Annotated in this window: 56 protein-coding genes and 1 riboswitch (2 of these 57 running past the window's edge); of the genes, 25 read left to right on the top strand and 31 right to left on the bottom strand. The window is 67.5% G+C overall.

Translation table 11 applies throughout. From position 1 onward, the window contains the following. The 3 genes in view from ACX40P_RS01440 to ACX40P_RS01430 are tightly spaced (at most 2 nt apart) and all read right to left on the bottom strand, a layout consistent with a single transcriptional unit that may run on beyond the window. Window positions 1-755: the 5' portion of an MlaD family protein gene (locus ACX40P_RS01440; protein ID WP_459124519.1), read on the bottom strand. Its footprint begins 211 nt before the window's first position; 755 of the gene's 966 nt are visible here — the first part of the coding sequence; it begins with the start codon at window positions 753-755; the stop codon falls past the left edge of the window. Between the two features lie 2 nt (window positions 756-757). Beyond that, on the bottom strand, window positions 758-1,603 hold the full coding sequence (locus ACX40P_RS01435) for an ABC transporter ATP-binding protein (protein WP_459124518.1): 846 nt from the start codon (window positions 1,601-1,603) through the stop codon (window positions 758-760). Continuing rightward, window positions 1,603-2,709 carry an MlaE family lipid ABC transporter permease subunit gene (locus ACX40P_RS01430; protein ID WP_459124517.1) on the bottom strand — a complete coding sequence of 369 codons (1,107 nt, stop codon included), beginning with the start codon at window positions 2,707-2,709 and terminating at the stop codon, window positions 1,603-1,605. Before ACX40P_RS01430 ends, ACX40P_RS01435 begins: the two co-directional genes overlap by 1 nt. A gap of 62 nt (window positions 2,710-2,771) precedes the next feature. Between ACX40P_RS01430 and ACX40P_RS01425 the strand changes: the two genes are divergently transcribed. Then, window positions 2,772-3,446 (top strand): HAD family hydrolase, encoded by a 675-nt coding sequence (locus ACX40P_RS01425; protein ID WP_459124516.1) that lies wholly within the window; start codon window positions 2,772-2,774, stop codon window positions 3,444-3,446. 131 nt (window positions 3,447-3,577) lie between these two features. Here the strand turns inward: ACX40P_RS01425 and ACX40P_RS01420 are convergent, their stop codons facing one another. The 3 genes from ACX40P_RS01420 to ACX40P_RS01410 form a co-directional block, all read right to left on the bottom strand. Further along, complete coding sequence (locus ACX40P_RS01420) at window positions 3,578-4,846, bottom strand: DUF445 domain-containing protein (protein ID WP_459124515.1); 1,269 nt, start codon at window positions 4,844-4,846, stop codon at window positions 3,578-3,580. A 164-nt stretch (window positions 4,847-5,010) separates the two neighbouring features. Then, window positions 5,011-8,169, bottom strand: coding sequence for an efflux RND transporter permease subunit (locus tag ACX40P_RS01415; protein ID WP_459124514.1), 3,159 nt, complete (start codon window positions 8,167-8,169; stop codon window positions 5,011-5,013). Window positions 8,170-8,180: 11 nt separating this feature from the next. Continuing rightward, window positions 8,181-9,368 carry an efflux RND transporter periplasmic adaptor subunit gene (locus ACX40P_RS01410; protein WP_459124513.1) on the bottom strand — a complete coding sequence of 396 codons (1,188 nt, stop codon included), beginning with the start codon at window positions 9,366-9,368 and terminating at the stop codon, window positions 8,181-8,183. Between the two features lie 236 nt (window positions 9,369-9,604). On the opposite strand from ACX40P_RS01410, the gene ACX40P_RS01405 reads away from it, so the two are divergent. Continuing rightward, the gene (locus ACX40P_RS01405; protein ID WP_459124512.1) at window positions 9,605-9,862 is read left to right on the top strand and encodes a GlsB/YeaQ/YmgE family stress response membrane protein; all 258 of its coding nucleotides are present in this window, start codon (window positions 9,605-9,607) and stop codon (window positions 9,860-9,862) included. A 90-nt stretch (window positions 9,863-9,952) separates the two neighbouring features. Beyond that, on the top strand, window positions 9,953-10,693 hold the full coding sequence (locus ACX40P_RS01400; RefSeq protein ID WP_459124511.1) for an SIMPL domain-containing protein: 741 nt from the start codon (window positions 9,953-9,955) through the stop codon (window positions 10,691-10,693). A 223-nt stretch (window positions 10,694-10,916) separates the two neighbouring features. Here ACX40P_RS01400 and ACX40P_RS01395 read toward each other — a convergent pair whose 3' ends face one another. The 3 genes from ACX40P_RS01395 to ACX40P_RS01385 form a co-directional block, all read right to left on the bottom strand. Continuing rightward, window positions 10,917-11,168 carry a GlsB/YeaQ/YmgE family stress response membrane protein gene (locus tag ACX40P_RS01395; RefSeq protein WP_459124510.1) on the bottom strand — a complete coding sequence of 84 codons (252 nt, stop codon included), beginning with the start codon at window positions 11,166-11,168 and terminating at the stop codon, window positions 10,917-10,919. Between the two features lie 198 nt (window positions 11,169-11,366). Further along, window positions 11,367-11,669 (bottom strand): CtrA inhibitor SciP, encoded by a 303-nt coding sequence (sciP, locus tag ACX40P_RS01390; protein WP_459124509.1) that lies wholly within the window; start codon window positions 11,667-11,669, stop codon window positions 11,367-11,369. Window positions 11,670-11,780: 111 nt separating this feature from the next. Beyond that, window positions 11,781-12,017 carry a hypothetical protein gene (locus ACX40P_RS01385; RefSeq protein ID WP_459124508.1) on the bottom strand — a complete coding sequence of 79 codons (237 nt, stop codon included), beginning with the start codon at window positions 12,015-12,017 and terminating at the stop codon, window positions 11,781-11,783. Window positions 12,018-12,132: 115 nt separating this feature from the next. Between ACX40P_RS01385 and mnmA the strand changes: the two genes are divergently transcribed. Further along, window positions 12,133-13,239, top strand: coding sequence for a tRNA 2-thiouridine(34) synthase MnmA (mnmA, locus tag ACX40P_RS01380; RefSeq protein ID WP_459124507.1), 1,107 nt, complete (start codon window positions 12,133-12,135; stop codon window positions 13,237-13,239). 2 nt (window positions 13,240-13,241) lie between these two features. Here mnmA and ACX40P_RS01375 read toward each other — a convergent pair whose 3' ends face one another. The 7 genes from ACX40P_RS01375 to lepB all read right to left on the bottom strand — a co-directional run bounded on the left by ACX40P_RS01375 (window position 13,242) and on the right by lepB (window position 18,858). Continuing rightward, complete coding sequence (locus ACX40P_RS01375) at window positions 13,242-14,036, bottom strand: PhzF family phenazine biosynthesis protein (protein ID WP_459124506.1); 795 nt, start codon at window positions 14,034-14,036, stop codon at window positions 13,242-13,244. 336 nt (window positions 14,037-14,372) lie between these two features. Then, entirely contained in the window at window positions 14,373-15,320 is a 948-nt protein-coding gene (locus tag ACX40P_RS01370) for a cation diffusion facilitator family transporter (protein WP_459124505.1), read from the bottom strand. Beyond that, entirely contained in the window at window positions 15,317-15,892 is a 576-nt protein-coding gene (pdxH, locus tag ACX40P_RS01365) for a pyridoxamine 5'-phosphate oxidase (protein WP_459124504.1), read from the bottom strand. The genes ACX40P_RS01370 and pdxH overlap by 4 nt, the downstream gene beginning before the upstream one ends. Before the next feature lie 180 nt (window positions 15,893-16,072). Further along, window positions 16,073-16,969, bottom strand: a complete 897-nt coding sequence (era, locus tag ACX40P_RS01360; RefSeq protein WP_459124503.1) for a GTPase Era — start codon at window positions 16,967-16,969, stop codon at window positions 16,073-16,075. Next, window positions 16,962-17,237 carry a GIY-YIG nuclease family protein gene (locus tag ACX40P_RS01355; RefSeq protein WP_459124502.1) on the bottom strand — a complete coding sequence of 92 codons (276 nt, stop codon included), beginning with the start codon at window positions 17,235-17,237 and terminating at the stop codon, window positions 16,962-16,964. Before ACX40P_RS01355 ends, era begins: the two co-directional genes overlap by 8 nt. Before the next feature lie 116 nt (window positions 17,238-17,353). Further along, complete coding sequence (gene rnc / locus ACX40P_RS01350; protein ID WP_459125201.1) at window positions 17,354-18,019, bottom strand: ribonuclease III; 666 nt, start codon at window positions 18,017-18,019, stop codon at window positions 17,354-17,356. After that, entirely contained in the window at window positions 18,016-18,858 is an 843-nt protein-coding gene (lepB, locus tag ACX40P_RS01345; protein WP_459124501.1) for a signal peptidase I, read from the bottom strand. Before lepB ends, rnc begins: the two co-directional genes overlap by 4 nt. 193 nt (window positions 18,859-19,051) lie before the next feature. Between lepB and pgi the strand changes: the two genes are divergently transcribed. The 6 genes from pgi (at window position 19,052) to gcvPB (ending at window position 25,712) form a co-directional block, all read left to right on the top strand. Then, complete coding sequence (gene pgi / locus ACX40P_RS01340) at window positions 19,052-20,545, top strand: glucose-6-phosphate isomerase (protein WP_459124500.1); 1,494 nt, start codon at window positions 19,052-19,054, stop codon at window positions 20,543-20,545. A gap of 185 nt (window positions 20,546-20,730) precedes the next feature. Further along, window positions 20,731-20,821, top strand: a riboswitch (glycine riboswitch). 176 nt (window positions 20,822-20,997) lie between these two features. Then, on the top strand, window positions 20,998-22,146 hold the full coding sequence (gene gcvT / locus ACX40P_RS01335; protein ID WP_459124499.1) for a glycine cleavage system aminomethyltransferase GcvT: 1,149 nt from the start codon (window positions 20,998-21,000) through the stop codon (window positions 22,144-22,146). Beyond that, window positions 22,143-22,514 (top strand): glycine cleavage system protein GcvH, encoded by a 372-nt coding sequence (gcvH, locus tag ACX40P_RS01330; protein WP_459124498.1) that lies wholly within the window; start codon window positions 22,143-22,145, stop codon window positions 22,512-22,514. Before gcvT ends, gcvH begins: the two co-directional genes overlap by 4 nt. Before the next feature lie 126 nt (window positions 22,515-22,640). Then, window positions 22,641-23,999, top strand: a complete 1,359-nt coding sequence (gene gcvPA / locus ACX40P_RS01325) for an aminomethyl-transferring glycine dehydrogenase subunit GcvPA (protein ID WP_459124497.1) — start codon at window positions 22,641-22,643, stop codon at window positions 23,997-23,999. Next, window positions 23,996-24,136 carry a hypothetical protein gene (locus ACX40P_RS01320; RefSeq protein ID WP_459124496.1) on the top strand — a complete coding sequence of 47 codons (141 nt, stop codon included), beginning with the start codon at window positions 23,996-23,998 and terminating at the stop codon, window positions 24,134-24,136. Before gcvPA ends, ACX40P_RS01320 begins: the two co-directional genes overlap by 4 nt. Before the next feature lie 4 nt (window positions 24,137-24,140). After that, window positions 24,141-25,712, top strand: a complete 1,572-nt coding sequence (gene gcvPB / locus ACX40P_RS01315) for an aminomethyl-transferring glycine dehydrogenase subunit GcvPB (protein ID WP_459124495.1) — start codon at window positions 24,141-24,143, stop codon at window positions 25,710-25,712. A gap of 413 nt (window positions 25,713-26,125) precedes the next feature. Here gcvPB and ACX40P_RS01310 read toward each other — a convergent pair whose 3' ends face one another. Continuing rightward, entirely contained in the window at window positions 26,126-27,031 is a 906-nt protein-coding gene (locus ACX40P_RS01310; RefSeq protein ID WP_459124494.1) for a DMT family transporter, read from the bottom strand. 151 nt (window positions 27,032-27,182) lie between these two features. Here ACX40P_RS01310 and proS point away from each other — a divergent pair, with 151 nt between their 5' ends. From proS to ACX40P_RS01295, 3 genes are all read left to right on the top strand, one after another. Further along, complete coding sequence (gene proS, locus ACX40P_RS01305; RefSeq protein WP_459124493.1) at window positions 27,183-28,718, top strand: proline--tRNA ligase; 1,536 nt, start codon at window positions 27,183-27,185, stop codon at window positions 28,716-28,718. After that, window positions 28,718-29,140, top strand: coding sequence for a hotdog fold thioesterase (locus ACX40P_RS01300; protein ID WP_459124492.1), 423 nt, complete (start codon window positions 28,718-28,720; stop codon window positions 29,138-29,140). Before proS ends, ACX40P_RS01300 begins: the two co-directional genes overlap by 1 nt. A gap of 122 nt (window positions 29,141-29,262) precedes the next feature. Continuing rightward, entirely contained in the window at window positions 29,263-30,441 is a 1,179-nt protein-coding gene (locus ACX40P_RS01295) for a BaiN/RdsA family NAD(P)/FAD-dependent oxidoreductase (protein ID WP_459124491.1), read from the top strand. Between the two features lie 91 nt (window positions 30,442-30,532). Here the strand turns inward: ACX40P_RS01295 and ACX40P_RS01290 are convergent, their stop codons facing one another. Then, window positions 30,533-31,750: a UbiH/UbiF/VisC/COQ6 family ubiquinone biosynthesis hydroxylase gene (locus tag ACX40P_RS01290; RefSeq protein ID WP_459124490.1), complete on the bottom strand. Its 1,218-nt coding sequence runs from the start codon at window positions 31,748-31,750 to the stop codon at window positions 30,533-30,535. A gap of 107 nt (window positions 31,751-31,857) precedes the next feature. Here ACX40P_RS01290 and ACX40P_RS01285 point away from each other — a divergent pair, with 107 nt between their 5' ends. The 5 genes from ACX40P_RS01285 (at window position 31,858) to ACX40P_RS01265 (ending at window position 37,686) form a co-directional block, all read left to right on the top strand. Further along, entirely contained in the window at window positions 31,858-34,173 is a 2,316-nt protein-coding gene (locus tag ACX40P_RS01285) for a DNA translocase FtsK (RefSeq protein ID WP_459124489.1), read from the top strand. 296 nt (window positions 34,174-34,469) lie between these two features. Continuing rightward, entirely contained in the window at window positions 34,470-35,084 is a 615-nt protein-coding gene (locus ACX40P_RS01280) for a LolA family protein (protein ID WP_459124488.1), read from the top strand. A gap of 280 nt (window positions 35,085-35,364) precedes the next feature. Continuing rightward, window positions 35,365-36,153, top strand: coding sequence for an exodeoxyribonuclease III (locus ACX40P_RS01275; RefSeq protein WP_459124487.1), 789 nt, complete (start codon window positions 35,365-35,367; stop codon window positions 36,151-36,153). Beyond that, window positions 36,150-37,196: a GTP cyclohydrolase II gene (ribA, locus tag ACX40P_RS01270; protein WP_459124486.1), complete on the top strand. Its 1,047-nt coding sequence runs from the start codon at window positions 36,150-36,152 to the stop codon at window positions 37,194-37,196. The genes ACX40P_RS01275 and ribA overlap by 4 nt, the downstream gene beginning before the upstream one ends. Window position 37,197: 1 nt before the next feature. Further along, window positions 37,198-37,686: a YdcF family protein gene (locus ACX40P_RS01265; protein ID WP_459124485.1), complete on the top strand. Its 489-nt coding sequence runs from the start codon at window positions 37,198-37,200 to the stop codon at window positions 37,684-37,686. On the opposite strand, the gene ACX40P_RS01260 is transcribed toward ACX40P_RS01265, so the two are convergent. Both ACX40P_RS01260 and ACX40P_RS01255 read right to left on the bottom strand, forming a co-directional pair. Next, window positions 37,658-38,335, bottom strand: a complete 678-nt coding sequence (locus ACX40P_RS01260) for an HAD family hydrolase (protein ID WP_459124484.1) — start codon at window positions 38,333-38,335, stop codon at window positions 37,658-37,660. The two genes, ACX40P_RS01265 and ACX40P_RS01260, sit on opposite strands and share 29 nt — an antisense overlap. Beyond that, a complete protein-coding gene (locus tag ACX40P_RS01255) occupies window positions 38,336-39,025 on the bottom strand; it encodes a YggS family pyridoxal phosphate-dependent enzyme (protein WP_459124483.1) in 690 nt (229 codons plus the stop codon). On the opposite strand from ACX40P_RS01255, the gene ACX40P_RS01250 reads away from it, so the two are divergent. Next, window positions 39,024-39,560, top strand: coding sequence for a thiamine phosphate synthase (locus tag ACX40P_RS01250; protein ID WP_459124482.1), 537 nt, complete (start codon window positions 39,024-39,026; stop codon window positions 39,558-39,560). The two genes, ACX40P_RS01255 and ACX40P_RS01250, sit on opposite strands and share 2 nt — an antisense overlap. On the opposite strand, the gene ACX40P_RS01245 is transcribed toward ACX40P_RS01250, so the two are convergent. Then, complete coding sequence (locus ACX40P_RS01245; protein ID WP_459124481.1) at window positions 39,533-40,246, bottom strand: hypothetical protein; 714 nt, start codon at window positions 40,244-40,246, stop codon at window positions 39,533-39,535. The genes ACX40P_RS01250 and ACX40P_RS01245 overlap by 28 nt on opposite strands. A 191-nt stretch (window positions 40,247-40,437) precedes the next feature. Here ACX40P_RS01245 and ACX40P_RS01240 point away from each other — a divergent pair, with 191 nt between their 5' ends. The 4 genes from ACX40P_RS01240 (at window position 40,438) to ACX40P_RS01225 (ending at window position 44,949) form a co-directional block, all read left to right on the top strand. Continuing rightward, window positions 40,438-40,872: a DUF3576 domain-containing protein gene (locus ACX40P_RS01240; RefSeq protein ID WP_459124480.1), complete on the top strand. Its 435-nt coding sequence runs from the start codon at window positions 40,438-40,440 to the stop codon at window positions 40,870-40,872. 62 nt (window positions 40,873-40,934) lie between these two features. After that, window positions 40,935-43,421 (top strand): leucine--tRNA ligase, encoded by a 2,487-nt coding sequence (gene leuS, locus ACX40P_RS01235; protein WP_459124479.1) that lies wholly within the window; start codon window positions 40,935-40,937, stop codon window positions 43,419-43,421. Then, window positions 43,418-43,927, top strand: coding sequence for an LPS assembly lipoprotein LptE (lptE, locus tag ACX40P_RS01230; RefSeq protein ID WP_459124478.1), 510 nt, complete (start codon window positions 43,418-43,420; stop codon window positions 43,925-43,927). Before leuS ends, lptE begins: the two co-directional genes overlap by 4 nt. Then, window positions 43,924-44,949: a DNA polymerase III subunit delta gene (locus ACX40P_RS01225; protein ID WP_459124477.1), complete on the top strand. Its 1,026-nt coding sequence runs from the start codon at window positions 43,924-43,926 to the stop codon at window positions 44,947-44,949. The genes lptE and ACX40P_RS01225 overlap by 4 nt, the downstream gene beginning before the upstream one ends. Here ACX40P_RS01225 and ACX40P_RS01220 read toward each other — a convergent pair. From ACX40P_RS01220 to hemE, 10 genes are all read right to left on the bottom strand, one after another. Further along, window positions 44,946-45,851, bottom strand: coding sequence for a ParB/RepB/Spo0J family partition protein (locus tag ACX40P_RS01220; protein ID WP_459124476.1), 906 nt, complete (start codon window positions 45,849-45,851; stop codon window positions 44,946-44,948). The genes ACX40P_RS01225 and ACX40P_RS01220 overlap by 4 nt on opposite strands. Next, a complete protein-coding gene (locus ACX40P_RS01215) occupies window positions 45,848-46,627 on the bottom strand; it encodes a ParA family protein (protein ID WP_459124475.1) in 780 nt (259 codons plus the stop codon). The genes ACX40P_RS01220 and ACX40P_RS01215 overlap by 4 nt, the downstream gene beginning before the upstream one ends. Further along, window positions 46,624-47,241 (bottom strand): 16S rRNA (guanine(527)-N(7))-methyltransferase RsmG, encoded by a 618-nt coding sequence (gene rsmG / locus ACX40P_RS01210; RefSeq protein WP_459124474.1) that lies wholly within the window; start codon window positions 47,239-47,241, stop codon window positions 46,624-46,626. Before rsmG ends, ACX40P_RS01215 begins: the two co-directional genes overlap by 4 nt. Then, window positions 47,241-49,070, bottom strand: a complete 1,830-nt coding sequence (mnmG, locus tag ACX40P_RS01205) for a tRNA uridine-5-carboxymethylaminomethyl(34) synthesis enzyme MnmG (protein WP_459124473.1) — start codon at window positions 49,068-49,070, stop codon at window positions 47,241-47,243. Before mnmG ends, rsmG begins: the two co-directional genes overlap by 1 nt. 57 nt (window positions 49,071-49,127) lie before the next feature. Then, window positions 49,128-50,414 carry a tRNA uridine-5-carboxymethylaminomethyl(34) synthesis GTPase MnmE gene (gene mnmE / locus ACX40P_RS01200; protein WP_459124472.1) on the bottom strand — a complete coding sequence of 429 codons (1,287 nt, stop codon included), beginning with the start codon at window positions 50,412-50,414 and terminating at the stop codon, window positions 49,128-49,130. After that, window positions 50,414-50,641 (bottom strand): DUF6489 family protein, encoded by a 228-nt coding sequence (locus ACX40P_RS01195; protein ID WP_459124471.1) that lies wholly within the window; start codon window positions 50,639-50,641, stop codon window positions 50,414-50,416. The genes mnmE and ACX40P_RS01195 overlap by 1 nt, the downstream gene beginning before the upstream one ends. A gap of 14 nt (window positions 50,642-50,655) precedes the next feature. Further along, entirely contained in the window at window positions 50,656-51,309 is a 654-nt protein-coding gene (locus ACX40P_RS01190) for a TerC family protein (RefSeq protein ID WP_459124470.1), read from the bottom strand. A 169-nt stretch (window positions 51,310-51,478) separates the two neighbouring features. After that, on the bottom strand, window positions 51,479-52,735 hold the full coding sequence (gene rho / locus ACX40P_RS01185; RefSeq protein WP_459124469.1) for a transcription termination factor Rho: 1,257 nt from the start codon (window positions 52,733-52,735) through the stop codon (window positions 51,479-51,481). A 505-nt stretch (window positions 52,736-53,240) separates the two neighbouring features. Continuing rightward, complete coding sequence (locus ACX40P_RS01180) at window positions 53,241-53,696, bottom strand: CopD family protein (protein ID WP_459124468.1); 456 nt, start codon at window positions 53,694-53,696, stop codon at window positions 53,241-53,243. After that, entirely contained in the window at window positions 53,693-54,730 is a 1,038-nt protein-coding gene (hemE, locus tag ACX40P_RS01175) for a uroporphyrinogen decarboxylase (RefSeq protein ID WP_459124467.1), read from the bottom strand. The genes ACX40P_RS01180 and hemE overlap by 4 nt, the downstream gene beginning before the upstream one ends. A gap of 296 nt (window positions 54,731-55,026) precedes the next feature. Here hemE and ACX40P_RS01170 point away from each other — a divergent pair, with 296 nt between their 5' ends. Together ACX40P_RS01170 and ACX40P_RS01165 are read left to right on the top strand one after the other, a co-directional pair. Next, entirely contained in the window at window positions 55,027-55,848 is an 822-nt protein-coding gene (locus tag ACX40P_RS01170) for a pyruvate, water dikinase regulatory protein (RefSeq protein WP_459124466.1), read from the top strand. Continuing rightward, window positions 55,848-55,915: the 5' portion of a Maf family protein gene (locus tag ACX40P_RS01165; protein WP_459124465.1), read on the top strand. Its footprint extends 529 nt past the window's final position; only the first 68 of its 597 coding nucleotides appear in the window; its start codon is at window positions 55,848-55,850; its stop codon lies beyond the right edge, outside the window. Before ACX40P_RS01170 ends, ACX40P_RS01165 begins: the two co-directional genes overlap by 1 nt.

The following is a 55,915-nucleotide window of genomic DNA, read 5'->3' as shown; positions in this document are numbered from 1 at the left end:
TTCTGCGCGGAGCCGATCGCCTTGTTCAGATTGGCCATCGCCGGCTGGACGTCGTTGGCGAGCACGCCGTTGGTCGTCTGCGCCAGATCGCCGATCTGCTGCGCGGCGTTGCCGGCCTGTTCGATCGCGACGCGGGTCTGCGCCAGCGTCGCCGCGATCTCCGGCCCGCGATCGGCGAGCGCGTCGGTCAGGCGGTTGGTATTCTCGAGGATGCCAGCGATCGATGCCTGATTGCGGTCGCTGAGCAGGCCGGTCAGCCGTTCCGTCAGCGTGGTCAGCCGTTCCAGCAGCTGCGGCGCGGAACTGAGCAGCGCGCCGAGGCCGCCGGCCTTCGTCGGGATCAGCGGCGCGCCGAACGGGCAAGCGCGCTGCGCATTCTCGGCCGGGCATTCGATCGGCGGGGCACCCTTCACCGCGCCGTCGAGCTGGACGGTGCTGGTGCCGGTGAAGCTGCCTTGGATCGACGCCTTCGTTCCCTGCAGCACCGGTGTCTCGGGCCGCACGCTGATGCGGACCTTCACCAGCTGCGGGTCGGGCGGATAGAGTGCGATATCCTTCACCTGGCCGATCGGCACGCCCGAATAATTGACCGCCGATCCCTTCGCCAGCCCGTCGACCGACTGCGTGAAGAGGATGTCATATTCCTTGTCGTCGGCCACGCCGAAGCGCGCCAGCCACACCGTAAACAGCGCGAGGACAAGCAGCAGGATCAGCACGACCGAGCCGACGAGAACGTGATTGGAGCGCGTTTCCATGTTTATCTTACCGTCCTGTCGGGCGCATGGCCCTCGGAATCGCCGGCGGCGGCGACTCGTTCCTGCGTCTCGGTCGCCGCGCGACCGCGAGGTCCGTTGAAATATTCCTGAATCCAGGGGTGATCGAGCGCGAGCAGCTCCGGGATCGTGCCGACCGCGATCACGCGCTTGTCGGCGAGTACCGCCACCCGGTCGCAGATCGCATAGAGCGTGTCGAGATCATGGGTGATGAGGAACACCGTCAGCCCCAGCGTGCGCTGCAGCGACTTGGTGAGTTCGTCGAACGCGGCTGCACCGATCGGGTCGAGCCCGGCGGTCGGCTCGTCGAGGAACAGCAGATCGGGATCGAGCGCGAGCGCGCGGGCGAGACCGGCACGCTTCTTCATGCCGCCCGACAGTTCGGCGGGGTATTTCGGCCCGGCCTCCGCCGGCAGGCCCGTCATCACGACCTTGTAGCCCGCGATCTGCGCCATCAGCACCGGATCGAGATCGGGATAGAATTCGCGCAAGGGGACCTGGATGTTTTCGCTGACCGTCAGCGTTGAGAACAGCGCGCCGCCCTGGAACAGCACGCCCCAGCGCTTGCGCACCGCGACGGCATCCGCCGCCTCTTCATCGGTATCGCGCCCGCCGAACACGCTGACCGATCCGGTGTCGGCGGTCTGCAACCCGATGATCGAGCGCATCAGCACCGACTTGCCGGTGCCTGACCCGCCGACGACGCCGAGGATCTCCCCCTTCTTCACGTCGAGGTCGAGGTTCTCGTGAACGGTCTGGTCGCCGAAGCTGTTGCTGAGGCCCCGGACGCGGATGATGGCGTCGCCGTCGAAGGTCGGTTCGGTGCCCATCAGTTCCAACCGATCCAGGTGAAGAACACCGCGAAGAAGGCATCGAGCACGATGACGAGGAAGATCGCCTGCACCACCGCAGCGGTGGTGCGCGTGCCGACCTGTTCGGCGTCGCCCTCCACCTGCATGCCCTGGAAACAGCCGGCAACCGCGATGATCGCCCCGAACACCGGCGCCTTGATGAGCCCGACGTAGAGATCGGTAATCGGCACGACTTCGCGAATGCGCTGGATGAAGGTGACCGGCGGGATATCGAGCTGCAGCCAGCACAGCAGGCCGCCGCCCATGATCGCGATCAGCGACGCATAGAAGCCGAGCAACGGCATCAGCAGGATGGCGGCGAGCGTGCGCGGCACGACCAGTGCTTCCATCGGCGACACGCCGATCGTGCGCATCGCGTCGATCTCCTCGGTCAGCTTCATCGTGCCGAGCTGTGCCGCGAAGGCGGAGCCCGAGCGGCCGGCGACCATGATCGCCGTCATCAGCACGCCGAGTTCGCGCAGCGTGATGCGGCCGATCAGGTTGATCGTGAACACCTCCGCGCCGAACTGGCGCAGCTGCACCGCGCCCTGTTGCGCAATGACGATGCCGATCAGGAAGCTCATCAGTCCGATGATGGCGAGTGCCGAGACGCCGACGACCTCGAACCGCTGCACCACCGCGTTGAAGCGGAAGCGGTTGGTGCCGACGAACAGGCTCTTCGCGACCGTGCCGAACGCGATCACGGTCGCGCCGAAAAAGCCGAGCAGCCCTTTCAGCGTATGCCCCGCCTGCACCGTCGCCGCGCCGATCTCATCGACCACGCGCAGGAAGGAGGGCAGCGGCGTTTCGGGGACGGCGAGCGGGATGTCGGCTTTCGCCACCTGATCCATCAGGTGGCGGTAATTATCGGACAGTCCCTCGATCCGCGCATCGTTGGCGGCCGCGTAGCGGTGGACCACCCAGGCGCCGATCGTATCGAGCCGGCGGATCTCCGACAGGTCGAGCGTACGCGCGCCGCCCGCGGCATCGAGCCGGTCCGGCAGGTCGCCGAGCCGCGCGAGCGTCAGGTCGCCGCGAAACCGCAGCGTATCGTCCGCCTGTGTGAAATCTGCCTGGCCGCTCATCGGCGCCCCTCATTCCCGATTCTGGCTGGCGCGGCAAGACGAACGGTGCGTACACAGCGACGATGCGCCACGCCCTCGCCATCTACGACATGGACAAGACGATCACGCGGACGCCCACCTGGACGCCGTTCCTCGCCTTTTCGATGCGCGGCCGGGCGCGCTGGCGCCTCGCCCTGCTGCCGTGGGCGGCGATCGCGACGCTGGCCTATGCTGCCAAGCTGATCGACCGGGCGCGGCTGAAGCAGACGACGCAGCGCTGGCTGCTGGGCGGATCGCTCGCTGCCGACAAGGTCGAGAGTTTGAGCGCCACCTTTGCGGATCACGTCGTCGCCACCGGCGTGCTGGACGGCGCGCGCGACCGGATCGCCGCCGATCGCGCCGCGGGATACCGTCTGGTGATGGCGACCGCCTCCTACGCCTTCTACGCGCGCGCCATCGCCGAACGCCTGGGCTTCGACGACGTCATCGCGACCGAGAGCGAGCATGATCCGGCCGGCGCGCTGATCCCACGCATTGCTGGCGAGAATTGCTACGGCCCTGCCAAGCTGCGCGCGATCCGGGCATGGATGCACGCCCGCGAGATCGACCGGCATGACGCGACGATCCGGTTCTACAGCGATCACGTGTCGGACGCCGTCGTGATGGACTGGGTTGACGAACCGTTCGCGGTCAATGCCCACGGCCCCTTGCGCGCGATGGCGAAGCGACGCGGGTGGCCAGTGCTCGACTGGCGGTAGGCAGCGCTCCCCCTCCCCGTTCGTGCTGAGCGAAGTCGAAGCACCGTTCTGTGACCCGCAGGCGCTACGTTCGCGGCACGAAATGCGGTCCTTCGACAGGCTCAGGACGAACGGGAGTGGGGGACACGTCCTCAAAGGAACGCGCCACCCGTGTGGATCGCGACGCCCACCAGCCCGCCGACCAGCGTACCGTTGACGCGGATGTACTGGAGGTCACGGCCGACGGTGTTTTCCAGTCGATTCGTCAGCGTCTCGGTATCCCATCCGCGGATCGTGTCGCTGACCAGCCGGACGATCGCGTCGCCGTAATCCGACGCTGCGCCGACGGCGGCGCGGCGCACGAAGCGGTTGATCGTCTTCGCCAGCCGTGGATCGCGCTGGAGCGCGTCGCCGAACTGGCGCAGCGCCTCGCCCAATTGTCCGGACAGCAACCGGTCCGGATCCTCGGCGGCGCGGATCAGGCCGGCGCGGATGTTTTCCCAGATGCCCTGCCACCAGTCGGCGACGGCTGGATTGTCGAGCAGGTCGTTCTTGAACGATTCGAGCTTGTCGCGCGCCGCCGTGTCGTTCTGCAGGTCGATCGCCAGCGTCGCCAGCCCCTCCTCCGCTTTCGCGCGCAGCGGATGTTCGGGATCGTCGGCGACTTCCGCCATCAGCTTGTACAGCGCGTCGAGCAAGGTGTTGGCCAGCGTCGCATCGAGCCCGGTCCAGCGCAGCACGCCGCCCGCCTTGCTGGAGATCATCGCGCGAAGGATCGGTTCGTTCGCCTCGATCGTCTTCGCGCCCCAGCGGATGACGGTGTCGATCAGCGGCACGTGCCGGTTCTGCGCGATCGCGGCCTGGAGCCCCTTGCCGACCAGCGGCGCCACCTGCATCCGCCGCAACTGGCCCGACAGCCCCGCGCGGACCATGCCGCCCAGCCGCTCCTGATCGAGCGATTCGAGGATGTTGACGACCAGCCGCGACGCCCCGCGCCGCAGCCGCCCACCGCCGAGCCCCGCCGGATTGGTCAGCCACCGCCCGACCGCGGCGGCGACATCGATCCGCCCCATCCGCCGCGCGACCACGCGCGGAATGAGAAAATTATCGCGCAGGAACTGACCGAGCGTGGTGGCGATACGATCCTTGTTGCGCGGCACGATCGCGGTGTGCGGGATCGGCAGCCCCAGCGGATGACGGAACAGCGCGGTGACCGCGAACCAGTCGGCAAGGCCGCCGACCATCGCGGCCTCCGCGAACGCACGGATGTATCCGATCGCAGGATGCACGCCCTCGTTCGTCCGGGCGATGACGTACACGACCGCCATCGCCACCAGCAGGCCTGTGGCGACCATGCGCATCCGGCGGAGCGCTGGCGGGGCGGCGCCCCCCTTCGCGAGGGGCAGGGCGGCGGATGCCATGGGGTGACAATCCCCGAATGCGGGGGAAGTTCAAGTGGGCGGTGCGTACTTGCTGCCCCTCCCTCGTGAAGGGAGGGGTTGGGGTGGGTGGGGATGGGGCGGGTAACACCGCTCCCCACTAGCCGACCCACCCCCGCCCCTCCCTTGACCAGGGAGGGGAAAGACTACTCCGCCGGCTGCGGCCCCTCGTCGCCGCTGTGTCCCAGCCGCCGCGGCGGCGTGCCCAGCGATTTCGGCAGATCGTCCTCCGGCGGACCCTCGATCACCGGCCGGCCGTCGTCACCGGGGCGATAGGTCAGCAGGCGGCGGCCGAGCTTCGGCCCCGCCCAGCGCTCGATCCCGACCGCCAGGCTGAACGACGCCGGCACGATGACGAGCGTCAGCAGCGTCGAGAGGATCAGCCCGCCGATCACGACGACGCTCATCGGCTGACGAAACGATCCGTCGCCCGACAGCGACAGCGCGGTCGGGACCATGCCGGCGACCATCGCGACCGTCGTCATCACGATCGGCTGCGCGCGCTTGTGCCCGGCGTCGAGGATCGCGTCGAACGGGTTTACCCCCTTCGACATCTCCTCCAGCGCGAAGTCGATCAGCAGGATCGAGTTCTTCGCGACGATGCCGAGCAGCATCAGGATGCCGATATAAACCGACAGCGAAATCGGCATGCCGCAGATCCACAGCGCGATCAGCCCGCCCAATGGCGCCAGCATCAGCGAGCCCATGTTCACGAACGGCGGCATCACCCGGCGATAGAGCAGCACCAGCACCGAGAAGACGAGGAAGATGCCCGCCAGCACGGCGCCGACGAAGTTCTGGATCATCTCCGCCTGCTGCTTCGATTCACCGAGCTTCAGTTCGCTGACGCCGATCGGCAGGTTCTGCATCGCCGGCAGCGCGCGGATCTTCTTCATCGCCTCGCCCGAGACCTCGCCTGGCGCCAGATCGGCGCCGATGGTCAGGCGGCGGACCTGGTTCGAGCGTTCGATCTTGGTCGGGCCGGCGCCGAAGCCGATGTCGGCGACCACCTTCAGCGGCACCGATCCGCCGCCCGCCGTGGCGACGGGCAGGTCGGCGATGGTCGACAACCGCTGCCGCGCCGACTGGGCGAGCGCGACGCGGATCGGGATCTGGCGATCGGACAGCGAGAAGCGCGCCGAGTTCTGGTCGATGTCGCCCAACGTCGCGATGCGGATCGCCGACGACAGCGCCGCCGTCGTCACGCCCAGCTGCGCGGCGAGGTCGAGTCGCGGACGGATGACGATTTCCGGCCGCTTCAGGTCGCCGGTGATGAGCGGATTGCGCACCGTCGGCAGCGTCCGCATGCCGTCGACGATCGCGACCGCGGCCTGGTTGAGCTTGACCGGATCGTCGCCGCCCAGCGTGATCGTCAGCGCGCGGCCCGAGCCGCCACCCCAGCCGCCGGCGCGGAACGACACGCGCGCATCGGGGATTTGGCTGAGCGTCGGGCCGATCGCGCGCTGGAACTCGTAGCTCTTCTGCTTGCGATCTTCCTTCAGCTGCGCGGTGACGCGGCCCTGTCCGACGAAGGCGCGGGTGTAGACCGAATCGACATCGGGCTGCGCCTTCAACACCGCGGCGGTCTTCTGCACGACCGCCTCGGTCTGGGCGAGGGTCGATCCCGGCACCAGCTCGACGATCGCGGTGACCGAATCATTATCTTCCTCGGGCAGGAAAGTGTTGGGCAGCACCATGAACATCAGCACGGTCGCGACCAATGAGGCGATGCCGCCGACGACCGCCGACCAGCGATGTTTCAGCGTCCAGCGCAGGATGCCCATATAGGCATCCATCATCCGGCCCTCGCCGTGACTGGCATGCCCCTTCGCTTTCAGGAAATAGGCGGCGATCATCGGGGTCAGCAGGCGCGCGACGGCCAGGCTCATCAGCACCGCGGCGACGACGGTCAGGCCGAAATTCTTGAAGAACTGACCCGACACGCCCGGCATCAGCCCGACGGGCAGGAACACCGCGACGATCGACATGGTGGTGGCGAGCACGGCGACGCCGATCTCGTCCGCCGCGTCGATCGAGGCCTGATAGGCGGATTTGCCCATGCGCATGTGGCGCACGATGTTCTCGATCTCCACGATCGCATCGTCGACCAGCACGCCCGCGACGAGGCTCAATGCCAGCAGCGTCATCTGGTTGAGGTCGAAGCCCAGCAGCTCCATGAACCAGAACGCGGGGATCGCCGACAAAGGGATCGCGAGAGCGGAGATGAACGTCGCGCGCCAGTCGCGCAGGAACAGCAGTACGACGAGCACGGCCAACCCCGCGCCCTCCCACATCGCGTCGATGGCGACGTGATACTGGTCCTCGGCATATTTCGAATAGTTGAAGAGCAGGTGGAACTGCACCTGCGGGTTGCGCTTCTGGAGAGCGTCGAGCTTCTCCTGCGCCTCCTTGAAGACGGTGACGTCGGACGCGCCCTTTGCGCGCTGGAAGTCGAAGCTGAGCACCTGATGCCCATCGGCCGTCGAGAGCGAGCGCTGTTCGGCGTAGAGATCGCGCACCTCGCCGACATCGGCGAGGCGGACCGAGCGGCCCCCGACCGAAATCTGCGTCTGGCCGAGCGAATAGGCATCGCGCGCATTGCCGAGCACGCGCACCGACTGTTCCGACCCGGCGATCTCCGCGCGGCCGCCGGCGGCGTCGAGGTTGATCTGGCGCAGCGCCTGATTGACCTGGCTCGCGGTCAGGCCCTGCGCCTGCAGCTTCAGCGGATCGAGGATGACGCGGATCTCGCGGTCCACGCCGCCGTTGCGATCGACCGCGGCCATGCCTTGCACGGACAACAGCTCGCGGCTGACGGTATTGTCGATGTACCAGCTGAGCTGCTCCAGCGTCATCGACGTGGTCGACGCGGTGAAGCTCGCCACGTCGTTGCCGCTGGTGTTGATGCGGCCGATCTGCGGCTCCAGGATACCGTCGGGCAGGTCGCCGCGGATCTGCTGGATCGCATCGCGGATGTCATTGACGGTGCGATCGATCGGCGTGCCGAGATCGAGCTGGACGACCGTCTGCGACTGGCCTTCGGTTACCGTCGAGTTGATCTCGTCGATGCCCTGCAACGAACGGACCGCCGCCTCGACACGCTGCGTGACCTGCCCCTCCAGCTCGCTCGGCGCGGCGCCAGGCTGGCTGATGGCGATAAAGGCGACCGGGAAGTCGATATCCGGCTGGTTGTTCACGTCCATTCGGTTGAAGCTGACCAGCCCCATGATCGTCAGGAACAGGAACAGCACGATGGGCGGAACCGGATTCCGGATCGACCAGGCGGAGATGTTGCGGAAGCCCATCGTTCAGTTCCTCAGCGCGACTTCACGAGTTCCGGCTTCACCGTCTGGTCCGGGTTCAGGAAGGCGCCGGCCGACATCACGACCCGCTCCGTTCCCGTCAGCCCGCCGGTGATCGACACGCCCGCATCCGATACCTCGCCGACGCGCACGTCGCGGCGGCGGGCCTTGTTCTGACCATCGACGACATAGACGAAATTGCCCTTGCCGTCGCTCAGCACCGCCGATTCGGGCAGCAGCGGCGCCTGCACGCCGCCGACGTTGATGCTGGCGCTGGCGAAACCGCCGGGGCGCAGCGCGGGATTGTACGACAGCGCGACGCGGGCGATGCCCTGACGCGTCTGCGGATCGATGATCGGCGACACCTGCCACACCTGACCGGTGAAGCTGTCGGTCGATCCGACCGGCGTGACCTGCGCCGCGACACCGGTGCGGACGCGGGCGAGATCGCCCTCCGCCAGCTGCGCGCGCATCTCCATCTGGCCGCCCATCGCGATCCGGAACAGCTGGCCGTTGCCGGCGCTGACGATCTGCCCGGGCTCGACGCCGCGGGTCAGCACCAGCCCCTCGGCCGGCGCGCGGATGTCGAGCCGGGCGTTGCGTGCGCGGGTTTCCTGCAACTGCGCCTGCGCGACGCGGACGCGTGCAGTGGTCTGCGCCAGCGTCGCCTCGCGCCGCTGCACATCCGCCTTCGAAATGAAGCCGCGGTCGACCAACTGGCGCGCGCGATCGAGCTCGGCCTTCGCGAGCTCGGCATCGGCCTGCGCGACCCGGATGCTCGCGGCCTGGCTTTCGGCGGTCTGGACCTGCACCGAACGGTCGATGGTGGCGAGCACCTGACCCGCCTTTACCCAGGTGCCGGGTTCGACCAGCACGCGTGTCACCATGCCGCCTTCGCCGGCGATACCGACCGGCATCTCGCGCCGCGCGGCGATCGTGCCGTTGCCGGTGACGACCGTGGCGACCGCCGAGCGGCCGGGCACCGCGACGGTCACGGTCGGCACCTGCGCATTGCCCTTGGCCTGCGCGCCCTTGGCGGCGGCACCGGTGTCGTCGGAGCCGCGCATGAACAGTATCGCCCCCGCGACGATCGCCAGCGCGACGACGACGATACCGACGATCAGCCACGTGCGCCGCGACCGCGGAGCCTCACCCTCGAGCAGATAGGTCGTGTCGCCGGTCATCTTGTTCTCGTAATTCATGTCTTGCCCCCGGAGGACCGCCCAGGCGATCTCCCATATCCGGCTGTGTTATCCGAATAAGTCACCGATCTCAAGCGCGGTGAACGAACATTGCTCCAGCATTGCGCCGCGTTGCCTGCACGCGCGATCCTGCGAGTTGCCCGCGCGACGCAGGGGGTTGCATCGCGGGCGGCGCTGGGCGACCCTGCAGCCCGTCCACGGCCGACGCCGTCGCGACATTGGGGGAGTGCTTCGACATGGCGGAGCGGATGTTCCTCGGCTGGCTGGCGATCGGGCTGGTGGCCGGCGTGCTGGCCGGACTGGCGCCGCGCGGACGCGATTCGGGCGGCATGCTGGTGACGATACTGATCGGCATCGCTGGTGCGCTGCTGGGCGGTTTCGTGGCGCAGGCGATCGGCCAGGTGACCACCGACCTTGCCAGTTATGGCGCCGCGGCGGCGGGTGCGGTCCTGCTGCTGGTGCTGTATCGCCTAATGATCGCGCGTCGCAGCTGACTCGTCCTGTCGCCAATTCCGCGCCGTTCATCGCGCGTTCGCCTGCGCGCCGCTAACCGGCGTCGCACGTTCCAACGGGAGTATCGCCACATGATCCGCACCGCCGCCCCCGCCCTGACAGCCCTCGCGCTGACCACGCTCGCCGCCTCTGCCGTGCCCGCCGCCGCGCAGGTCGCGACGGTGGCGCCCGTGATGATCGACGGCACGCTGCTCGACGTGTCGGCGACCGGCAAGACCTCGCGCACGCCCGACATCGCGACGATCCGCGCGGGCGTGGTGACGCAGGCGGCCGATGCGGCCGGCGCGCTGTCGGCGAATGCCGACCGGATGGCGCGGGTGCTCGCCGCGCTGAAGGCCGCCGGGGTCGCCCCGCGCGACATCCAGACCGCGACGATCGCGCTCAGCCCGCAATATCGCTACGCCGAGAAGCTGCCGCCGGTCATCACCGGATACCAGGCGTCGAACACGGTTTCTGTCCGCTTCCGCGAGATCGCCGCAAGCGGCCGCATCCTCGACACGCTGGTGAAGCAGGGCGCGAACCAGATCGATGGTCCGTCGCTGTCGATCGACAAGGCCGACGCCGCGCTGGACGAAGCGCGCGTCGACGCGATCGCCAAGGCGCGCGCACGCGCCGAACTCTATGCCAAGGCTGCGGGTCTGCGCGTCGACCGCATCGTGTCGATCAGCGAAGCGGGCGAATTCGCCGGCCCGACGCCGCCACCGGTGGTGATGATGCGCGTACAGCGGATGGAAGCGGCGGCGGATACCTCTGTCGCCGCCGGCGAGCAGGACGTGACGGCGAGCGTCAACGTGCGGTTTCTACTCAAGTAAGAGTCACGGATGGACCTTGTCCGGTGCCCACATCCGTTCGTGCTGAGCTTGTCGAAGCACTGCACTTCTCCCTTGGTGCCGTCCCCATTAAGGCACGAAGAAAGGGCAGCCCTTCGACAAGCTCAGGGCGAACGGTGGTTGGGGAAACGCGCCATCGCAACGAACACAAAAAAGGGCCGCGCGGTCATCCCGCGCGGCCCGTTTTTCTACACCGTGACTGCGATCAGCGAACCGAGCCGCGACGCACCAGGTTGACGATCGCGAGCAGCACGACTGCGCCGATCAGCGAGTAGAGGAAGCTCATCACGGTGATGCCGTTGTTGATGTTGGCGCCCGTGACGAAGCCGGCGATGACCGCGCCGACGATACCGACGACGACGTTCAGAATGATGCCCTGCTGGCCATCGGTGCGCATGATGATGCTTGCGAGCCAGCCTACGACGCCGCCGACTACCAGCCAGATGATGATACCCATATCCGTGTCCCTCCGTTACATCCGGCCCTTTCCGGATTACGTAGGGGCACGACTCACGGAACGGAGCTTTTGTTCCGGTGGCGTTTTGACAGTGTGTCCGGCAACGTACGCGAAACGGCCCGCCTTTCCCTCTGGAAAGACGGGCCGTCCTGCGGTCGAACCCAGGGGAGACCGGGGTCGAAACTGGTTAGCCGGCTTTCAGAATTTCTGCTGCTGGCGTTCGTAGAGCGAGCGGTAATGCTGGATGCGCGTGACGCGCAGGCCCGGCATGCCCGACCGGTCGATCGCGCGCTGCCACCCGGCGAATTCCTCCGCGGTCAGGTTATAGCGTTCGCACACCTCGTCCACGTTCAGCAGCCCGCCGTTGACCGCGGCCACGACCTCCGCCTTGCGACGCACCACCCAGCGCGTCGTCTCCGGCGGCGGCAGCGAATCGATCGTCAGCGGTTCGCCGAGCGGGCCGATGACCCTGTCAGGCCGGATTTTCTGGTTCTCGATCATTCATACCTCGTGACGGTGGGGCCGGGGCCCCGTGCCGTTGCTCAACCCTGTGTAACGACCGTTAGCGTGCGAGCTTGAACATCGTCTCAAACGGCGCGGTAAACACCGCCTTCATGGACCTTTCCAACGCCTGAGCACGGCGGCGGTCTCGGGACAGAATGCCCCGTCCGCCGGTGCTGCGTGCGCCGGCGTCCCGCTCGCCGACGGCCTTGCCGCCTGCAGGCATGCGGTCACGCTCGCATCCTGCCGCTCCTTCGCCCCGATCATCAGCACGCTCAGGTCGACCGGCGCCGCTACCAGCAGCGGCGTGGCGGACGACATCGAGAGACGGGCGAAGCTCAGGTCCAAGAAAACGACACCAATTGCGATTGCGAACACAGGTGTCCTGCCACGGCACTGCTGAAGGTCGCGTAAAAGGCAGCGGAGGTTTTACGTAAGGCTCCCGTCCCGCTATGGGGCAGTCGTGCTCCAGCCCGTCGATTTCCAGCTTCCCGCCCCCCTGTCGGCGCGCCGCATCGTCGTCGCCATGTCGGGCGGGGTGGATTCCTCCGTTGTCGCCGCGCTGGCGCACGCGAGCGGGGCGGAGACGATAGGCATCACGCTGCAGCTCTACGATCACGGCGAGGCGGTGGGTCGCGCGGGCAGCTGCTGCGCCGGACGCGACATCCGCGACGCGCGCGCAGTGTGCGACCGGCTCGGCATCGCGCATTACGTCTTCGATCACGCGTCGAGCTTTCGCGAGCAGGTGATCGACGACTTCGCCGACGAATATCTCGCCGGGCGCACGCCGATCCCCTGCGTCAAATGCAACATGGGGCCGAAGTTCACCGACCTGTTCGGCCTCGCCCGCGATCTCGGCGCCGACTGCCTCGCCACCGGCCATTATGTCCGGCGGGTGATAGGGGCCGAGGGTCCGGAGTTGCACCGCGCGGTCGATCCGGCGCGCGACCAGAGCTATTTCCTGTTCGCGACGACGCGCGCGCAGCTCGACTATCTGCGCTTCCCGCTGGGCGATTTGCCCAAGGCGCGGGTGCGCGAGATGGCGCAGGCGATGGGGTTGGGCGTCGCTACCAAGCCCGACAGCCAGGACATCTGCTTCGTCCCCGACCGCGACTATGCCGCAGTGGTGCGCAAGGTCCGGCCGGAGGCGGAGACGACGGGCGAGATTGTCGACGAGGACGGGCGCGTGCTGGGCGCCCACCGCGGCCTCATCCACTATACCGTCGGCCAGCGGCGTGGCCTCGACATCGGCGGCGGGCATGATCCGCTGTACGTCGTGCGGCTGGACGCCGCGGCGCGGCGCGTGGTGGTCGGACCGAAGGCCGCGCTGGCGGTATCGGCGGCGCGGCTGACCGACATGAACCCGCTTGGTCCCATGGACGGGCCCCTCACCGCCAAGGTCCGCAGCCTCGCGAAGCCCGTGCCGGCGCGGCTCGATGGCGACCTGCTCACCTTCGACTCGCCCGAATATGGCGTCGCGCCGGGACAGGCGGCGGTGCTCTACGCCGGCGACCGCGTGCTCGGCGGCGGCTGGATCGCGGAGACGGTGCGGGCGCGGGTGGCGGCTTAGCCTTACAGGCGGAAGCTGCCCTCGATCACCGTCACGCAGGCGCCGCGCAGGATCACGCGGTCGCCCGACAGTTCGCAATCGACATGCCCGCCGCGCGCGCTCGCCTGATAGGCGGCGAAGCGGGTGCGACCGAGCTTTTCGGCCCAGTAGGGCGTCATGACCGCGTGGGCGGAGCCGGTGACCGGGTCTTCCGGAATGTCGAAATAGTCGGTGAAGACTCGGCTGACGACGTCCGCCGTCTCGCCACGCGCCGACACGATCAGGACATAGGGGCCGAGCGCCTTCACCGCACGCCCGTCCGGGGAGGCGGCGCGCACCGCGGCCTCGTCCGCGACGACGACCAGCGCATAGCCCTTCTCGTGCCACAGCGTCTCGACCGGGGTGACGCCCAGCGCCGCGACGATCTCGGGCATCTCCTTCGCATGCGGCGCCCAGGCGGGCAGCCCCATCGCATAGCCATCGTCCTCGCGCGCGACCTCCAGCGGACCGGCACGGCGGGTGCGGAAGCTGACGTGGTCCAGCGCCGGATCGGCGGACAGCAGATAATGCCCGCTCGCCAGCGTCGCGTGACCGCATAGCGCGACCTCCGCCGCCGGCGTGAACCACCGCAGCTCCCAGTCATGCTCGCCCATCTCGCCGGGGACGAGGAAGGCGGTTTCCGACAGATTGTTCTCGCTCGCGATCCGCTGCAGCGTCTCGTCGTCGAGCCATGTCCTGAGCGGCATGACCGCGGCGGGATTGCCCTCGAAGGGTGCACGGGCGAACGCGTCGATCTGAGCGAAGGGGATGATCGTCATAAGGGCGGTCCTAACGCGTCGGGCCTCAAACCCAAACCGTTCGTGCTGAGCCTGTCGAAGCACCGTCCTTCTTCGTGCCGCGCAACCCGGCACCCGAAAAACGAAACACCCTCAGCCGTTCGTGCTGAGCTTGTCGAAGCACCGTCCTTCGTGCCGCGAACGCAGCATGCGCGGGTCGGAGAGCGGTGCTTCGACAAGCTCAGCACGAACGGAGGGGTGGGAGAGGTAGGACCAGCCAAAACCCGCCGCGGCAAAGCCGCGTCGGCCGGGTTCGCCGAAGCGACCCGCCGGCCGCGCTGGCGCGTCTCAGGAATTGCCGGACAATTCCTGTGCGCGCTAGACGCGTTTCCCGAACCAGTGCGGCGTCACATCCGCCTCGATCAACGGATTATCCGTGTCGACATGGCCTTCGGGATCGAGGTGAATGAGCACCTCGACCTTCGGATAGGCGCGGCGCAGCGCCTTTTCGACGCGCTCGACGATCTCGTGCGCGGCATGGACGGTCAGCCGCGAATCGACCTCCATATGGAACTGCGCGAAGTCGTGGCTGCCCGACCGGCGCGTGCGGAAATCGTGGATGCCGCGCAGGCCCGGCTCGCGCGCGGCGACCTCGATATACGCCTTGCGCTCGCCCTCGGGCCACTCCTTGTCCATCAACTGGTCGATCGCGTTGGACGACGCCTTGAACGCGCCCCAGCCGAGCCACAGCGCGATGGCGATGCCCAGTACCGGGTCCGCGCCGGTCACCCCGGCATATTGCTCCAGCGCTAGGGCGGCGATGACCGCGACGTTCAGCAGCACGTCGGACTGGTAATGGACGTTGTCCGCCATGATCGCGACCGATCCGGTCTGGCGGATCACGCGGCGCTGATACCACAGCAGGATCGCGGTCGCGCCGATCGCGATCATCGACACGCCGATGCCGAACGCGGCATCCTCGCCGCGCGTCGGGTTGGCGAAGCGGTCGATCGCGCGCCACGCGATGCCGGCCGCGGACGCGGTGATGAGGCCGACCTGGAACAGCGCCGCCAGCGCCTCCGCCTTGCCGTGGCCGAAGCGATGGTCGTGGTCGGCGGGCTCGGCGGCGAGCTTCACGCCGTAGAGGGTGACGAGGCTGGCCAACAGGTCGAGCCCGGTGTCGGCGAGCGACCCCAGCATCGCCACCGATCCGGTGTGCCACGCCGCGAATGCCTTCAGCGCGAGCAGGAACGTCGCCATCCCGACGCTGACCAGCGCCGCGCGGATGGCGAGCGGGATGATGCGGCGGCGTTCGTTCTCGGTCACGGGAAGAGCAGCCCCTGGTTCCAGCCGGTCGCGGTGCGAGTGAACAGGCGGCGGTGGTGGAGACGGCCGGGGCGGTCCTCCCACAGCTCGATCACGTCGGGCACGACGCGGTAGCCGCCCCAGTGCGGCGGGCGCGGCACGGCATCGGGAAAGCGCGCGTCGATCGCGTCGTAACGCGATTCGAACGTCGCGCGTTTGTCGAGCGGGCGCGACTGGTCGGAGGCCCAGGCCCCAAGCTGCGACGCACGGCTGCGGCTGGCGAAATAGGCGTCCGATTCGGCGTCGGTGACGGGCTCGACCGCCCCCTCGACCCGCACCTGTCGGCGCAGCGACTTCCAGTGGAACAGCAATGCGGCGTGGGGGTTGGCGGCAAGCTCGCCCGCCTTGCGCCCCTCGTCATTGGTATAGAACACGAAGCCGCGGGCATCATGCCCCTTCAGCAGCACCATCCGAACCGACGGACGCCCGCGCGCATCCGCGGTCGCCAGCGCCATCGCGTTGGGATCATTCGGTTCGCCCGCCCCGGCCTCGGCCAGCCAGGCGTCGAAGATCGCGAGGGGATCATCGGCCATCGCCGCGCTTTAGCGATGTTGGGGGAGATGTGCGAGACAGGTCGGGAAGAAACGGTTCAGGGAAGGCGCCTTCGCGCCAAACCCCGCCGCGGCAAAGCCGCGTCGGTCGGTGCGATGCACCGCCGGCCGGGCCGGTGCGAGTCGCGGAATAGCCTCGCTATCCCGTGCCGCACCCCGGCCTCACTCCACCCAATCCAGCCCGATGTCGCGATAGAGCGAGCGGTCCTCTTCCCACTTCGGGTTGACCTTCACGTGCAGGTAGAGGTGCACCGGCACCCCCAGCAATTCCTTCAGCTGCGCACGCGACTTCGCACCGATCTCCTTGATCCGCGATCCGCCCTTGCCCAGCACGATCGCGCGCTGCGTGTCGCGTGCGACCAGGATCTGCTGGTGGATCTCGACCGACCCGTCGCCGCGTTCCTTGTATTGCTCGGTCTCGACCGCGCTGTCGTAGGGGAGCTCGGCATGGAGCTGCAGGTACAGCTGTTCGCGCGTCACTTCGGCCGCCAGCATGCGGTCCGTCACGTCGGCGACCTGATCGTCCGGATAATGCCATGGCCCCGCCGGCATCCGCTTCGCCAGCGCCTCCTTCAGGTGCTCGACGCCGTCGCCAGTCGCCGCGCTGATGAAAAACGTCTCGTCGAACGGGACGAGCGCGTTCAACTTCTCGGCGGTGACCAGCAGGCGCGGCTTGTCGCTGATGTCGACCTTGTTGAGGATCAGCAGCTTGGGCTCGGGCCGCCCCTTCAGCGACTCGATGATCTCGGTCACCTTGGCCGCGACGCCACCCTTGCCGTCGATGACCAGCGCGATCGCGTCGGCCCCTTCGGTCCCGCCCCACGCGGCGGACACCATCGCGCGGTCGAGCCGGCGTTTCGGCTCGAAGATGCCCGGCGTATCGACCAGCAGCAGCTGCGTATCGCCGCTGATCGCGATGCCCATCAGCCGCGTCCGCGTCGTCTGCGCCTTCGGACTGACGATCGCGACCTTTTGCCCGACCAGCGTGTTGACGAGCGTCGACTTGCCGGCGTTCGGCGCCCCGACGATGGCGACGAGGCCGCAGGATTGGTTATCCAAGATAGTCTTTTCCCGTTCGTCCTGAGCTTGTCGAAGGACCGTTCTTCGTCGCGGCCAGCGCCGACATCGCGGCCCAGTCCCCGCGGATCAGCGCCAACTTCTTCGGCCGACTCCAACCCTTGATCCGGCGTTCCATCGCCAGCGCCTCGATACGGGTTGGAAATTCCTGCGACCAGACCAATTCGACCGGGCGATACTGGCGGGTAATCCGATAACCCGGCGTGATGCGCTGCGATCCGGCTTTCGAGATCGTCCGTGTGTCCGGCATAGAAGACGCCCCCTCGACAGTCGAGGAGGTACGTCCAGAACGTCACGCGACGCCCGCGGCAAGAAAGAACGGTCCTTCGACAAGCTCAGGACGAACGGGAACGGGGCAGCGCCCTCTCACCCCCCCAACACCCCCAGCAGCGCCACCGCCGCCGCCGTCTCCGCCTCCTGCTTCGACGTACCCGTACCCGTTGCCTCGGCCAGCTTCCCCACCGTCACCTTCACCGTGAAGCGCGGGGCGTGGTGGGGGCCGATGCGCTCGACGATCTCGTAAGCGGGCGGGCGGCGGTTGTGGGCGGCGGCCCATTCCTGCAGCGCGGATTTCGGATGCTGCGGCGCCCGCGCCTGCAGATCGATGCGATCCGCCCACAACGCCCGCACGAAGTCGCGCGCCGCCTCCGCCCCGGCATCGAGATAGAGCGCGCCGATCAGCGCCTCCATGACGTCACCCAGAACATTGTCGCTGTCGGCCGCCCCGTCGTCGCGCGCCTGCTTGCCGAGGCGCAGGTGCGGGACGACGCCGAGATCGCGCGCGACGTCGGCGCACACCGCGCCGGTCACCAACGCGTTCAGCCGCTTCGACAACGCCCCTTCCGATTCGTTCGGGAAGCGCGCGTAGAGCCATTCGGCGATCGCGAGGCCGAGCACGCGATCGCCGAGGAATTCGAGCCGTTCGTAGGTCGCCGCGGCCTGGCTGCCGTGCGTCAGCGCGCGGTCGAACAGGGCGCGGTCGGCGGGCGCGCGACCCAGCGTCGCGGCCAGCCAGGCGTCGAGCTCGCTCAGAAGCCTTCCCCGATCCGGCTCCAGCGCGCGGCGGAGAACCACGTCCACGGCAACAGCCACTGCGCGCTGCCGTCGGTCGACCAGAAGCCAACGACCGCCTTGCCCTCCAGATTCTCCATCGGCACCTGCCCGATCGCGCCGCCGGGCGTCGCCGGGAAGCGGCTGTCGGCCGACGCGTCGCGATTGTCGCCCATCATGAAGACGTGGCCGGGCTGGACGGTGAACACCTCGGTATCGTCGGCCTCGGGCACATAGCCGCGGTCGAGCACATTGTAGCTGCGCCCGCCGGGCAGGGTCTCGCGATATTGCGGATAGCGGCAGACCGGGCGGCCGGCGTCCTCGCTCACGAACTCGCTCGGGCATTCGATGCCGGCGGGATAGTTGGGCGACAGCGGCAGGATGAAGTCGGCGATGCGCTGTTTCGGCACCGGGCGGCCGTTCAGGACGAGCTGGCCCTTCACCATCTGGATCGTGTCGCCGGGCAGGCCGATGACCCGCTTGATATAGTCGTCATGGTCGGTCGGCGGCGCCTTGAACACCGCGACGTCGCCGCGCTCCGGGTTGCTCGCGAGGATGCGGCCCGGGATCAGCGGCAGGCTCCACGGCAGCGAATGCTTGCTGTAGCCGTAGTTCCATTTCGAAATGAACAGATAGTCGCCGATCAGCAGCCGCGGCAGCATCGACTGGCTGGGGATGCTAAACGGCGAGAAGAAGAAGCTGCGGAAGATGAAGACGATGATCGCCAGCTTCAGCAGAAACGTCAGCGTCTCGCGCGTTTCCGACTTGGGTTGCTCGGCGGGGGTGGGCGCCGGTGCGGGCGCGGCGGTCGGTTCGGCCATGGCGCCGTCCTGTGGCGAGCGGCCTTGCACGTCAAGCCGGGATGGGTAGAGGAGCGTCAGTCCCGTCCCACCAACCGTTCGTGCTGAGCTTGTCGAAGCATCGTACTTCGTGCCGCGAACGCGGCGTTCGCGGATCAAAGAACGGTCCTTCGACAAGCTCAGGACGAACGTGTTTTCTCGGAGAGCGAATATCATGCCCGAATGGTCGAAGGTCGAAGCGCTGGATCCGCCAAAGCTCACCGAACTCTTCGCCGCCGATTCCGAGCGCGTCGCGAAGCTGTCGGTCGATGTCGCGGGCATCCATTTCGACTTCTCGAAGACGCATCTCGATGCGGACGGCGTCGCGGCGTTCGAGGGGCTGGCGAAGTCGGCCGGGCTGGCGGCGAAGCGCGATGCGCTGTTCGCGGGCGAAAAGGTGAATGCTAGCGAAGGCCGCGCCGTCACTCACACCGCCGAGCGCGGCGAGGGGGCGGAGGAGGATGTCGCCCGCGCCGGTGCGCTGCACGCCCGGATGCGCGCGCTGATCGACGCGATCGAGGGCGAGGCGCTGGGGCCGGTGCGCCACATCCTGCACATCGGCATCGGCGGATCGGCGCTTGGCCCCGACCTGCTGGTCGACGCGCTGGGGCGTGAAGCCGACCGCTACGACGTCGCCGTCGTCTCGAACATCGATGGCGTCGCGCTGGAAGAGGCGTTCGCCGCGTTCGATCCGCAGGCGACGATCGTGGTGCTGGCATCGAAGACCTTCACGACGACCGAGACGCTGACCAATGCCGACAGTGCGCTCGCCTGGATGGCGGAGGACGGCGTCGACGATCCCTATGGTCGGCTGATCGCGCTGACCGCTGCGCCCGAGAAGGCGATCGAATGGGGCATCGACGAAACGCGGGTGCTGCCGTTCGCGGAAAGCGTGGGCGGGCGCTATTCCTTGTGGTCGTCGATCGGCTTTCCCGCGGCGATGGCGCTGGGGTGGGACTGTTTCTCCGAACTGCTGGAAGGGGCGGCCGAGATGGACCGCCACTTCCGCCTGACCGCGCCGCACGCCAACGCGCCGATGCTCGCCGCCTTCGCCGACCTCTATTATGCGCAGGTGAAGCGGTGCCAGACGCGCGCGACCTTCGCCTATGACGAGCGGCTGCGCCTGCTGCCGAGCTACCTCCAGCAGCTGGAGATGGAATCCAACGGCAAGGGCGTGACCACCGACGGCACCCCGCTCGACCGCCCGTCGTCGCCGATCGTGTGGGGCGGCGTCGGCACCGATGCGCAGCATGCGGTGTTCCAGCTGCTGCACCAGGGCACCAACCTCGTCCCGGTCGAATTCGTCGCCGCGATCGAGGCGGGCGATTCGCTCGCCCCCGACCATCACGAACAGCTGCTGCTCAACGCCTTCGCGCAAGGGGCGGCGCTGATGCAGGGCCGCGAGAACGCCGCCGATCCGCAGCGCGCCTATCCCGGCGACCGCCCGTCGACGACCATCCTGCTCGACCAGCTCGACGCGCGGACGCTCGGCGCATTGCTCGCCTTCTACGAACACCGCACCTTCGTCTCGGCGGCGCTGCTCGGGATCAATCCGTTCGACCAGTTCGGGGTCGAGCTCGGCAAGGAGATGGCGAGGGCAGCGGGCGAAGGCGGCGGCGATTTCGACGCGTCCACGCGCGACCTGATGAAGCGCGCGTTCGGCAACTAAGTTGAAAGCCCCCTCCCTCGTGAAGGGAGGGGGTTGGGGGTGGGTGGCCATCGGCATCCCGATCGGCCAGCCCCATACCCACCCACCCCCGGCCCCTCCCTTCACGAGGGAGGGGTGAAAGCCGATTGACTTGCCCCCGCCCGCTCGCCAAGGCTCGCAACAGTCGAGGTCCGGGCAACCGGGCCTAGGTACGCGCGGGAGAGTGTGGGGTCCGCCCCGCCGCCGAAGGAGCAACCGCCCCGGAATCTCTCAGGCACCAGGGACCGCGCGTGGCCCGACACTCTGGAAAGCGTCCACGCCTCAACCGGCGCGGGCCACCGAAGGGGTAATCCACCGTCGCTCCTATGGAGCTATGGCGGAGAAAGCTCTCAGGTTTCCGTGACAGAGGGGGCGATGGCACCGGCCGCTGGTCGGCGGAGCCGTCGCGACTCTGTTTTTCGGAAAGGCCGTGCATGAGCGACACCGACACCCTCGATACAGACACTGCGATCGAGCCCGATACGCTCACCCTGCCGCTGGATGCCTGGCATCGCGCGAAGGGCGGGCGGATGGTGCCGTTCGCCGGCTACTGGATGCCCGTCCAGTATGAGGGCATCATGGCCGAGCATCTGTGGGTGCGCGAGAATGCCGGCCTGTTCGACGTCAGCCACATGGGCCAGCTGCGCATCTCGGGCGACGGCGTCGAAACCGCGCTGGAGGCGCTGCTGCCCGCCGACATCACCGGCCATCCGCTGAACAAGGCGCGCTATTCGCTGCTGCTCGACGACGACGGCGGCATCCTCGACGACCTGATGCTGACCCGCGAGGCCGAGGGCGACATCTACATGGTCGTTAACGGCGCGATGAAGTGGGACGACATCGGCGTACTGCGCGAGGGGCTGGACGATTCGATCACGCTCAACCACCTCGAGGATCAGGCGCTGCTGGCGTTGCAGGGGCCGAAGGCGGTCGATGCCTTCGCGGCACTCGTGCCGGGCGTCGCCGCGCTGTCGTTCATGGAAGCCGGCGCGTTCGACTGGAACGGCACGCCGCTGTGGATCAGCCGCTCGGGCTATACCGGCGAGGACGGGCTTGAGATCTCGGTGCCCGCCGAGGTCGCCGAAGCGCTCGCCGACGCGATCGTCGCGCTGCCCGAAGTGAAGCCGATCGGTCTCGGCGCCCGCGACTCGCTCCGTCTCGAAGCAGGCCTCCCCCTCTACGGCCACGACCTGTCGCCGGAGACGACGCCGGTGTCCGCCGACCTGGGCTTCGCGCTGTCGAAGCGCCGCCGCGAGCAGGGCGGCTTCCCCGGCCACGCCCGCATCATGGCAGAGCGCGCGAGCCCGGCGACGAAGCGCGTCGGCCTGCGCGTCGCCGGGCGCCAGCCGGTGCGCGAGGGCGCCGACGTCGTCGATGCGGCGGGCACCGTCATCGGCCACGTCACCAGCGGCGGCTTCGCCCCGAGCGTCGGGGAGCCGATCGCGATGGCCTATGTCCCCGCCGCGCTCGCCGCCGAGGGCACCGCCGTCACGTGCTCGCAGCGCGGCAAGATCCACCCGGCGACCGTCGTCGCCATGCCCTTCGTCCCCCACCGCTATGTCCGCAAGGGAGCAGCCCGATGAGCCGTTACTTCACACAGGATCACGAATGGATCGACGTCGACGGTGACGTCGGCACGGTCGGCATCACCGACTATGCGCAGAGCCAGCTCGGCGACATCGTCTTCGTCGAGGTGCCCGACGCCGGGCGCGCGCTGACCAAGGGCGCCGACGCCGCGGTGGTCGAAAGCGTGAAGGCCGCATCCGACGTCTATTCGCCGGTCGCCGGCACCGTCGTCGAGGGCAACGCCGCGCTGACCGACCAGCCCGATCTGGTGAACACCGATCCCGAAGGCGAAGGCTGGTTCTTCAAGCTGACCCTGTCCGACGCCGGCGAGGTCGACGCCCTGATGGACGAGGACGCGTACAAGGCGTTCGTCGCGACGCTTTAACGGCCTTCCCCCCTCCCTGGACAAGGGAGGGGCCGGGGGTGGGTCGGCCCGAAAGGGTATGTACCGGCCGGCCCCATACCCACCCACCCCCTACCCCTCCCTTCCAGGGAGGGGGGAGTGAGCAGAATGCGCTACCTTCCCCTCACCGCCACCGACCGCACCGCGATGCTCGCCACCATCGGCGCCGCGTCGATCGACGATCTGTTCGTCGACGTGCCCGCGGAAGCCCGGCTCGACGGTCCCATTCACGGCCTGCCGAACCACGCGTCCGAACTCGCGGTCGAACGCCACATGGCGAAGCTGGCGCGGGCGAACACGGTCGCGGGCGACGTGCCGTTCTTCCTCGGCTGCGGCGCGTACCGGCATCATGTGCCGGCATCCGTCGATCACCTGATCCAGCGCGGCGAGTATCTGACCGCCTATACGCCGTATCAGCCGGAGATCGCGCAAGGGACCCTGCAGATGCTGTTCGAGTTCCAGACGCAGGTCGCGCGCCTGCTCGGGACCGATGTCGCCAACGCATCGATGTACGATGGCTCCACCGCCTGCTGGGAAGCGATCGGCATGGCGCGGCGCATCACGCGCCGGGGCAAGGCGATCCTGTCGTCGGGGCTGCACCCGCATTACGTTTCGGTCGCGAAGACCATGGCGAAGTACACCGGCGACACGCTGGAGACGTCGCTGCCGGTGCTGGGCGCGGACACCGATATCGACGCGCTGATCGCCGCGATCGACGACGACACGTCGTGCGTGGTCGTGCAATATCCCGATATCCTCGGCCGCATCGCCGACCTGACGCCGCTGGCCGACGCCTGCCACGCGAAGAAGGCGCTGCTGATCGCCGTCGTCACCGAGCCGGTGGCACTGGGCGCGATCCGCTCACCCGGTGAGATGGACGCCGACATCGTCGTCGGCGAGGGGCAGTCGATCGGCGTCGGGCTGCAGTTCGGCGGGCCGTACGTCGGCCTGTTCGGCTGCAAGGACAAATACGTCCGCCAAATGCCCGGCCGCCTGTGCGGCGAGACGGTCGACGCCGACGGCAAGCGCGGCTTCGTGCTGACGCTGTCGACGCGCGAACAGCATATCCGCCGCGAGAAGGCGACGTCGAACATCTGCACCAACTCCGGCCTGTGCGCGCTCGCCTTCTCGATCCACATGACGCTGCTCGGCGAGGCCGGATTGCGGCGGCTGGCCGCACTCAACCACGCCGGCGCCTGCCGCGCGGCGGACCGGCTGGCGAAGGTGCCGGGGGTGGAGCTGGTGACGCCCACTTTCTTCAACGAATTCACGCTGAAACTGCCGAAGGAAGCCCGCCCGATCGTGCGCGAACTGGCCGACAAGGGCATTCTGGCCGGCGTGTCGCTGGGCCGCCTCTATCCGGGCGAAGACGCGCTGGCGAACGGCCTGGTCATCGCGGTGACCGAGACGACCACGGCCGAGGACGTCGAGGCACTGGCGACCGCGCTGGAGGAGGTTTTGGCATGATCTTGGCCAAGCCAGAAGAAGTGCGGTGCTTCGACAAGCTCAGCACGAACGGGGAGTGGACCGCGATCTCCCCAAATCCGTTCGCCCTGAGCTTGTCGAAGGGCCGTTCTTCTTTCTTCCTCCGAACGGAGCGTTGACCTCATGACCATCAACCAGTCCGGCTGGCGCCCCGAAATGACCGCCACTGACGGCACCGCCCCCGCCACCTTCACCGGCAACCGCGCGCTGATGCTGGAGGAAGCGACGATCTTCGAGATCGGCTCCACCGCCACCACCGGCGTCGATTTCGCGGACGGCGATGTGTCGGGCTCGCGCCTCGGCAACCTGACCCGCAAGGCCGCGATCGGCCTGCCTGGGTTGAGCGAGCCCGAGACGGTGCGCCACTACACCCGCCTCAGCCGCCAAAACTACGCGATCGACCTGGGCCTGTTCCCGCTCGGTAGCTGCACGATGAAGCACAACCCGCGCCTGAACGAGCGTGTCGCGCGCATGCCCGGCTTTGCCGACATCCATCCGTTGCAGCCGGTCGACACGGTGCAGGGCGCGCTCGGCGTCATCAACGAGCTGGCGGTGTGGCTGATCGAGCTGACCGGCATGCACGGCGTCGCGATGAGCCCCAAGGCCGGCGCGCACGGCGAACTCTGCGGCATCCTCTGCATCAAGGCGGCGCTGGAGAAGCGCGGCGAGGGCCACCGCAAGGTCGTGCTGGTGCCCGAGTCGGCGCACGGCACCAACCCGGCGACGGCGGCGTTCGCCGGCTTCCAGGTCGAGGACATTCCCGCCACCGCCGATGGCCGCGTCGATACCGCGGCGCTGAAGGCACGGCTGGGGCCGGACGTCGCGGCGGTGATGATCACCAACCCCAACACCTGCGGCTTGTTCGAGCGCGACCTGAAGGAGATTTCGGACGCGGTCCATGCGGTCGGCGGCTACGTCTATTGCGACGGCGCCAACTTCAACGCGATCGTCGGCCGGGTGCGGCCGGGCGACCTCGGCGTCGATGCCATGCACATCAACCTGCACAAGACCTTCTCGACCCCGCACGGCGGCGGCGGCCCCGGCTCCGGCCCGGTGGTGCTGTCGGAGGCGCTGTCGCCGTTCGGCCCGCTGCCCTTCACGGAACGCTATGCCGACGGCCACATCACGCTCGTTGAAGAAGAGTCGGTCGACGACCGCCATCCCGATTCGTTCGGCCGCATGGTCGCCTTCCACGGCCAGATGGGCATGTTCACCCGCGCGCTGGCGTACATTCTGTCGCATGGCGCCGACGGCCTGAAACAGGTCGCCGAGGATGCGGTGCTCAACGCCAATTACGTGCTGCGCTCGCTGGAGGGCACGCTCGACGCGCCGTTCGCGCATTCCGGGCCGTGCATGCACGAGGCGATCTTCAGCGACGCCAATCTCGCGCAGGGCTTCTCGACGCTGGATATCGCCAAGGGGCTGATCGACGAGGGTTATCACCCGATGACGGTGTATTTCCCGCTGGTCGTCCACGGCGCGATGCTGGTCGAGCCGACCGAAACCGAATCGAAGGCGGCGCTGGACCAGTTCATCGGCGCGCTGCGGTCGGTGGCCGAACGCGCCAAGGCCGGCGACGCCGCCCTCAAATCCGCCCCCCACTTCGCCCCCCGCCGCCGGCTGGACGAGACGCTCGCCGCGCGCAAGCCCGTGCTGGTGTGGAAGGAAGCGCCGGTATCGGAAGCGGCGGAGTAATCTGACCCCCCCCCCGTTCGTGCTGAGCCTGTCGAAGCACCGTACTTCGTGCCGCAAATGATCCGTTCGCGGCGCAAAGAACGGCCCTTCGACAAGCTCAGGGCGAACGGAATGGGGGAAAGGTCTCGCCCTCCCCGTTCGGGCTGAGCTCGCCGGGCACCCATCAAAGTATCACTTTGATGGGATCCTGGCCGAAGCCCTGCCCTTCTTCACTCCATGCGGAACGAAACCTGAAATCGGTATCACCGTTCGCCATCCCCCAAGGCGAAACCGAAAACCGCGCGATTCCAACACCACACCCACCGAGCGCAATTGGCCACCAGCCCCGGCCCGAAACCGATCGCAATCGCTCGACATGTTCCGCCCGCCCCTCGGCAAACGAACACGCCCGGACACGCCGCTCCACGTGAAACTCAGTCGCTGACCGCCGGCGCACTCCGCGCGATACCGCGCGCCAGCCGTTGCTCGCGCCACACGATGTAGAGCCCCGACGCGACGATCAGCGGCGCGCCGACCCACGTCATCGCCCCCGGCCACACGCCGAACAGCGCCCAGCCCCACAAGGTCGCCCACAGCAGCCCCGAATAGTCCATCGGCACCACCACCGACACGGGTGCGAGGCTGAGCGCGGTCGTCATCGTCAGCTGCCCGACCGCACCCACCAGTCCAATGCCGAGGAGGATCCCCCAGGTCATGACGTCATGCCGCCCGACCGTCCACAGGAAGGCGGGCAGCAGCGGCACCAGCGACAGCAGCGCGAAGTAGAACACGATCGTCGCCGGCGGCTCGCTCGCCCCCATCCGCCGCACGAGGATCGAAACGAGCGCCGACAGCGACGCCGCGATCAACCCGGTCACCGCGCCCTCCAGCGGGATGTGCCCGCTGCCCGGCTGCGCGACGATCAGCACGCCCGCGAAGCCGACGACGACCGCCGACCAGCGATGCACGCCCGTCGCCTCGCGCAGGAACACCGCGCCCAGGATCGTCGCGAAGATCGGCACCGTGAACTGCAGCGTGGTCGCTTCGGCGAGCGGCAGCAGCATCAGCGTGCCGAACATGAACGTCATGCTGGTCAACCCCACCGCACAGCGCGTCGCATGCGCACCCAGCCGCTGTGTCCGCAGCGTCGCCAGCCCCGGCCCCAACGCCACCCATGCGACCACGACCGGGATCGACCCCGCCTGTCGGAAGAACAACAGTTCCGCCAGCCCCGCCCCGCGCGTCTCGGCCAGCTTGATGAGCGCCCCCATCGTTGCAAACGCCACCACCGAGACGAGGCGATAGCCGATGGCGGGCAGGATGCGATCGGTGGAGGGCATGGGCTGCGCCCTATGCCGTTGCGGTCGCTTTGCATACCGGCGGGCGATGGGCGCGGTCGAAACCGGCGTCGCTCCTGCCGGGCCAGGCACCGAACAACGCAACCGGCGCCTCGGGGTGACGAACGCGTGCCCACACGCTATTCGCCCACCCATGATTAAGCGCGCCCTGCCCGTCACCCGCGAAGCCGACTTCGCCGCCTGGTATCAGTCCGTCATTGCGGAGGCCGATCTGGCCGAGGAATCGGGCGTGCGCGGCTGCATGGTCATCCGCCCGTGGGGCTATGGCATCTGGGAGCGGATCCAGCGCCTGCTCGACGATCGCATCAAGGCGACGGGGCATGAGAACTGCTACTTCCCCCTGTTCATCCCGCTCTCCTATTTCGAGAAGGAGGCGGAACACGTCGACGGCTTCGCCAAGGAGATGGCGGTCGTCACCCACCACCGGCTGGTCGCGGACGGCAAGGGCGGGCTGGTGCCCGATCCGACCGCGAAGCTGGAGGAGCCGCTGGTCGTCCGCCCGACGTCGGAGACGGTGATCGGCACCGCGTTCGCGCGGTGGGTCCAGTCGTGGCGCGACCTGCCGGTGCTCATCAACCAGTGGGCGAACGTCGTGCGCTGGGAAATGCGCACCCGCATGTTCCTGCGCACGACGGAATTCCTGTGGCAGGAGGGCCATACCGCTCACGCCACCGCCGACGAGGCGCGCGAGGAGACGCTCAAGATGCTCGAGGTCTATCGCGAATTCGCCGAGACCTGCCTCGCCCTCCCCGTCGTCGCGGGCGAGAAGCCGGAGAACGAACGCTTCCCCGGCGCGGTCGCGACCTACAGCATCGAGGCGATGATGCAGGACGGCAAGGCGCTGCAGGCCGGCACCTCGCACTTCCTCGGCACCAATTTCGCGCAGGCGCAGAACATCCGCTTCCAGAACGCGGACGGCGGGCTCGACTATGCCAACACCACCAGCTGGGGCGTGTCGACGCGGATGATCGGCGGGGTCATCATGGTCCACGGCGACGACGACGGCCTGCGCGTGCCGCCGCGCATCGCGCCGTGGCAGGTCGTGATCGTGCCGATGCTGCGCGACAACGACGATGACGCCGCACTGATCGACTATTGCAAGGCGTTGCAGTCCGATCTGGCGAAGGGATCGGCGCTCGGCGAGCCCGTCCGCGCGCTGCTCGACCTGAAGCCCGCCAAGGCCGCGACCAAGCGGTGGGGCTGGGTGAAGAAGGGCGCGCCGGTGATCGTCGAGGTCGGCGGGCGCGACATGGCGGGCGGCAACGTCTCCGTCGTGCGCCGCGACCGGCTGTACCGCGAGGATGGCAAGCTCGATTCGCAGGTGCTCGCGCGCGACGCCTTCGCCGGCGACATCGCCGCGACGCTCGAAGCGATCCAGTCCGCGCTCTACGCGGAGGCCGATACCCGCATGAAGGCCGCGATCGCGCCGGTCGACGACTGGGCCGATATCGAACGCATGTTCGCCGAAAGCGACGGCCGCCCCGGCTGGGCCGACGTGCGCTGGTCGAAGCCGACCGGCGCGGCGCTCGACACCATCGTCGAGCGGCTGAAGGCGCTGAAACTCACCATCCGCAACGCGCCGATGGGCCAGACCGGGCGCGACACCGGCCCGTGCATCTTCACCGGCGAACCCGCGGTCGAACGCGTGCTGATCGGGCGGAGCTACTGATGGCCTCGATCTGGCAGCGCGACTTCACGCTCGACGGGCTGACCGCGATGGGCGCGGCGACGCTGCCGGGCCATGTCGGCATCGCCTTCACCGGGCATAGCGACGACAGCCTGACCGCATCGATGCCGGTCGACGCCCGCACGCACCAGCCGTTCGGGCGCCTCCACGGCGGCGCGTCCGTGGTGCTGGCGGAAACGGTCGCCTCGGTCGGCGGTGCGCTGTCCTGCCCGCCGGGTAAGATCGCCGTCGGGCTGGAGATCAACGCCAACCACATCCGCCCGGCGATGGCGGGCCACGTCCACGCGACGGCCAGGGCCGAGAATCTCGGCCGCACGACCCAGATCTGGACGATCCGCATCGTCGACGATGCGGGCAAGCTGGTGTGCCTGTCACGTATCACGCTGGCCGTGATCGACGCTTGACCCCCATTCCCGTTCGCCCTGAGCTTGTCGAAGGGCTGCCTTTCTTCGTGCCCGGTACGACCCCGCAAAAGAAGAAGTGCAGTGCTTCGACAAGCTCAGCACGAACGGGGTCAGGGCGTGGCATGACGTCGCCCGCCCCCCCCTACGACGCCATCATCCTAGGCGGCGGCGCGGCGGGCCTTATGGCCGCCGCCACCGCCGGACAGCGCGGGCGGCGGGTGATCGTCGTCGATCACGCCGACCGCATCGGGCAGAAGATCCTCATCTCCGGCGGCGGGCGCTGCAACTTCACCAACCTCGCTCCCGCGCCCGATCGCTACATCTCCGCCAACCCGCATTTCGCCAAATCCGCACTCGGCCGCTACACCGCCGCCGATTTTATCGCGCTAGTCGACGCGCACGGCATCGCCTGGCACGAGAAGACGCTGGGCCAGCTATTCTGCGACGGCTCCGCCCGCCAGATCGTCGACCTGCTGCTCGACGAATGCGCGAAGGGGAGCGCCGCGATCGCGACCGGACAGCCAGTCCGCGACGTCGATCACGCCGATGGCATCTTCCGCGTGACGGTCGGCGCGCGCACCCTCACCGCCCCCGCCCTCGTCATCGCGACCGGCGGCCCGTCGATCCCGAAGCTCGGCGCCAGCGGCTTCGCCTACGACCTCGCCCGCCGCTTCGGGCTGAAGGTGGTGGAGCCGCGCCCCGCGCTCGTGCCGCTGACGCTGGGCGGCACCGAGATGCTGTTCCGCGACATCGCCGGTGTCGCGACCGAGGTCGTCGCCCGCGCCGGCAAAGCTGCGTTCCGCGAGGCGGCGCTGTTCACCCACCGCGGCCTGTCCGGCCCCGCCATCCTCCAGGTCTCGTCCTACTGGAAGCCGGGCGAGAGCGTCGGCATCGACCTGCTGCCCGACCGCCCCGCCGGCTGGCTGCGCACCGCGAAGCGCGAGCAGCCGCGCATCGGGCTGAAGCGCGCGCTCGGCCTGCCCGATCGCCTCGCCGAGGCGCTGGCGGAACGCCTCGCGCTCACCGGCGAACTCGCCAACATCGCCGATCGCAGGCTGGAGGAAGCCGAAGCGCGGCTCGCCGACTGGCGCTTCACGCCGAACGGGACGGAAGGATACGCCAAGGCCGAGGTCACCGTCGGCGGCATCAGCACCGCCGAGCTGTCGTCGCGCACGATGGAGGCGAAGCGCATCCCCGGCCTCTACGCGATCGGCGAGGCGGTGGACGTCACCGGCTGGCTCGGCGGCTACAACTTCCAATGGGCCTGGTCGAGCGGCTGGGCCGCGGGGCAGGCAGTCTGAGGACCATCCATTTCACCTGTTCGCCCTGAGCGACATCGAAGGGCTTGGGCGCGCAGGTGCTTCGATTTCGCTCAGCACGAACGGGAAACTGCTAAACCGTCAGCCCCGACAACAGCTTCGGTACCTGCCCGCTCTCGCCGCGCGCCTCCGCCATGAAGCGGTCCTTCAGTGCCGGCACCCGCTGCACCGCCGACAGGCCGAAGCGCCGCACCGCGCTCGCCGTCCGCCCCGGCACGCCGAACAACCGGGTCAGCCCGTCGGTCGCCACCGACACCATAAAGGTATCGAGGCTCCGCCACCGCTCATACCGCTTCAGCAGCTGCGCATCGCCGAGGTCGAGGCCGGATCGCCGCCCCTCCACCAGCACTTCGACCAAGGTCGCCACATCGCGGAAGCCGACGTTGACGCCCTGCCCCGCGATCGGGTGGATACCGTGCGCGGCATCGCCGACCAGCGCTAGCCGGTCCGCGGTGATCGTCGCGGCATGGTGGAAGCCGAGCGGATAGCTCGACCGGCGCGTGAGCTGCGACAGTTCGCCCAGGAACCCGCCCATCCGCTTTTCCGCCTCGGCCAGCCAGCCGCGATCGGAGAGCTTCATCATGCCCGGCGCATCACCCGCGCGCACCGACCACACGATCGCCGAACGATGCCCAAGCTCGTCATCGACCAGCGGCAGCAGCGCGAACGGACCCGCCGGATAGAAGATCTCGTAGGCGATGTTCTCGTGGGAATATTCGTGGTGGAAGGTCGAGACCATCGCGGCGTGGTCATAGGTCCAGCGCGCCACCGACAGATGCGCGGCGTCGCGCGTCGGCGAATTGCGCCCCTCCGCCCCGATCAGCAGCGGCGCCGATACCGTCGTGCCATCGTCCAGCGTCGCGGTGACGCCGAACGCCCCGCGCTCGACGCTCACCGCGCGGGTCTTCATTCGCAGATCGACCAAAGGTGCCGCCTCCGCCGCATCGAGCAGCGCGCGACGCAGATGGCGGTTCTCGACCATATGGCCCAGCGCGTCGCCGGGCTGGTCCGGCGCGAAGTCGAGCGCACCGGGCTCCAGCCCGTCGCTGACGCGAATCCCCTCGATCGGGCAGGTCAGCCCGGCCAGCCGGTCGGCCACGCCGATCGCGGCGAGCATCCGGTGCGGCGCGCTGGCGATGGCCGACGCTCGCCCGTCGAACCCCGCCGCCAGGATGGTTTCGGGATCGGCGATATCGACGACGATGCTCGACAGGCCATGCGCATCGAGCGCGACGCCCAGCGCACTGCCGACCAGCCCGCCGCCGAGGATGATGACGTCCGCGCGTTGCATGGATGCCGCTGTACGGGAGGATGCGGCGCGTGCCAATGCCGCTGCCTTGACGTCGAGTCCGGCTGCGCGGACAATGCAGGCGCAGGAATTTCGGGGGTTTTGAAGACATGGCGAGCCGCGCTGCGCCCTTCCTATGGCGAGACACCGTGCGCGCCGGCGCGCGCCGGTCCGGTGCGATGCTGGGCGCGGTGGCGTTGCTGATCGCGACGATCGTCGTCGCGGTGTCGCTGGCGAGCTTCCACCCCGGCGATCCGTCGCTCAACACCGCCGCAGGCGGACCGCCGCGCAACCTTGTGGGCGGGGCCGGCGCGATGCTGGCCGATCTGCTGCTGACGATCGCGGGGCCGGCGGTCGCGCTGATGCTGCCGCTGGGCCTCGTCTTCGCCAGCCGGCTGTGGCGCGAGGTGCCGGTCGGGCGCTGGGGGCGGATGACGCGGACGACCGCGATCGGCGTCGCGCTGATGGCGAGTGCGTTCGCGTTCATCTCGTCCGCCTCGGTCCTGTCGCTACCGGGCGGCTGGGGAGGGATCGTCGGCCTGGCCGTCGCGGACGCTTGCAAATGGGCGATCGGCCTGATTGGCGACGCGACCGCGGTGCTGTGGACGCAGCGCGTCGTCGGCGTGGCGCTGGGCATCGCCGGTATCGTCGTTTGGGCGAAGGGCGTGAACCTCGACCTGCCCGAGGCACGGCTGCCGAAGTTCCGGCGGGGCGAGAAGCGCGTGGCCACCGGCGACGTGCCGTTCGACGTCGATGACGACATCATCGATGACGACGACGATGTCCTCGATCCCTCGCCGCTGCCGCGCAAGGTGGCGGTGCCCAACGACCGCCCCGCGCCGGTCATCGCCGACCGCACCGCCGCGCCGGCCCCGGCGAAGCGCGAGCAGCGCCAGACCTCGCTCGACCTGCGCGACAATTACACGCTGCCGCCGCTCGATCTGCTGAAGCCCGCCCCGGCCGGCACGAAGGCGCCGGTCGACAAGGCTGCGCTGGAGCGCAACGCCCGCCTGCTCGAAAGCGTGCTCGACGATTTCAAGGTGAAGGGCGCGATCACCGAGGTGCGCCCCGGTCCCGTCGTGACGATGTACGAGCTGGAGCCCGAACCGGGCATCAAGGCGACCCGCGTGATCGCGCTGGCCGACGATATCGCGCGCAACATGTCGGCGATCTCCGCCCGCGTCGCGACCATTCCGGGGCGCAGCGTGATCGGCATCGAACTGCCCAACGCGCGGCGCGAGATGGTGTCGCTGCACGAACTGATCGCCAGCGACGCGTTCGACGCGGCCACCGGCCTGCCGATCGTGCTCGGCAAGAATATCGCGGGCGATCCCGTCGTCGCCGATCTGGCGCCGATGCCGCATCTGCTGGTCGCCGGCACGACCGGTTCGGGCAAGTCGGTCGGGTTGAACGCGATGATCCTGTCGCTGCTCTACCGGCTGACGCCCGACCAGTGCCGCCTCATCATGATCGATCCCAAGATGCTGGAACTCAGCATCTACAAGGGCATCCCCCACCTGCTGGCCGACGTGGTGACCGAGCCGCAGAAGGCGGTGCGCGCGCTGAAATGGGCGGTCGAACAGATGGAGGACCGCTATCGCATGATGGCGAGCGTCAACGTCCGCGGTCTCGCCAGCTTCAACGACAAGGTGCGCGCGGCAAAGGCCAAGGGCCAGCCGCTCGGGCGCAAGGTCCATGTCGGCTACGACGACGCCGGCAAGCCGATGTACGAGGAAGAGACGCTCGATCTCTCCCCGCTGCCGCAGATCGTCGTCATCGTCGACGAACTCGCCGACCTGATGATGACGGCGGGCAAGGAAGTCGAATTCCTGATCCAGCGGCTGGCGCAAAAGGCGCGCGCGGCGGGCATTCACCTCATCATGGCGACGCAGCGTCCTTCGGTCGACGTCATCACCGGCGTCATCAAGGCGAATTTGCCGACGCGGATCAGCTTCCACGTCACCAGCAAGATCGATTCGCGCACGATCCTGGGCGAACAGGGCGCCGAACAGCTGCTGGGCAAGGGCGACATGCTCTACATGCCCGGCGGCAAGGGCACCGCGCGCGTCCACGGGCCGTTCGTCAGCGACGACGAGGTGCAGGCGGTGGCCGATTACTGGCGCGGCCAGGGCGAGCCCGACTATATCGATGCCGTCACCAACGATCCCGAAGAGGGCGGCTTCGCCCTCGAGGGCGCCCCGAGCGGCGACGATTCCCCGGAGGACCAGCTGTACCGCAAGGCGATCCAGCATGTCGCGCAGAGCCAGAAGGCCTCGACCAGCTGGCTCCAGCGTCAGATGCGCGTCGGCTACAACTCCGCCGCACGCCTGATCGAGCGGATGGAGAAGGACGGTCTGGTCGGCCGCCCCGACCACGTCGGCCGCCGCGAGGTGCTGATGGACGAGGATGGGCGGCCGATGGCGTGATGCGGGGAGCGGCGTTGCCCGCACTCTGCCTCCCGTTCGTGCTGAGCTTGTCGAAGCACCGCACTTCGCGCTGCGAACGCAGCATCTGCGGATAAAGGAAAGACGCTTCGACACGATCGGCGCGAACGAAGGGGACTTCGCCCGGACAGAATTTGCTGTCCTACATCCGCGCAATCTGTTTTTCGCGCTGCATGAAGCTGATCGTTTCCATTTTCCGCGCGCTGCTGTTTCGCTGCGTTTCGATCGAACCGGCGAATTCACCGCGCGTTCAACGCGACCGAGGCATTGGATATGGCATGTTGAAACCGTTCTTCGCCGCCACGCTGGCGGTTGCCGCCGTTCCCGTCGTCGCGCAGCAAGCGCCTGCGACCCAGCTGGCGCAGGTGCAGCGGCATCTGTCCGGCGTCACCTCGATGACCGCGAACTTCACCCAGACCGATCGGGCAGGCAAGGTCGTGACCGGTACGCTGACGCTGAAGAAGCCGGGCAAGGCCCGCTTCCAGTATGAGAAGGGTGTGCCGCTGCTGGCCGTAGCCGACGGCAATTCGCTCTACTTCATCGACTATTCGGTGCGGCAGGTGTCGCGCTGGCCGATCGGGCAGTCGCCGATGCGCGTGCTGCTGGATCCGGGCAAGGACATCTCCGGCATTGCGACATTGGTGCCGACCGCGAACGACAATGTGCTGAGCGTCGAAGTGCGCGATCCCAAGCATCCCGAATATGGCCGCATCACGCTGATCTTCCAGAAGGATGCCGCCGGGCCGGCGGGGCTGCAGCTGCAGGGCTGGGTCGCGCTCGATTCGCAGAGCAACCGAACGACGATCCGGCTGTCGAACCAGAAGATCAACGTGCCGGTCAGCGACGGGGCGTTCAAATGGACCGATCCGCGGAGGGGCGCCCCGCGAAGCTGACGATTTTCCTGAACGGCGTTCATCTGTCCGACAGGAAAGGTTGCTATTGAAGGTCGTGCGGAGGCGGGGGCTTCACGTTTCGGGATTTCCCCCTGTTGCCCGGAACCACATCCGGTCCCCCCTCCTGCCTGCGTGACCAACACCAGGTCGGCCCTCGCTCCATGCCCCCGGAGCGGGGGCCATTCACGTTTCGGGCAAGGCCCCCTCCGACGGCGCGGCGCTCGCCACTTCGCCGACCACCCGTGACGCCTGCATTCAAACGCACTACATCGCGCGGCGCATGACCCTCTCCATCGCCTCCTGGAACATCAATTCCGTCCGCTTCCGCATCGGCATCGTCGAGCAGTTCCTGGCCGACGAATCCCCCGACGTACTATGCCTTCAGGAAACGAAGGTCATCGACGGGGACTTCCCCCACGCCGCCTTCCACGCACTCGGCTACCGGCACATCATCGTCCACGGTCAGCGGATGCATCACGGCGTCGCCATTATCAGCAAGGTGCCGCTGGCGGAGGACGATCGGTTGGACTGGCAGGCGAACGGCGAGGCGCGACATGTCGGCGTGCGGCTGGAGAACGGGCTGCGGATCGAGAACGTCTATGTGCCCGCCGGCGGCGACGTGCCCGACCGCGAGATCAACCCGAAGTTCGGGCAGAAACTCGATTTTCTCGAACGCATGACGACGTGGTCGGCTGCGCTCGATGTGCCGACGTTGCTGGTCGGCGACTTCAACGTCGCGCCGCTGCCCGAGGATGTGTGGAGCCACAAGGCGCTGCTCGACGTGGTCAGCCACACGCCGGTCGAGGTGGAGGCGCTGGCCCGGTTGCAGGCGGCGCATGGCTGGGTCGATCTCGGGCGGCATTTCCATCCGGCACCGGCACGGCTGCACACATGGTGGAGCTATCGCGCCAAGGACTGGACGGCGTCGGATCGCGGGCGGCGGCTCGACCATATGTGGGCGAGTCCCGCGATCGCCGCGAAAGCGGTCGCGCACCGGGTGTGCGAGCCGTGCCGCAGTTGGCTGAAGCCGTCCGATCACGTCCCGCTCGTCACCGAGTTCGACCTGTGAGCGACCCCCGCGCCGCCGCGCGCGCCATCGACGCGCTGCGCCGCGGGTGGAGCGTGACGCTGGGCGCGCTGACGCTGTTGCCGATCGAGAGCGCGGATGCGAGCCGGCTGGCGGCGTTCGATCCCGCAGGCTCGGCGGCGGTATTGCTGTCGGCCGGCCGCGCGGCGACGCTGAAGCTCGGCAACCAGCGCGATGCCGCCGCGCCCGACGCCCCGGTGATGATCGAGCGGGTGCCGTGGCTCGATTTCGCCGCCGCCACTGCGCTCGCCGATCCGCAGCACGACCTCGCGACCCCGCTGAAGGGGCCGTTCCGTGCGAGGCCGATCGATCACCCGGCGGACGCCGCGGCGGCCCTGCACCTCGCGCGGATCGCCGGGCTGCTGCCCGCCTTCTTCGTCGGCAACGGCATGGCGGAGACGGTAGTGACCGCCGCCGACATCGCCGCGCACGAGGACGCCGGGCGCCTGACGATCGCGACTCGCGCGCGCCTGCCGGTTGCGGTGGCCGAGAACAGCGAGATCGTCGCGTTCCGTACGGCCGAGGCAGCGGGGGAGCATGTCGCGCTGATCGTCGGCACGCCGGACGGCACGCCGCCGCTGGTGCGGCTGCACAGCGAGTGCCTGACCGGCGACGTGCTCGGCAGCCTGAAATGCGATTGCGGGCCACAATTGCACGAGGCGCTGCACCGCATCGCCGGAACGGGCTGGGGCATATTGCTCTATCTGCGGCAGGAGGGGCGCGGGATCGGGCTGGTCAACAAGCTGCGCGCCTATGCCCTGCAGGACCAGGGCTTCGACACGGTCGATGCGAATACCCGGCTGGGCTTCGCGATCGATGCGCGCGACTTCGCGGTGGCGGCGCGGATGCTCCGCCTGCTGGGGCAACGCGCGGTGCGGCTGCTGACAAACAATCCGGCGAAGGTCGCGGGGCTGGAAGGGGAAGGCGTGACGGTGATCGAGCGGGTGCCGCTGATGCTGCCGCCCAACCCACACAATGCGCGCTATCTCGCGACGAAGCGCGACCGAACCGGGCATCAGCTGTGACGTGACTGCGCTGATCGTTGTGTTCGGCGCCGCCGTGCGCGCCGATGGTCGTCCCAGCGCGGCGCTGGCGCGGCGGATCGCGGCGGCGGAGTGGGCGGCTAGGGACGATCCGGCGTCGACGGTGTTCTGCTCCGGCGCGATCGGACGCCATCCGCCATCCGAAGCGGCTGTGATGGCGGCCGCACTAACGCCCGTGATCGGCCGCGAACGCATCCATCTGGACGAGGAGAGCCGCGACACGCTCCAGACGGTCGCCGCCGCAGTCGCCTATGCCCGGAACCATGGGCAGGACTGGATCGTCGCATGCAGCGACCGCTATCACCTGCCGCGTATCGCCATGCTGTTTCGCTTGTTCGGCATTCGATGCGTGTTTGCGCCGGCAGTGGGGCGTGGCCCGGCGCGGATGAGATGGCGTGAGGCGGCGGCGCTGCCCTATGATCTGATCGCCGGCCTGTGGGCGGTCACGCGATCAGCGCGGCGACCGCGCTGAAATCCGCCGCGACCGCGCCGACGCCGAGCGCCCGCAATCGGTCGGCGTGACCGACGCCGCAATGCGTGCCCGCGCAAAGCCCGATGACATGGCCGCCTGATGCGACCGCCCCGGCCGCGCCGACCGGCGAGTCCTCGATGATCGCGCAGTTCGCGATATCGACGCCCAGCGCGGCCGCGGCGTGGAGGTAGATGTCGGGGGCCGGCTTGCCTCGTGCGACATGTTCGCGGCCCGAGAAGATCATGTCGCCGAACGCGTCGGTCAGGCCGATGTGGGCGAGATGCGCGGTTATCCACGCGGTCGAGCTTGACGAGGCGATCGCGCGTGGCAGTTCCGGTGGTAGCGCGCGGACGAAGTCGAGCGCGCCGGCAACTGGCCCGACGCCCTCGCGTACGGCGCGCGCGTTCTCGGTCGCTCGGGCAGCTTGGAAATCCGCCGGCAACGGCCCGCCGATCCATCGCTCGATCGCGGCGACGAAAGCATCGCCCGCCAGCCCCATGAAATGCGTCATCGAATCCTCGGGCGAGGTCGGATGGCCGATTCTGGTCAGATACTCGGCGATATGGCGGTTGCCGTCATATTCGCTCTCGATCAGCACCCCGTCGAAATCGAAGATGATCGCGTCGAAGCGACAGCTGAGCGTCGGCATTTAACGGTCGCCGAACAAGGCTGTACCGACGCGGACGTGGGTGACACCGATCTGCACCGCCGTCTCCATATCCCCCGACATGCCCATGCTGAGTTCGCTCAAGCCATGATCGCGCGCCAGCTTCTCCAGTAGAGCGAAGTACGGCGCGGGCTCCACGTCGGCCGGCGGCACCGCCATCAGGCCGACGACCGGCAGGCCGGCGGATCGCGCGGTTGCCAGCAATTCGCCAAGGTCACCGGTCGCGCAGCCGCCCTTCTGTTCCTCCCCGCCGATGTTGACCTGAATGAAGCAATCGGGGCGCCTGCCGCTTTCCGCCATCGCCTTGCCCAGCGCGGCGACCAGCGAGGGGCGATCGACCGAATGGATCGCGTCGAACAGCGCGACGGCATCCGCTGCCTTGTTCGACTGAAGCTGGCCGACCAGATGCAGCGAGATACCCGGCGTTTCCGCCTGCAACGCTGGCCACTTGCCGGCCGCCTCCTGCACGCGATTTTCGCCGAACACGCGGCAACCGGCGGCGATCAGCGGACGGATGCTGTCGGCGTCATGCATCTTCGATACGGCGATCAGCGTCACGGCGTCGGGGTTGCGCCGCGCAACTTTCGCCGCCTGGGCGATACGGTGCTGGACTTCGGAAAGGCGGCGGGCGGCATCGTCGGCGGGCATCGCCAGCGCTATAGGGGGCGCCATGCCGCGCCGCCACCCCATAGCCCGCATCTGGCTGATGACCGATCCGCGGATGGGCGACGCGCTGTTGCCCGCGATCCGCCGCCTGCCGCGCGGGGCGGGCGTGGTGTTCAGGCATTACGACGATCCGGACCGGGCCGCGCTGTATGCTGCCGTCCGGCGCGTCGCGCGGCGGCGTGGGCTGACACTGATCGTCGCCGGTGCTTCGTTGGCGGGGGCGGACGGCCGCCACAATGCGCGTGCCGGCGCTGGACTACGTTCGCACTCGGCACATAATCGGCGAGAGATCGGCAAGGCGGTCCGAGCGGGCGTGGACGTCATCTTCGCTTCGCCCGTCTACGTCACCCGCTCCCACCCTGACGCGCGGCCGCTGGGACGCAACGGATTGGCACGGTTGGTCGCGTACTTGCCGCTTCCCGTCGTCGCGCTGGGAGGCATGGACGCGCACAGATATCGCGCACTGGCGCGGATCGGCCTGCACGGCTGGGCGGGGATCGACGCCTTTACGCGTCAGAAGCGGAAGGCGGTGCCGACGTAGACCGACTGGCTGTCGCGACGATCGTCGGCCAGTTGCGGCAGGCGATCTTTCTCGGTCTTGTAGCGGACACCCGCGGTCAGATCGAGATTGCGAGTCAGCTTGTAGGCGCCACCGACGTCGACCGAATAGCTCGACGGTTCCGCGACCAGGCGTGGTTCGCTGGCAAGCGGGCGTGCCGCCTCCGCCTTCACCCGCCCGCTGAACGCGCGACCGGTGTAGCTGACGCCAAGATCGGCCGATTCACGGCTGCCCGGCTGACCGGCCAGATCGACCTTCGCCAGATCGCCCGACAGCGCGAACCGCTTCCAGCCTACTGCGACACCGAGATTATAGGCCACCGGCGCCAACGCGACCGGCGACTGGGTCGCAACGCCGAGTCGATCGGCGCCCACGCTACGATTCGTCCGTGCGCGGACCGCCACCGTGACGGCACGAGGCCCGCGGTCGGCACCCGACGGCGTGAAGCGGAAGCCCGAACCGTTGAGGCCGGCGCGCGCCAACACTGCGGCAAGACGGGGATCGCCGGCCGCGGGGGTGAATGACCCGATGCCGCTAACCGGCTTTCCGGTAATGCGGCGGGCGGCGAGGCTGCGTGCATCTTCGGCACCGATCGCGGGCGCGACGGCAATCGCCGCGGCGGTGGCCGCGACGAGCGTCGTTCCCATGATGATACGCAGCACAGCCACGATCCGAGTCCTCTCTTTGTACGCTAGTGCGCTACCATAGAGCGGGGCCGGAGTTCCACCGGCGAAAATCTTTTGTCGGACAGTGTTGCACCGTATCCACATATACGCCGCGCGCTTGCGGCCATTTCCCCAGCTTCTATAGAGGCGTGTCGGGCGCGCGCCCGCTGACCTGCGTGAGGAATCCTAAGCCAATGACCCCCCGTTTGCGTATCGCCCTGGCGAGCACCGCCCTCATCGCGCTGGCGGCCTGCGGCCGGGGCAACGACCGCCCGTCCGCGCAGATCGCGGCGTCCAAGGTGACGACGATCGGCGTGAACAGCTATCTGTGGCGCGCCAGCCTCGACACGCTCGGCTTCATGCCACTGCTCCAGACCGATTCGAACGGCGGCGTCATCGTGACCGACTGGTACACCAACCCGCAGCAGCAGAGCGAGCGGATGAAGGTGACGGTAACGATCCTCGACCAGGATCTGCGCGCCGACGCCGTCCGCGTCGCCGCGCTCCGCGAGGTCAATCAGGGTGGTCAGTGGATCGCATCGCCCGTCGAGGCGGCGACCGTGCAGAAACTGGAGGACATCATCCTGACCCGCGCACGCGACCTGCGTCGCGGTGCCGTGACTGGATGATGCCAATCGCGCGGGGGGCGGTGTTCCCTTCGCGCACCGACTTGCGAAAAGGTGACCCTACGATGTCGCGGTTCAACGCGAAGACCGCCGACGCCCGGTGGCAGGGGGTATGGGACGAACGCGCGACGTTTGCCGCGCGCGACGACAGCCCCAAGCCCAAGAGCTATGTGCTTGAGATGTTTCCCTATCCGTCGGGGAAGATCCATATGGGCCACGTCCGCAACTATACGATGGGCGACGTGCTGGCGCGCTATCGCCGCATGGTCGGATTCGAAGTGCTGCACCCCATGGGCTGGGACGCCTTCGGCATGCCGGCCGAGAATGCGGCGATGGAAAAGGGCGTTCATCCGGGCGCCTGGACCTACCAGAACATCGCCGCGATGAAGGCGCAGTTGAAGAGGCTGGGCTTCGCGCTGGACTGGACGCGGGAGTTCGCGACCTGCGACGCCGCCTACTACGGGCACGAGCAGGCGCTGTTCCTCGACCTGCTGGCAGCGGGCCTCGTCTATCGCAAGGAATCCGCGGTTAACTGGGATCCGGTCGACATGACTGTGCTCGCCAACGAGCAGGTGATCGATGGCCGCGGCTGGCGGTCGGGCGCACTGGTCGAGCGGCGCAAGCTGAACCAGTGGTTCCTGAAGATCACCGACTTCGCCGACGAGCTGCTCGACGGGCTGGGAACGCTCGACGCCTGGCCCGACAAGGTGCGGCTAATGCAGGAGAACTGGATCGGCAAGTCGGAGGGGCTGAAGTTCCGTTTTGCGATGAGCGACGGAGGGTCGGTCGAGGTGTTCACCACCCGCCCCGACACGATCTTCGGCGCCAGCTTCGTCGCAGTCGCCGCCGATCACCCGATCGCGCGCGCGCTGGCGGACGATCCTGCGGTCGCCGACTTCATCGCGCACTGCAAGGCGGGCGGCACGTCGGCGGCGGAGATTGAGACGCAGGAGAAGCTCGGCTACGACACAGGGCTGACCGCGCAGCATCCGTTCGACGCGAACATCCGCCTACCCGTCTACATCGCCAATTTCGTGCTGATGGACTATGGCACCGGCGCCGTGTTCGGCGTGCCGGCGCACGATCAGCGCGACTTCGACTTCGCCACCAAATACGGCCTGCCGATCCGCCGCGTCGTCGCCAATGGCGACGATGCCGCACCCGAATTTTCGGCGTCAGAAGCCTACACCGGCCCGGGCCGCCTCGTGAACTCGCGTTTCCTGAACGGTATGGGCGTCCCCGACGCCAAGCGCGTGGTAATAGAGCGCGCCGAAGCGGGCGGCTGGGGCAAGGGCACCACCGTCTGGCGCCTGCGCGACTGGGGCGTCAGCCGCCAGCGTTACTGGGGCACGCCGATCCCGATCGTCCATTGCGACGCCTGCGGCGTCGTGCCGGTGCCGAAGGACCAGCTTCCCATCGTCCTACCCGACGACGTCGCCTTCGATGTGCCGGGCAACCCGCTCGACCGGCATCCGACATGGAAGCATGTCGATTGCCCTACCTGCGGCGCACCGGCGCGGCGCGAGACCGATACGCTCGACACCTTCGTCGATTCGAGCTGGTATTTCATTCGCTTCGCCAGCCAGCCGAAGGACAGGCCGTTCGACCGCGCGGTGGCCGAGCAATGGCTGCCGGTCGGCCAGTATATCGGCGGGGTCGAGCATGCGATCCTGCACCTGCTCTACGCCCGCTTCTGGACGCGGGCACTGCGCCATATCGGTCTGATCGACATCGCCGAACCGTTCGCCGGCCTGTTCACGCAGGGCATGGTGACGCACGAGACGTACAAGGATCCGGCCGGCAACTGGCTGGCTCCCGAAGAGATTGCCGATGGTCACGTCGTCGTAACCGGTGAACCGGTGACAGTGGGCCGCGTGGAGAAAATGTCGAAATCGAAGAAGAACACCGTCGACCCCGCGCCGATCGTCGATCGCTACGGCGCGGATGCGGCGCGGTGGTTCATGCTATCCGATTCGCCACCCGAGCGTGACCTGCCGTGGAGCGAAGCGGGAATCGAGGGCGCTTGGCGCTTCGTGCAGCGGGTGTGGAAGCTGGTGACGGCGCACGCGGCGGCGGACGGCGCTGCCGATCCGGCAATCGCGCGGCTGCGTCACCAGACGGTCGACGGCGTCGCCCGCGATATCGAGGCGCTGCAGTTCAACAAGGCGGTGGCGAAGCTCTACACCTACGTCGGCGCGCTGGAGAAGGCGAGGACCGTCGCCAAGGCCGAGATCGAGGCTTTAATCCTGTTGGTGGCGCCGATGGTGCCGCACATGGCGGAAGAGGCTTGGGAAATGATCGGCGGCAGCGGGCTGGTCGCCGATGCGGCGTGGCCGGTAGTCGATCCGGCGATGCTGGTCGACGATCAGGTGACGATCGCGGTGCAGGTCAACGGCAAGCTGCGCGACACGCTGACGCTGGCGAAGGACACCGACCGGGCGGCGCTGGAGGCGGCGGCGCTGGCAGCGCCCAACGTGCTGCGCATCCTGGACGGTGCCGCGCCGAAGAAAGTGATTGTTGTCCCCGGCCGACTGGTCAACATCGTCGTATGATGCGCCGCGCCGCCCTGCCCCTGCTGCTGATCGCCGTCACCCTGTCCGGCTGCGGCCTGCGCCCGCTCTATGGCGGCGTCGACAGCCCGGCACGCGCGGCATTGTCGGGTGTGCAGGTCGCACCGATTGAGGGGCAGTCGGGCTGGCTGGTAGCCAATGCGCTACGTGATCGTCTGGCGGCGGTGAACGAAGGTACGCCGCGCTATCGCCTCGACGTGCGGCTCGACGATCGCATCACGGGTCTGGGCGTGCGCCGCGACGACAGCATCACGCGCGAACGCCGCACGCTGCGCGCTCGCTATCAGCTCGTCGAACTGGCGAGCGGCACCACGGTGCTGGACGCTGCGGCGGGCAGCGATGCCGGCATCGACGTCGTCGGCTCCGAATACGCCACCATCGCGGCCGAACAGAGTGCGCTCGAGCGCCTGTCCGGCATTGTCGCCGACCAGATCGTCGCGCGCGTCGCGCTCTACGCCGACCGTAGCGCCGCGACACCGCGGCCGTGAAGGCCAGTGCCGGTCAGATCGCTAACGCGATCGACCGCGTCGCCAACGGCGGCACCGATATCCGCCTGTTCCTGCTCCACGGTCCGGACGAAGCGGGTGCGATGGAGCACGCGGCCCACCTGGGACGCGTCATGGGCAGCGATGTCGAGCGGGTCGATCTCGACGGCGCGACGTTGAAGTCGCAACCCGGTCGTCTGGCGGACGAGGCGGCGGCGCTTTCGCTGTTCGGCGGCAAACGCTACATTCGGGTGACCGGCGTTGGCGAGGAATCGGCCGAGGCCGCGGCGTTGCTGCTCGGCCTGCAGGCGGTCGGTGCCCCCGTTATGATGATCGCGCCCGGCGTGAAAGGTACCGGCAAGCTGGTAAAGCTGGCGGTGTCGTCACCCGCGGCGATGTCGCTTGCCTGCTATATCCCCGAAGGTGCGGATGCCGTTCGTCTAGTCGTCGCGATCGGCCGCGATCACGGCCTGCGGATCGGCAACGCCGTCGCCGCGCGGATGATCGCCGGGGCGTCGGGCGATCGCGCCGTGCTGACCCGCGAGATCGAGAAGATCGCGCTCTACCTAGACGCCGCGCCTGACCGGCTGCGTGAGGTCGACGACGACGTACTCGCAACGATTGGCGCTAACATCGATGAAGCGGAGATGGCGGGGGCGATCACCTCCGCGATCGCTGGCGATACCGCCGCTTTCGGCGCGGAGATGGCGGCGATCGAGAGCGCGGGTATGGCGATCCCGATGTTGCGCAGTCTGGCACGGCGACTGACCGCGCTGGCGGAGATGCGTGCTGCAGTCGATGATGGCGATTCGCCCGATACGGTGGTCGAGCGCCACCGTGTCTTTTGGAAAGAAAAAGCCACCACGATCAACGCGTTACGGCGCTGGTCGGCACCACAGATAGCAGCTGGCGTCACGCGAATTCGCCGTGCCGAGCGGACCATGATGTCCGGCGGCGGCACGCCGCCGCCGGTTGCCGCTGCGCACGACATGCTCGCGCTCGTTCGCGCGATCGAGCGGCGCTAGATACCCTCGCCGCTCAGGCGCTGACAGACCATGTCGAGCTGGTCGAGCGTCGAATAAGCAAGCGACAGCGTCCCGCCCTTTTCACTATGCGCGATCTTGACGCGTAAACCGAGCAGATCGCCGAGCTGGCGCTCCAGTGCAGCGATGTCGGCATTGGGCGTCGCCGTATCGCGCTCTGCGCCCGCCGATTTCTTACGGGTCGCCGGCTTGGCTTCGCGCGCTAGACGCTCGACATCGCGCACGCTCAAGCTTTCGTCGACCGCACGACGTGCGATGCGTTCCGCGTCCGGCGCGCCGATCAGCGCGCGTGCATGACCCATTTCAATCGCGCCCTCGACCAGCAGCGCGCGAACGGGCGCGGGAAGATCGAGGAGGCGCAGCAGGTTCGACACATGGCTGCGCGACTTGTTGACGATGCGGCCCAGCGCCTCCTGCGTGTGACCGAACTGGCCGATCAGCCGCGCATAGGCTTCTGCCTCCTCGATCGCATTGAGGTCGGCGCGCTGAATATTTTCGACGAGAGCGATTTCCATCGTCTCGGCGTCGCTTAGTTCGCGGACAACGACCGGCACCTCGTGCAGATGCGCCCTCTGCGCGGCCCGCCAGCGACGCTCGCCCGCGACAATTTGATATTCGTGACCGTTCGGCCGCACGACGATAGGCTGAATAACACCCCGCTGCGCGATTGACCGCGCCAGCTCGTCGAGCGCTTCCTCGTCGAAGTGGCGGCGCGGCTGATCCGGATGCGGCGCCATTGCGCTGACGGGCAGCATGCGCAGCCCCGCCGGTGCCTGCTCCGGCGAACCGGTCGGCGCTTCCGATACGGCGTCGCCCAGCAACGCGCTGAGACCGCGACCGAGACCGGGCCGCGATTTACGAAGGTTGGAGGCAGTCTCGTTCATGCGGCCTTCGCCAATTTGGGGAGCCGCGCAATCACCTCCCGCGCTAGCCCGATGTAAGCCTGTGATCCGCTACACCGATGATCGTAGATCAGCGCGGGCAATCCGTGGCTGGGCGCTTCGGACAGCCGGACATTGCGCGGGATCACCGTGTCGAAGACAACCGGACCGAGCACAGCGCGAACGTCGTCAGACACCAGATCAGTGAGCCGATTACGACGATCGTACATCGTCAACGCAACTCCGAGAATCGACAGTCCGGGATTGAACCGGGTGCGGATACGCTCGACCGTGGTCAACAACTGGCTCAATCCCTCCAGCGCGAAAAACTCGCATTGCAGCGGTACGAGCAGCGCGTGCGCAGCGATCATCGCGTTGATGGTGAGCAGACCAAGTGATGGCGGGCAGTCGATCAGCACCATGTCCCAACGCTGGGTACTTCGCGTGACGCAGCGGTCGAGCCGGTGGGTGCGAGCTTCGAATTCGATCAGCTCTATCTCAGCCCCCGAAAGATCGACAGTCGCTGGTACTATATCGAGACCCGGCACCGACGTCGCGATCACGGCATCGTCGAGCGCGATGTCGCGGATAAGAAGGTCGTAGCTCGACAAGCCGCGATCGGATTTGCCGATGCCGAGCCCGGTCGAGGCATTGCCCTGAGGATCGAGATCGATCAGGAGCACGCGCGATCCTGCCGCCGCCAGCGCTGTCCCAAGATTGATGGCAGTTGTGGTTTTGCCCACCCCGCCTTTCTGGTTTGCAATCGCGACGACCTTCATTTGCGACGCACTCCGTTGGCAACGACGATACCGGACAGCGGATCGACAACGCTACGTTCCACGTGGAACGCACCCGCCCATGTCTTGCGAGCATTATACACGTCCTCGTCGGCGGAGGCACCCTTTGGAAGAACGTACGTCGTATGCGAATTCGCGAGATGCTTGGACATTTCCAATAGCCCTGCACAGCTTGCAACCGCACGAGCCGAAATCACATCAAACGCAGGCGCATCCATCAGCTGCGCCTTGCAACTCGCTACCTCCACCTGCTGGCCTATATCCAGCCGCTCGATACAGTGAGACAGAAACGCGACGCGGAGATTTCGCGGTTCGGACAATGTAACGTGGCAACGGCCCGCGATGGCAACAACGATCCCGGGCAATCCAGCACCCGACCCGATATCAAGCCAGCGTGTCGATTCAGCTGGCGCGAAGCACACGAGTTGTAAGCTGTCGACGATATGACGGCTCCAAATCGACGACACGGTAGATGGCGCTATAAGGTTTTGACTTTCCGTACCTTCAATCAAGAGCTCCACGTAGTGGTTGAGGAGCGTGTGCTGGTCCTCGCTGACCCTGTCGCGCACCCAAGCCTTGGCTTCGTCTTCGGTCACTATGCTGCGATTCGTTTGATATGCAGCAGAACCGCGGATACCGCCGCGGGCGACACGCCTCGCACGCGAGCGGCTGCTCCGACCGAAGGTGGACGGGCAGCGGACAGGCGATCACGCATCTCGTGCGATAATCCGGGCGTTTGAGCAAAGTCATACCCGCCAGGTATGCTGAATTCGTCGAGCATCGCCGTATCCGAGGCTTCGTCGCTGCGTCTTGATACGTAGGGTCTGTAACGCGCGTCGTGGACGATCTCCGACACCATTGCGGGGTCGACGTCAGGAAGGTCGATTAAGCTGTCGGCTTCGACTTCCGGACGCCCGATCCATTCCAACAGTGTGCGTTTGGAGCCATCCTGCGCTACCTGAAAACCGCGACGCTGCATGTCGCTGGCTGTCACTATTTCGGCCAGATGTTCGAGCACATGCGCGCGATTCGCCTCACGACGTTGCATACGCGTCTTTCGTATAGATCCTAGCAAGCCTGCATCGTCGGCGATGTTAGACAGGCGGGTTTCGGCATTGTCGGCGCGGAGATGAAGGCGGTTTTCGGCTCGCGCGGTGAGCATCCTATACGGCTCGGATATACCCTGCAGTGTCAGGTCGTCGATCATGACGCCGATGTACGCGTTCGCCCTATCCAGAAGCACTGGCGCCAAGCCGATCGCGCTTGCCGCGGCGTTCGCGCCGGCCACCAGTCCTTGCGCTGCGGCTTCCTCGTAACCCGTCGTACCGTTGATCTGTCCTGCAGCGAATAACCCCGGCACCTCGGCGAATTCGAGTGACATCGTCAGGCTGCGAGGGTCGACGTGGTCGTACTCGACCGCATAACCGGGCACGACGATCTGCGCCGCCTCGAGACCGGGTATCGATTGGATCATTGCCTCTTGAACGTCGGTCGGCAGCGATGTCGAGATGCCGTTGGGATAGACGAGGTGATCGCTCAACCCCTCTGGCTCGAGGAAAATCTGATGGCTTGATCGGTCGGCAAAGCGACTGACCTTGTCCTCGATCGACGGGCAGTAGCGCGGACCTCCAGCCTCGATCGCGCCTGAGAAAAGCGGCGAGCGATCGAAGCCGGCGCGGATGATGTCGTGGGTGCGCTCGACGGTTCGGGTGATCGCACACGCAAGCTGAGGTGCTCGTCGACCGCTGCTGATCGGCGACATCGTCCACGGGTCAGCATCGCTGGCTTGGGATGGGAGCATGCCCCAATCGATCGTGCGCCCATCAAGGCGCGGAGGCGTACCGGTCTTCAAACGGCCAATCGGTAAGCCGAGTTCGCGTAGCTGAAGCCCCAATGCCGTGGCGGCGCGTTCGCCTACCCTTCCTTCCATAGCGCGCTCTTCGCCGCGATAGGTTCGGCCACCGAGGAAGGTGCCGGTGGCGAGAACGGTGGCGGACGCGTGGATCGTTGTGCCGTCTGCCAACTTGATACCGATGGCGCAGCCACCGTTGACGAGCAGCGACGCTGCTTCGCCTTCGATAATCTCAACTGAAGTTGCTGCGAGCGCGTCTTGGACTGCCGTGGCGTAGAGCCTGCGGTCGGCCTGTACTCGAGGTCCCCAGACGGCGACGCCCTTGCTGCGGTTGAGCATGCGGTAATGGATGGCGGCGGCGTCGGCGGCTTGGCCCATAATGCCGCCAAGCGCGTCTACTTCGCGAACGAGATGGCCCTTCCCCACGCCACCGATGGCGGGGTTGCAAGACATCGCGCCGATGGTCCGGCGATCGAACGTCAATAGGGCGACCGTAGCGCCACGGCGCGCAGCCGCTGCAGCGGCTTCGCAGCCGGCATGACCGCCTCCGATGACCAGAACGTCGAATTGCATGTCGGTCTACCTACAGAGACTACAACGCGAGGTCAAAACGACGTTCCACGTGGAACGTCACTTACCGACGCAGAATCCGGCGAACAAAGCGTCGAGGACGTTTTCGGTATCGGCTCGACCCGTCAGGCGATCATATGCCCCACGTGCAAACCGAAGATGCTCGGCGATGAACAATGGATCGGCCGTCGTTGCGGCGTCGCGCAACGCTAGTGCTGCACCGCGGCAAACTTCTCGCTGGCGGGTGTTCAGCAGAAGCTGATCGGACTGCGGTAGCAACGTCTGCGCGCGCAGATCGAGTGCCGACCACAGTGCCGACAATGACCGCTCGTCTCCGGCCGCTACGCCGACACGGCCAGGAGGAATAGCGTCGCGACCAGCTTCATCCATTCGTGAATGAACTAAGATCGCTCCGTCGTCTGGCGACGCGGTGTCGCCCAGCCAAAGGACCATATCGGCCTGCGCGACGCTCTCCCGCGAGCGCTCGATACCGATGGCCTCGATCGGATCGCTGGTGTGTTCGGCAAGCCCCGCCGTGTCGATGAACAGCCAAGCGACCCCGTTGCGCAGTACGGGTGCTTCTATCCGGTCTCGCGTTGTACCGGCGATCGGAGACACGATTGCAGCATCGCGCGCGACCAGTGCGTTGAACAGCGTGGACTTGCCGCTGTTGGGCGGACCGGCAAGCACCACGCGGATGCCGTCACGCAGGCGCTCGGCGGGTGGCGACGCGAGCAGAGCGTCGATATCGTCGGCCAGCACGACCGCGTCGTGGCGGACGCGATCCAGCAGTGTATCCGCATCGCCGACGTCATCCTCTTCCTCATGATCGATCACCGCCTCGACCAGCGCGGCGAGTGCGACCGTGCGGCGCGTCCATTCCTCGATTCTTGCCCGAAAGCCACCCTCTGCGGCCCGGAGGGCGGCCTGGCGCTGGGCATCGGTTTCGGCGGCGAGGAGGTCGGCCAGCCCTTCGGCTTCGGTCAGGTCGATGCGGCCGGCGATCAGCGAGCGGCGGGTGAATTCGCCGGGTTCGGCCACCCTGACCCCGGGCACCGCGAGCAACGCCCGTTCGACCGCCCGGACGACGGCGCGTCCGCCGTGCAGGTGGAGCTCGGCGAGATCCTCGCCGGTGACGCTCGATGGACCGGGGAACAACAGGACCAGTGCGTTGTCGAGCAGGTCACCGTCGTGATCGCGCAGTTTACGCAGCGATGCGTGTCGCGGCCTTGGAAGCTTGCCGCAAAGCCGCTCCGCCGCCTCAAATGCGGCCGGCCCGCTGATCCGCATGACCGCGATCGCCGCGGGCGGCGCGCCGCTCGACAGGGCGACGATCGTGTCGGTCATCAGCCCTTGGTCGAGCTTTCGAAAAGCTGGCGCCACATCGACATGCCGGCCTCCCCCATCGGCGACCAGCTGCGCGTCATCGTCTCTAGCATCTCGGGCGGAAGGCCGCCCTTCATCGTGTCGAGCATCATCGCGACATAGGCGTCGTGGATCGGCGTCAGGTCGGGCAAACCAACCGCGCGGCGTGCCTCCTCCGGTGTGCAATCGACTTCGACGTTGATCTTCATGGACCGGGCCCCCGTCAGGCGAAGAATTGCGACAGGCCGACCGCCTGATCGGTGAAGCCTTCGTAAATCATCTTCGCCGCAACGTAGAGGATCACCAGCAGGCCGACATAGGCGATCCACCGATACCGCTCGATATATTTGGCGATGACGTTGGCGGCGACGCCCATCATCGCGACCGAGAGCAGCAGGCCGACGATCAGGATGCCGGGATGCTCCTTGGCCGCGCCGGCGACGGCGAGGACGTTGTCCAGGCTCATCGAGACGTCGGCCACCGCGACCGCCCAGGCGGCACCGGCGAAGCTCTTCGCAGGCTTGATGTCGAGCGTTTCCTCGGCGGTCTTGCCCTCGTCATGGCGCAGCTCGCGCCACATCTTCCACGACACCCACAGCAACAGCAGCCCGCCGGCGAAGATCAGGCCGACGACCTGCATCAGCTGCGTCACCGCCAGCGCGAACACGATGCGGAGCACCAGTGCGGCGATGATGCCGATCAGGATGACCTTCTTGCGCTGGTCCGCTGGCAGGCCCGCGGCGAGCGCGCCGACGACGATCGCATTGTCGCCGGCCAGCATGATGTCGATCGCCAGTACCTGCAGGAACGCGGTCAACGCGGCTGGCGAGCCGATGTTGGCGAAGTCGTTGACGATGTGCTGCCAGAGTTCGGTCATGCGGCTATCCTAGTCATCGAAAAGGCGTGGGCAATGCCTGCTCCACGCCTTTCTATCGGTCGTCGTCTGTCGTTCCAGACGTGGGCAAAGCCCACGTCGTCGGTCGGGGCGCTGCCCCGCCGGCCGTGCCGGTTCGAGTCCCGGCGCAGCATGCGCCGGGCCGAACTCGTCACTGATTCATGCTGTCGAAGAAGTCATCGTTGGTCTTCGAATTCTTGAGCTTGTCGAGCAGGAACTCCATCGCGTCGATGGTGCCCATCTGCATGAGGATGCGGCGCAGCACCCACATCTTGCTGAGCTTGTCCTTCTCGACCAGCAGCTCTTCCTTGCGGGTGCCGGACTTGCCGACGTCGAGCGCCGGGAAGATGCGCTTGTCCGCTACCTTGCGGTCGAGCACGATCTCGGAGTTGCCGGTGCCCTTGAACTCTTCGAAGATCACCTCGTCCATGCGGCTGCCGGTGTCGATCAGCGCGGTGGCGATGATGGAGAGCGAGCCGCCCTCCTCGATATTGCGCGCGGCACCGAAGAAGCGCTTCGGACGCTGGAGGGCGTTCGCGTCGACACCGCCGGTCAGCACCTTGCCCGAGCTCGGCACGACGGTGTTGTAGGCCCGGCCGAGGCGCGTGATCGAGTCGAGCAGGATCACTACGTCCTTCTTGTGTTCGACCAGGCGCTTGGCCTTTTCGATCACCATTTCGGCGACCTGGACGTGGCGCGTGGCGGGTTCGTCGAAGGTCGAGCTGACGACCTCGCCCTTCACGCTGCGCTGCATGTCGGTGACTTCTTCCGGGCGCTCGTCGATCAGCAGCACGAGCAGGAAGACTTCGGGATGGTTGTCGGTGATCGCCTTGGCGATGTTCTGCAGCATCACCGTCTTGCCGACGCGGGGCGGCGCGACGATCAGCGTGCGCTGGCCCTTACCCTGCGGGCTGACGATGTCGATGACGCGCGCCGACTTGTCCTTCTGCGTCGGGTCTAGCTGGTCGAGGACCAGCTTCGATTCCGGATACAGCGGGGTCAGGTTGTCGAAGTTGACGCGGTGGCGGACGGCGTCGGGATCGTCGAAATTGACCTTCGACAGCTTCACCAGCGCGAAATAGCGTTCGCCGTCCTTGGGACCGCGGATCTCGCCCTCGACCGTGTCGCCGGTGCGCAGGCCGAATTTGCGGACCTGGTTGGGCGAGATGTAGATGTCGTCGGGGCCGGCGAGATAATTGGCCTGCGCGCTGCGCAGGAAGCCGAAGCCGTCCGACAGCACTTCGATGGTGCCCTCCCCCATGATCTGGTCGCCATTGTCGGCGAGGATCTTGAGGATGGCGAACAGCAGGTCCTGCTTGCGGAGCGTCGAGGCGCCCTCGACGCCCAGTTCCTCGGCCATGCTGACCAGCTCGGCGGGCGATTTCTTCTTCAGGTCTTTGAGATGCATTTCGGGCGTCCGGAGCGTGGGAGGCTGGGGAGGATCTTGCCGCAGGTGCCGGGAACGGCGGTGCTGGCGAAAGGAAGGATGGCGTCCGCGCCCGCTAGGTCGGCGGTGTCGCGTCCGAGGGCGAGGTAGGAGGGGCCGGGAGCCAAGTCAAGCGCGCCCGACGCTCAACCGCAGGGTTGAACGTCATCCCTCGCGAATGTTGAGAAAGTTGAGACGTGTGGGCGGTTGCAGTGAAGCTCAACCGATCGGTTGAGTATCGGGGGTGCGAATGTTGAGAACGTTGAGACGTGCGAGCGGTTGCGGCGACGCTCAACCGACCGGTTGAGTATCGCCCGCGAACGTTGAGAAAGTTGAGACGTGTGGCGCATCGGCGAACGCTCAACCGATTGGTTGAGCTTCATCGCCACACCGTTGAGAAGTCTCGAAGAATCACAACTAACGCCGCCTCTGCCCTGCCGATCGAACGGCGGCACTCAACAGCAAAACCGGCGTGTAGGACAGACGTTCAGAACGGCCGCACCACCACCAGCACGACGATGGCGATGATCGCGAAGGCCGGCACTTCGTTGACGAGGCGCAGCTGTTTGCCGGTCAGCGTCGCGCTGCCCTGCCCCAGCCGCCGGGCATAGCCGACTGCCCAGCCGTGATAGCCGCTCAGACCCGCCACCAGCGCCAGTTTGGCGTGGAGCCAGCCGGGACCCGCGCCGCCGTCGAACAGCCCCGTGTTGGCCGCCAGCAGCAGCCCCAGCGTCCATGTGACGATGAGCGAGGGGGTGAGGATCATCCGGCGCAACGACGCCTCGCGCTTCGTCCAGCGCGCTTCCTCGGCGGCATCGCCCAGCCCCTCCTGATGATAGACGAGGTAGCGCGGCAGCGCGAAGAGGCCCGCCATCCAGAAGATGACGAAGACGATATGCGCCGCCTTCACCCACGGGTAGGCGCTGCCGAGCAGCCCGATCATCCGCGCACCCGTGCGATCAGCCGCTCGACATGCGCGATCGGCGTGAACTGGCCGATGCCGTGGCCGAGGTTGAAGATGTGCGGGCGGTCGGCGAAGGCGGCGATGACGCGGTCGATGCCGTCGTCGAGCGCGGCGCCGCCCGCCATCAGCGCGAGCGGATCGAGATTGCCCTGTACCGGCAGCCCCCTCGGCAGCACGGCGTCGGCCCAGACCGGATCGACCGTCTCGTCCAGCCCCAGCGCATCCACCCCGGTTTCGTTCGCATAGGCGGGGAGCTTGCCGCCCGCGCCCTTCGGGAAGCCGATGACGATGAGGCCGGGGCAGCGCGCCTTAAGCCGCGCGACGATGGCGGCGTTGGGGGCGATCACCCAGCGTTCGAACTGCGCGGGGCTGAGGCTGCCGGCCCAGCTGTCGAACAGCTGCACCGCCTCGACCCCGGCGGCATGCTGTTCGGCCAGATACTCCACGGTCAGGTCGACGATGATGTCGACCAGCGCCTGCATCGTCGCGGGGTCGGCATAGGCGAGGCTGCGCGCCTCGGCCTGATCCTTCGAGCCTTGCCCGGCGATCATGTAGGTCGCGACCGTCCACGGCGAGCCGGCGAACCCGAGGAAGGTGACGGCGGGCGGCAGCGCGGCGGCGACGCGGCGGACGGTTTCGTAGATGGGCGCGAGCTTCGCGCGGTCGGTCGGCCCGAGCGCGTCGATCGCGGCGCGGGTCGTGACGGCCGGGGCGAGGCGCGGACCTTCGCCCGGGCCGAACGTCAGATCCTGGCCCAGCGCCCAGGGCACCATCAGGATGTCGGAGAACAGGATCGCCCCGTCGAAGCCGAACCGGCGGATCGGCTGCAACGTTACCTCCGCCGCCGCATCCGGATCGGTCGCGAGCGCGAGGAAGCCGCCCTTCTCCGCCCGCAGCTCGCGATACTCGGGCAGGTACCGTCCGGCCTGGCGCATCAGCCAGATCGGCGGGACCGGCAGCTTTTCCCTCCGCAGCGTCGCGAGCAGGGGTTTCGAGGGGGGCAGATCGCTCAACGCACGTCCCAACATAAAAGAAGAATCTAGATATAAGGGTTGTTGAAGGTTGTTGGCGCGTGGGTAGCGGGGTTTACGCAGCCGTCCAGACTCTGCTCACAGATTGACGGCGCCGGAGCGCGGATTCCTGCGCGATTCGATTCCGTCATCCCCGTTATCCACAGGCGGTGGATGGATCGGCGAAATGTGATGTGGGTTGTGGATAGCTGTGGACGGTTGGCCCGGTTTTGCCGCGCTTGGCCGTGCGCCCGAGTTGCGCTAGCCCCCACCTCCATGTTGTCCACAGTTTCATTCTGATGCGCCTGCATCTCCACCTGCTGTCCGATTCCACTGGCGAGACGCTGGAGAATATCGCGAAGGCGGCGCTGGCCCAGTATGATGATGTCGAGACGCAGCGGCATTTCTGGCCGATGGTGCGCAACGAAGCGCATCTGGAGCGCATCCTGACCGAGATCGCGCAGCATCCCGGGCTTGTGCTGTTCACGCTGGTCAATCCGGGCATCCGCACGATGCTGGAGGAACGCTGCCGAACGATGGGGTTGCCGGCGGTGGCGCCGCTCGACGGGGTGAACGACGCGCTGTCGGGGCTGCTGGGACAGGCGGCGAAGGCGCGGCCGGGGCGGCAGCATATCCTCGACGCCGCCTATTTCGCGCGGGTCGAGGCGATCCAGTGGACGATCGCGCACGACGACGGCATCGCCGCGGAGGACTGGGAAGAGGCCGATATCGTGCTGGCCGGCGTGTCGCGATCATCGAAGACGCCGACGTCGATCTACCTCGCCAACCGCGGGTTCAAGACCGCGAACATCCCGATCGTGGTGGAAAGCCCCCCGCCCGCCATCCTGTTCCAGCTGAGGACGCCGTTGGTCGTCGGGCTGACCACCAGTGCCGACCGGCTGGTGCAGATCCGCCGCAACCGGCTGCTGTCGCTCAACCAGAGTGCGGAGACGGCCTATGTCCAGCAGGAGGCGGTCGCGCGCGAGGTCGCCTATGCGCGGCGGATGTTCGCCGACAACGACTGGCCGGTGATCGACGTGACGCGCCGCTCGATCGAGGAGACGGCGGCGGCGATCATCGGCATCGCCAACGAGCGCAACCTGCCGAAGGTGGAGGCGTGATGGACCTGATCCTCGCGTCCGGCAGCGCGTCGCGGCGGGCGATGCTGACGGAGGCCGGCGTGCCGTT

This window comes from Sphingomonas sp. RS2018, assembly GCF_054489605.1.
The sequence above is the reverse complement of the archived record's forward strand: the minus strand, read 5'-3'. Positions and strand labels throughout refer to the sequence as shown.

Bases quoted from the DNA above. Each gene is read 5' to 3' on its own strand.
- gcvT (WP_459124499.1), top strand. From the start codon at position 20,998: ATGAGCGACACCGACACCCTCGATACAGACACTGCGATCGAGCCCGAT.
- pdxH (WP_459124504.1), bottom strand. From the start codon at position 15,892: ATGGCCGATGATCCCCTCGCGATCTTCGACGCCTGGCTGGCCGAGGCC.
- lepB (WP_459124501.1), bottom strand. From the start codon at position 18,858: ATGGCCGAACCGACCGCCGCGCCCGCACCGGCGCCCACCCCCGCCGAG.
- ACX40P_RS01255 (WP_459124483.1), bottom strand. From the start codon at position 39,025: ATGGCGCCCCCTATAGCGCTGGCGATGCCCGCCGACGATGCCGCCCGC.
- ACX40P_RS01320 (WP_459124496.1), top strand. From the start codon at position 23,996: ATGATCTTGGCCAAGCCAGAAGAAGTGCGGTGCTTCGACAAGCTCAGC.
- ACX40P_RS01220 (WP_459124476.1), bottom strand. From the start codon at position 45,851: ATGAACGAGACTGCCTCCAACCTTCGTAAATCGCGGCCCGGTCTCGGT.
- ACX40P_RS01400 (WP_459124511.1), top strand. From the start codon at position 9,953: ATGATCCGCACCGCCGCCCCCGCCCTGACAGCCCTCGCGCTGACCACG.
- ACX40P_RS01435 (WP_459124518.1), bottom strand. From the start codon at position 1,603: ATGGGCACCGAACCGACCTTCGACGGCGACGCCATCATCCGCGTCCGG.
- ACX40P_RS01410 (WP_459124513.1), bottom strand. From the start codon at position 9,368: ATGAATTACGAGAACAAGATGACCGGCGACACGACCTATCTGCTCGAG.
- gcvH (WP_459124498.1), top strand. From the start codon at position 22,143: ATGAGCCGTTACTTCACACAGGATCACGAATGGATCGACGTCGACGGT.
- ACX40P_RS01190 (WP_459124470.1), bottom strand. From the start codon at position 51,309: ATGACCGAACTCTGGCAGCACATCGTCAACGACTTCGCCAACATCGGC.
- ACX40P_RS01405 (WP_459124512.1), top strand. From the start codon at position 9,605: ATGGCGGAGCGGATGTTCCTCGGCTGGCTGGCGATCGGGCTGGTGGCC.
- ACX40P_RS01295 (WP_459124491.1), top strand. From the start codon at position 29,263: ATGACGTCGCCCGCCCCCCCCTACGACGCCATCATCCTAGGCGGCGGC.
- ACX40P_RS01170 (WP_459124466.1), top strand. From the start codon at position 55,027: ATGCGCCTGCATCTCCACCTGCTGTCCGATTCCACTGGCGAGACGCTG.
- mnmE (WP_459124472.1), bottom strand. From the start codon at position 50,414: ATGACCGACACGATCGTCGCCCTGTCGAGCGGCGCGCCGCCCGCGGCG.
- gcvPA (WP_459124497.1), top strand. From the start codon at position 22,641: ATGCGCTACCTTCCCCTCACCGCCACCGACCGCACCGCGATGCTCGCC.
- ACX40P_RS01415 (WP_459124514.1), bottom strand. From the start codon at position 8,169: ATGGGCTTCCGCAACATCTCCGCCTGGTCGATCCGGAATCCGGTTCCG.
- ACX40P_RS01180 (WP_459124468.1), bottom strand. From the start codon at position 53,696: ATGATCGGGCTGCTCGGCAGCGCCTACCCGTGGGTGAAGGCGGCGCAT.
- ACX40P_RS01300 (WP_459124492.1), top strand. From the start codon at position 28,718: ATGGCCTCGATCTGGCAGCGCGACTTCACGCTCGACGGGCTGACCGCG.
- proS (WP_459124493.1), top strand. From the start codon at position 27,183: ATGATTAAGCGCGCCCTGCCCGTCACCCGCGAAGCCGACTTCGCCGCC.
- lptE (WP_459124478.1), top strand. From the start codon at position 43,418: ATGATGCGCCGCGCCGCCCTGCCCCTGCTGCTGATCGCCGTCACCCTG.
- ACX40P_RS01240 (WP_459124480.1), top strand. From the start codon at position 40,438: ATGACCCCCCGTTTGCGTATCGCCCTGGCGAGCACCGCCCTCATCGCG.
- ACX40P_RS01215 (WP_459124475.1), bottom strand. From the start codon at position 46,627: ATGAAGGTCGTCGCGATTGCAAACCAGAAAGGCGGGGTGGGCAAAACC.
- ACX40P_RS01420 (WP_459124515.1), bottom strand. From the start codon at position 4,846: ATGGCATCCGCCGCCCTGCCCCTCGCGAAGGGGGGCGCCGCCCCGCCA.
- leuS (WP_459124479.1), top strand. From the start codon at position 40,935: ATGTCGCGGTTCAACGCGAAGACCGCCGACGCCCGGTGGCAGGGGGTA.
- ACX40P_RS01260 (WP_459124484.1), bottom strand. From the start codon at position 38,335: ATGCCGACGCTCAGCTGTCGCTTCGACGCGATCATCTTCGATTTCGAC.
- ACX40P_RS01285 (WP_459124489.1), top strand. From the start codon at position 31,858: ATGGCGAGCCGCGCTGCGCCCTTCCTATGGCGAGACACCGTGCGCGCC.
- ACX40P_RS01250 (WP_459124482.1), top strand. From the start codon at position 39,024: ATGCCGCGCCGCCACCCCATAGCCCGCATCTGGCTGATGACCGATCCG.
- gcvPB (WP_459124495.1), top strand. From the start codon at position 24,141: ATGACCATCAACCAGTCCGGCTGGCGCCCCGAAATGACCGCCACTGAC.
- ACX40P_RS01275 (WP_459124487.1), top strand. From the start codon at position 35,365: ATGACCCTCTCCATCGCCTCCTGGAACATCAATTCCGTCCGCTTCCGC.
- mnmG (WP_459124473.1), bottom strand. From the start codon at position 49,070: ATGCAATTCGACGTTCTGGTCATCGGAGGCGGTCATGCCGGCTGCGAA.
- sciP (WP_459124509.1), bottom strand. From the start codon at position 11,669: ATGATCGAGAACCAGAAAATCCGGCCTGACAGGGTCATCGGCCCGCTC.
- ACX40P_RS01395 (WP_459124510.1), bottom strand. From the start codon at position 11,168: ATGGGTATCATCATCTGGCTGGTAGTCGGCGGCGTCGTAGGCTGGCTC.
- ACX40P_RS01310 (WP_459124494.1), bottom strand. From the start codon at position 27,031: ATGCCCTCCACCGATCGCATCCTGCCCGCCATCGGCTATCGCCTCGTC.
- rho (WP_459124469.1), bottom strand. From the start codon at position 52,735: ATGCATCTCAAAGACCTGAAGAAGAAATCGCCCGCCGAGCTGGTCAGC.
- ACX40P_RS01195 (WP_459124471.1), bottom strand. From the start codon at position 50,641: ATGAAGATCAACGTCGAAGTCGATTGCACACCGGAGGAGGCACGCCGC.
- ACX40P_RS01355 (WP_459124502.1), bottom strand. From the start codon at position 17,237: ATGCCGGACACACGGACGATCTCGAAAGCCGGATCGCAGCGCATCACG.
- ACX40P_RS01290 (WP_459124490.1), bottom strand. From the start codon at position 31,750: ATGCAACGCGCGGACGTCATCATCCTCGGCGGCGGGCTGGTCGGCAGT.
- ACX40P_RS01430 (WP_459124517.1), bottom strand. From the start codon at position 2,709: ATGAGCGGCCAGGCAGATTTCACACAGGCGGACGATACGCTGCGGTTT.
- ACX40P_RS01425 (WP_459124516.1), top strand. From the start codon at position 2,772: ATGCGCCACGCCCTCGCCATCTACGACATGGACAAGACGATCACGCGG.
- ACX40P_RS01375 (WP_459124506.1), bottom strand. From the start codon at position 14,036: ATGACGATCATCCCCTTCGCTCAGATCGACGCGTTCGCCCGTGCACCC.
- pgi (WP_459124500.1), top strand. From the start codon at position 19,052: ATGCCCGAATGGTCGAAGGTCGAAGCGCTGGATCCGCCAAAGCTCACC.
- ACX40P_RS01280 (WP_459124488.1), top strand. From the start codon at position 34,470: ATGTTGAAACCGTTCTTCGCCGCCACGCTGGCGGTTGCCGCCGTTCCC.